The sequence below is a fragment of the Leptolyngbya sp. CALU 1928 genome, assembly GCF_056784215.1.
On the sequence record NZ_JBXBCE010000004.1, the window covers coordinates 55532 to 112755 of the forward strand.

General features: G+C 49.1%; 59 protein-coding genes and 2 pseudogenes (2 of these 61 running past the window's edge). 21 read left to right on the top strand and 40 right to left on the bottom strand.

What is annotated here, in order from left to right; all coding sequences use genetic code 11:
- The 3 genes in view from AC1S5B_RS19860 to AC1S5B_RS19870 are tightly spaced (at most 51 nt apart) and all read right to left on the bottom strand, a layout consistent with a single transcriptional unit that may run on beyond the window.
- On the bottom strand, positions 1–217 hold the beginning of the coding sequence (locus AC1S5B_RS19860) for a NifB/NifX family molybdenum-iron cluster-binding protein (RefSeq protein ID WP_482037426.1). Its footprint begins 218 nt before the window's first position; only the first 217 of its 435 coding nucleotides appear in the window; its start codon is at positions 215–217; its stop codon lies beyond the left edge, outside the window.
- Between the two features lie 51 nt (positions 218–268).
- Positions 269–805 (bottom strand): cytochrome b6-f complex iron-sulfur subunit, encoded by a 537-nt coding sequence (petC, locus tag AC1S5B_RS19865; protein ID WP_482037427.1) that lies wholly within the window; start codon positions 803–805, stop codon positions 269–271.
- 35 nt (positions 806–840) lie between these two features.
- Positions 841–1053 carry a YgaP family membrane protein gene (locus tag AC1S5B_RS19870; protein ID WP_482037428.1) on the bottom strand — a complete coding sequence of 71 codons (213 nt, stop codon included), beginning with the start codon at positions 1051–1053 and terminating at the stop codon, positions 841–843.
- A 479-nt stretch (positions 1054–1532) separates the two neighbouring features.
- Here AC1S5B_RS19870 and AC1S5B_RS19875 point away from each other — a divergent pair, with 479 nt between their 5' ends.
- The 4 genes from AC1S5B_RS19875 (at position 1533) to AC1S5B_RS19890 (ending at position 3761) form a co-directional block, all read left to right on the top strand.
- Positions 1533–1889: a hypothetical protein gene (locus AC1S5B_RS19875; protein WP_482037429.1), complete on the top strand. Its 357-nt coding sequence runs from the start codon at positions 1533–1535 to the stop codon at positions 1887–1889.
- Positions 1890–2022: 133 nt separating this feature from the next.
- Entirely contained in the window at positions 2023–2649 is a 627-nt protein-coding gene (locus tag AC1S5B_RS19880) for a Tll0287-like domain-containing protein (RefSeq protein WP_482037430.1), read from the top strand.
- Positions 2650–2679: 30 nt separating this feature from the next.
- Positions 2680–3204, top strand: a complete 525-nt coding sequence (locus tag AC1S5B_RS19885) for a DUF3122 domain-containing protein (protein WP_482037431.1) — start codon at positions 2680–2682, stop codon at positions 3202–3204.
- 71 nt (positions 3205–3275) lie between these two features.
- Positions 3276–3761, top strand: coding sequence for a DUF4079 domain-containing protein (locus AC1S5B_RS19890; protein ID WP_482037432.1), 486 nt, complete (start codon positions 3276–3278; stop codon positions 3759–3761).
- A gap of 32 nt (positions 3762–3793) precedes the next feature.
- On the opposite strand, the gene AC1S5B_RS19895 is transcribed toward AC1S5B_RS19890, so the two are convergent.
- The 26 genes and pseudogenes from AC1S5B_RS19895 to AC1S5B_RS20020 form a co-directional block, all read right to left on the bottom strand.
- Complete coding sequence (locus AC1S5B_RS19895; protein WP_482037433.1) at positions 3794–4318, bottom strand: rhodanese-like domain-containing protein; 525 nt, start codon at positions 4316–4318, stop codon at positions 3794–3796.
- 97 nt (positions 4319–4415) lie between these two features.
- On the bottom strand, positions 4416–5510 hold the full coding sequence (locus AC1S5B_RS19900; protein ID WP_482037434.1) for an NAD(P)H-dependent flavin oxidoreductase: 1095 nt from the start codon (positions 5508–5510) through the stop codon (positions 4416–4418).
- Positions 5511–5690: 180 nt separating this feature from the next.
- The gene (locus AC1S5B_RS19905) at positions 5691–6248 is read right to left on the bottom strand and encodes an NUDIX domain-containing protein (RefSeq protein ID WP_482037435.1); all 558 of its coding nucleotides are present in this window, start codon (positions 6246–6248) and stop codon (positions 5691–5693) included.
- 1 nt (position 6249) lies between these two features.
- The gene (gene cysK, locus AC1S5B_RS19910; RefSeq protein WP_482037436.1) at positions 6250–7233 is read right to left on the bottom strand and encodes a cysteine synthase A; all 984 of its coding nucleotides are present in this window, start codon (positions 7231–7233) and stop codon (positions 6250–6252) included.
- 19 nt (positions 7234–7252) lie between these two features.
- Positions 7253–9952 carry a cyclic nucleotide-binding domain-containing protein gene (locus AC1S5B_RS19915; protein ID WP_482037437.1) on the bottom strand — a complete coding sequence of 900 codons (2700 nt, stop codon included), beginning with the start codon at positions 9950–9952 and terminating at the stop codon, positions 7253–7255.
- A gap of 107 nt (positions 9953–10059) precedes the next feature.
- Positions 10060–10659, bottom strand: coding sequence for a class I SAM-dependent methyltransferase (locus tag AC1S5B_RS19920; RefSeq protein WP_482037438.1), 600 nt, complete (start codon positions 10657–10659; stop codon positions 10060–10062).
- Positions 10660–10708: 49 nt separating this feature from the next.
- Positions 10709–11722, bottom strand: coding sequence for a cytochrome d ubiquinol oxidase subunit II (gene cydB / locus AC1S5B_RS19925; RefSeq protein WP_482037439.1), 1014 nt, complete (start codon positions 11720–11722; stop codon positions 10709–10711).
- 9 nt (positions 11723–11731) lie between these two features.
- Complete coding sequence (locus AC1S5B_RS19930; protein WP_482037440.1) at positions 11732–13174, bottom strand: cytochrome ubiquinol oxidase subunit I; 1443 nt, start codon at positions 13172–13174, stop codon at positions 11732–11734.
- A gap of 94 nt (positions 13175–13268) precedes the next feature.
- Positions 13269–14264 (bottom strand): permease, encoded by a 996-nt coding sequence (locus AC1S5B_RS19935; protein ID WP_482037441.1) that lies wholly within the window; start codon positions 14262–14264, stop codon positions 13269–13271.
- A gap of 12 nt (positions 14265–14276) precedes the next feature.
- Complete coding sequence (locus AC1S5B_RS19940; RefSeq protein ID WP_482037442.1) at positions 14277–14519, bottom strand: thioredoxin family protein; 243 nt, start codon at positions 14517–14519, stop codon at positions 14277–14279.
- A gap of 181 nt (positions 14520–14700) precedes the next feature.
- Complete coding sequence (locus tag AC1S5B_RS19945; protein WP_482037443.1) at positions 14701–15006, bottom strand: DsbA family oxidoreductase; 306 nt, start codon at positions 15004–15006, stop codon at positions 14701–14703.
- Between the two features lie 9 nt (positions 15007–15015).
- Positions 15016–15707, bottom strand: a protein-coding gene (locus AC1S5B_RS19950; protein WP_482037444.1) for an IS1 family transposase whose coding sequence is annotated in 2 segments (ribosomal slippage) — positions 15016–15386 and positions 15386–15707 — 693 coding nt in all. Because the reading frame shifts where the segments join, the coding sequence is not laid out codon by codon here.
- 11 nt (positions 15708–15718) lie between these two features.
- On the bottom strand, positions 15719–16141 hold the full coding sequence (locus AC1S5B_RS19955) for a DsbA family oxidoreductase (RefSeq protein ID WP_482037445.1): 423 nt from the start codon (positions 16139–16141) through the stop codon (positions 15719–15721).
- Positions 16142–16231: 90 nt separating this feature from the next.
- Positions 16232–19576, bottom strand: a complete 3345-nt coding sequence (locus AC1S5B_RS19960; RefSeq protein WP_482037446.1) for an efflux RND transporter permease subunit — start codon at positions 19574–19576, stop codon at positions 16232–16234.
- Between the two features lie 12 nt (positions 19577–19588).
- Positions 19589–20947 carry an efflux RND transporter periplasmic adaptor subunit gene (locus tag AC1S5B_RS19965; protein WP_482037447.1) on the bottom strand — a complete coding sequence of 453 codons (1359 nt, stop codon included), beginning with the start codon at positions 20945–20947 and terminating at the stop codon, positions 19589–19591.
- 11 nt (positions 20948–20958) lie between these two features.
- Complete coding sequence (locus AC1S5B_RS19970; protein ID WP_482037448.1) at positions 20959–21300, bottom strand: rhodanese-like domain-containing protein; 342 nt, start codon at positions 21298–21300, stop codon at positions 20959–20961.
- A gap of 5 nt (positions 21301–21305) precedes the next feature.
- The gene (locus AC1S5B_RS19975) at positions 21306–22163 is read right to left on the bottom strand and encodes a radical SAM protein (protein WP_482037449.1); all 858 of its coding nucleotides are present in this window, start codon (positions 22161–22163) and stop codon (positions 21306–21308) included.
- Positions 22160–22564 carry a hypothetical protein gene (locus tag AC1S5B_RS19980; RefSeq protein ID WP_482037450.1) on the bottom strand — a complete coding sequence of 135 codons (405 nt, stop codon included), beginning with the start codon at positions 22562–22564 and terminating at the stop codon, positions 22160–22162. The genes AC1S5B_RS19975 and AC1S5B_RS19980 overlap by 4 nt, the downstream gene beginning before the upstream one ends.
- Before the next feature lie 115 nt (positions 22565–22679).
- Positions 22680–22892, bottom strand: a complete 213-nt coding sequence (locus AC1S5B_RS19985) for an ArsR/SmtB family transcription factor (RefSeq protein WP_482037451.1) — start codon at positions 22890–22892, stop codon at positions 22680–22682.
- A 10-nt stretch (positions 22893–22902) separates the two neighbouring features.
- Positions 22903–24198: an NAD(P)/FAD-dependent oxidoreductase gene (locus tag AC1S5B_RS19990; RefSeq protein ID WP_482037452.1), complete on the bottom strand. Its 1296-nt coding sequence runs from the start codon at positions 24196–24198 to the stop codon at positions 22903–22905.
- 89 nt (positions 24199–24287) lie between these two features.
- Complete coding sequence (locus tag AC1S5B_RS19995; RefSeq protein ID WP_482037453.1) at positions 24288–24509, bottom strand: YgaP family membrane protein; 222 nt, start codon at positions 24507–24509, stop codon at positions 24288–24290.
- A 231-nt stretch (positions 24510–24740) separates the two neighbouring features.
- Positions 24741–25533: pseudogene (locus AC1S5B_RS20000) on the bottom strand (IS1 family transposase).
- Positions 25534–25754: 221 nt separating this feature from the next.
- Positions 25755–26480: a hypothetical protein gene (locus AC1S5B_RS20005; protein ID WP_482037454.1), complete on the bottom strand. Its 726-nt coding sequence runs from the start codon at positions 26478–26480 to the stop codon at positions 25755–25757.
- Positions 26447–26962, bottom strand: coding sequence for a hypothetical protein (locus AC1S5B_RS20010; protein WP_482037455.1), 516 nt, complete (start codon positions 26960–26962; stop codon positions 26447–26449). Before AC1S5B_RS20010 ends, AC1S5B_RS20005 begins: the two co-directional genes overlap by 34 nt.
- Before the next feature lie 279 nt (positions 26963–27241).
- Positions 27242–27379 (bottom strand): annotated as a pseudogene (locus tag AC1S5B_RS20015) (IS1 family transposase); the annotation flags it as partial.
- 337 nt (positions 27380–27716) lie between these two features.
- On the bottom strand, positions 27717–28541 hold the full coding sequence (locus AC1S5B_RS20020; protein ID WP_482037456.1) for a peroxiredoxin-like family protein: 825 nt from the start codon (positions 28539–28541) through the stop codon (positions 27717–27719).
- A 76-nt stretch (positions 28542–28617) separates the two neighbouring features.
- Here AC1S5B_RS20020 and dinB point away from each other — a divergent pair, with 76 nt between their 5' ends.
- Entirely contained in the window at positions 28618–29715 is a 1098-nt protein-coding gene (gene dinB, locus AC1S5B_RS20025; RefSeq protein ID WP_482037457.1) for a DNA polymerase IV, read from the top strand.
- 15 nt (positions 29716–29730) lie between these two features.
- Here the strand turns inward: dinB and AC1S5B_RS20030 are convergent, their stop codons facing one another.
- The 5 genes from AC1S5B_RS20030 to AC1S5B_RS20050 form a co-directional block, all read right to left on the bottom strand.
- Positions 29731–30201 carry an FHA domain-containing protein gene (locus tag AC1S5B_RS20030; RefSeq protein ID WP_482037458.1) on the bottom strand — a complete coding sequence of 157 codons (471 nt, stop codon included), beginning with the start codon at positions 30199–30201 and terminating at the stop codon, positions 29731–29733.
- Between the two features lie 119 nt (positions 30202–30320).
- Complete coding sequence (locus AC1S5B_RS20035) at positions 30321–31142, bottom strand: tetratricopeptide repeat protein (protein ID WP_482037459.1); 822 nt, start codon at positions 31140–31142, stop codon at positions 30321–30323.
- A 127-nt stretch (positions 31143–31269) separates the two neighbouring features.
- On the bottom strand, positions 31270–32010 hold the full coding sequence (locus AC1S5B_RS20040; RefSeq protein WP_482037460.1) for a tetratricopeptide repeat protein: 741 nt from the start codon (positions 32008–32010) through the stop codon (positions 31270–31272).
- Between the two features lie 32 nt (positions 32011–32042).
- Positions 32043–33635: an AAA family ATPase gene (locus tag AC1S5B_RS20045; protein WP_482037461.1), complete on the bottom strand. Its 1593-nt coding sequence runs from the start codon at positions 33633–33635 to the stop codon at positions 32043–32045.
- A 58-nt stretch (positions 33636–33693) separates the two neighbouring features.
- Positions 33694–35895, bottom strand: a complete 2202-nt coding sequence (locus tag AC1S5B_RS20050; protein ID WP_482037462.1) for a caspase family protein — start codon at positions 35893–35895, stop codon at positions 33694–33696.
- A 207-nt stretch (positions 35896–36102) separates the two neighbouring features.
- Here AC1S5B_RS20050 and AC1S5B_RS20055 point away from each other — a divergent pair, with 207 nt between their 5' ends.
- The 8 genes from AC1S5B_RS20055 to AC1S5B_RS20090 all read left to right on the top strand — a co-directional run bounded on the left by AC1S5B_RS20055 (position 36103) and on the right by AC1S5B_RS20090 (position 48585).
- Positions 36103–38979, top strand: coding sequence for a CHAT domain-containing protein (locus tag AC1S5B_RS20055; RefSeq protein WP_482037463.1), 2877 nt, complete (start codon positions 36103–36105; stop codon positions 38977–38979).
- 17 nt (positions 38980–38996) lie between these two features.
- The gene (locus tag AC1S5B_RS20060; protein WP_482037464.1) at positions 38997–40373 is read left to right on the top strand and encodes a hypothetical protein; all 1377 of its coding nucleotides are present in this window, start codon (positions 38997–38999) and stop codon (positions 40371–40373) included.
- 86 nt (positions 40374–40459) lie between these two features.
- The gene (locus tag AC1S5B_RS20065; RefSeq protein WP_482037465.1) at positions 40460–41674 is read left to right on the top strand and encodes a DUF1822 family protein; all 1215 of its coding nucleotides are present in this window, start codon (positions 40460–40462) and stop codon (positions 41672–41674) included.
- The gene (locus AC1S5B_RS20070) at positions 41671–43944 is read left to right on the top strand and encodes a CHASE2 domain-containing protein (RefSeq protein WP_482037466.1); all 2274 of its coding nucleotides are present in this window, start codon (positions 41671–41673) and stop codon (positions 43942–43944) included. Before AC1S5B_RS20065 ends, AC1S5B_RS20070 begins: the two co-directional genes overlap by 4 nt.
- Before the next feature lies 1 nt (position 43945).
- The gene (locus AC1S5B_RS20075) at positions 43946–44632 is read left to right on the top strand and encodes a hypothetical protein (RefSeq protein WP_482037467.1); all 687 of its coding nucleotides are present in this window, start codon (positions 43946–43948) and stop codon (positions 44630–44632) included.
- 306 nt (positions 44633–44938) lie between these two features.
- Positions 44939–46822, top strand: coding sequence for a hypothetical protein (locus tag AC1S5B_RS20080; RefSeq protein WP_482037468.1), 1884 nt, complete (start codon positions 44939–44941; stop codon positions 46820–46822).
- 114 nt (positions 46823–46936) lie between these two features.
- Entirely contained in the window at positions 46937–47158 is a 222-nt protein-coding gene (locus tag AC1S5B_RS20085) for a type II toxin-antitoxin system ParD family antitoxin (RefSeq protein ID WP_482037469.1), read from the top strand.
- Positions 47159–47580: 422 nt separating this feature from the next.
- The gene (locus AC1S5B_RS20090) at positions 47581–48585 is read left to right on the top strand and encodes a tyrosine-type recombinase/integrase (protein WP_482037470.1); all 1005 of its coding nucleotides are present in this window, start codon (positions 47581–47583) and stop codon (positions 48583–48585) included.
- Between the two features lie 13 nt (positions 48586–48598).
- On the opposite strand, the gene AC1S5B_RS20095 is transcribed toward AC1S5B_RS20090, so the two are convergent.
- The 3 genes from AC1S5B_RS20095 to AC1S5B_RS20105 all read right to left on the bottom strand — a co-directional run bounded on the left by AC1S5B_RS20095 (position 48599) and on the right by AC1S5B_RS20105 (position 49745).
- A complete protein-coding gene (locus AC1S5B_RS20095; protein WP_482037471.1) occupies positions 48599–48829 on the bottom strand; it encodes a hypothetical protein in 231 nt (76 codons plus the stop codon).
- A gap of 368 nt (positions 48830–49197) precedes the next feature.
- Entirely contained in the window at positions 49198–49470 is a 273-nt protein-coding gene (locus AC1S5B_RS20100; RefSeq protein WP_482037472.1) for a hypothetical protein, read from the bottom strand.
- Between the two features lie 8 nt (positions 49471–49478).
- Positions 49479–49745 (bottom strand): hypothetical protein, encoded by a 267-nt coding sequence (locus AC1S5B_RS20105; protein ID WP_482037473.1) that lies wholly within the window; start codon positions 49743–49745, stop codon positions 49479–49481.
- Positions 49746–49993: 248 nt separating this feature from the next.
- Between AC1S5B_RS20105 and AC1S5B_RS20110 the strand changes: the two genes are divergently transcribed.
- The 7 genes from AC1S5B_RS20110 to AC1S5B_RS20140 all read left to right on the top strand — a co-directional run bounded on the left by AC1S5B_RS20110 (position 49994) and on the right by AC1S5B_RS20140 (position 54934).
- Positions 49994–50497, top strand: a complete 504-nt coding sequence (locus AC1S5B_RS20110) for a plasmid mobilization protein (protein ID WP_482037474.1) — start codon at positions 49994–49996, stop codon at positions 50495–50497.
- The gene (locus AC1S5B_RS20115; RefSeq protein WP_482037475.1) at positions 50487–51686 is read left to right on the top strand and encodes a relaxase/mobilization nuclease domain-containing protein; all 1200 of its coding nucleotides are present in this window, start codon (positions 50487–50489) and stop codon (positions 51684–51686) included. The genes AC1S5B_RS20110 and AC1S5B_RS20115 overlap by 11 nt, the downstream gene beginning before the upstream one ends.
- A gap of 89 nt (positions 51687–51775) precedes the next feature.
- Entirely contained in the window at positions 51776–52165 is a 390-nt protein-coding gene (locus tag AC1S5B_RS20120) for a helix-turn-helix domain-containing protein (RefSeq protein WP_482034976.1), read from the top strand.
- Complete coding sequence (locus tag AC1S5B_RS20125; RefSeq protein ID WP_482034977.1) at positions 52057–52719, top strand: IS630 family transposase; 663 nt, start codon at positions 52057–52059, stop codon at positions 52717–52719. The genes AC1S5B_RS20120 and AC1S5B_RS20125 overlap by 109 nt, the downstream gene beginning before the upstream one ends.
- Before the next feature lie 62 nt (positions 52720–52781).
- Positions 52782–53963, top strand: coding sequence for a MobV family relaxase (mobV, locus tag AC1S5B_RS20130; protein ID WP_482037476.1), 1182 nt, complete (start codon positions 52782–52784; stop codon positions 53961–53963).
- Between the two features lie 92 nt (positions 53964–54055).
- Positions 54056–54232, top strand: a complete 177-nt coding sequence (locus tag AC1S5B_RS20135) for a hypothetical protein (RefSeq protein ID WP_482037477.1) — start codon at positions 54056–54058, stop codon at positions 54230–54232.
- An 18-nt stretch (positions 54233–54250) separates the two neighbouring features.
- Positions 54251–54934, top strand: a complete 684-nt coding sequence (locus AC1S5B_RS20140; protein ID WP_482037478.1) for a Uma2 family endonuclease — start codon at positions 54251–54253, stop codon at positions 54932–54934.
- Here AC1S5B_RS20140 and AC1S5B_RS20145 read toward each other — a convergent pair whose 3' ends face one another.
- Positions 54935–55762: a class I SAM-dependent methyltransferase gene (locus AC1S5B_RS20145; RefSeq protein WP_482037479.1), complete on the bottom strand. Its 828-nt coding sequence runs from the start codon at positions 55760–55762 to the stop codon at positions 54935–54937.
- Between the two features lie 257 nt (positions 55763–56019).
- Between AC1S5B_RS20145 and AC1S5B_RS20150 the strand changes: the two genes are divergently transcribed.
- The gene (locus AC1S5B_RS20150) at positions 56020–56145 is read left to right on the top strand and encodes a hypothetical protein (RefSeq protein ID WP_482037480.1); all 126 of its coding nucleotides are present in this window, start codon (positions 56020–56022) and stop codon (positions 56143–56145) included.
- A 110-nt stretch (positions 56146–56255) separates the two neighbouring features.
- Here AC1S5B_RS20150 and AC1S5B_RS20155 read toward each other — a convergent pair whose 3' ends face one another.
- A complete protein-coding gene (locus AC1S5B_RS20155; RefSeq protein WP_482037481.1) occupies positions 56256–56669 on the bottom strand; it encodes a hypothetical protein in 414 nt (137 codons plus the stop codon).
- 268 nt (positions 56670–56937) lie between these two features.
- Positions 56938–57224, bottom strand: the 3' end of a protein-coding gene (locus tag AC1S5B_RS20160) for a lipase family protein (protein WP_482037482.1). Its footprint extends 1408 nt past the window's final position; only the last 287 of its 1695 coding nucleotides appear in the window; its start codon lies off the right edge, out of view; the stop codon is at positions 56938–56940.

Consider the following 57224-nt stretch of genomic DNA (forward strand, 5'->3'; position numbering starts at 1 on the left):
ATCCATGTCCCATACTGCCGCTAATTAGAACTTGCACGCTATCCAGCGGGTGAGAGTCTTTGGGGGAACTCTCATGAAAGCTCTGGTCTTTGGTGAGTTGTAACACCTGCTTGTTTTGGACGGTGGTGTCGTCCACGTCATAGATCCAGAATTTCTGGCAGCGTCCGAGGTGAGCAGTCACATGGGTCTGGTTTTGGCTAGACACTGCAATTTTCATGAGCGTTCTGATGAGTTGAGCTTGAGAGGGTTGATGGATGATGCGGCATTGTTAGACCCACCAGGGCTTTTCCCCAGTCCGTGGATCGGTTTCTGTCCAGGGTGAGATCAAAATGGTATTGTCGATGACGGCAACATGGAAGATTTTGAGCGGGAGGGGAGCTGGTCCCCGGACTACGGTTCCATCTGGTGCATAGCGAGAACCGTGACAGGGGCATTGGAACTGTTGATCCATCGGATTCCAGGGAAAGGTGCAGCCCAAATGGGTGCAGTTATCCAGTATCCCAATGCTGTCCAGGGTGTGATCGTCCTTAACGATTAAGTATGTGGGTTCACCGCTCAGACCTGCAACCAGCGCGCGGCTTCCTGGCTCCTCTGCCAGAATTTGCGTGGCTGGGATGGGATTACCCAACACATCTTTAGCAATGATGGCTCCTCCTGCCCCTGTTTTTTCGACTGGAGGAATGAAGAATTTGCCAGCCGCGTAGAGCGCAGAACCTGCGGTGGCGGCAACAGTAGCTCCAGTAATAAAGTTGAGGAGTTGCCGCCGGGATAGGGATGGACTTTCGATCGGAAGATTACTGTCCATGAAGGATCTCCTTAAGTGTTGATGTGTGCATCCCTTTAAAGCTGCTCATTGGGCTGGCTGGTATGAATGCCCAGGAGGCGATAAAGACCGCAAAAGCCGACCAGCGCCGTCACCAGTAAGACGCTACCGACAACGACCAGTCCGATGCCCAGGGTCGAACCGCTGTAGAGAAACAGTCCCAAATAAAACAGCACCGAAGCGAACAGTAAGCGGATCAGGCGATCGGTAGAACCCACATTCGTTCTCATAGCTGAAATCTCCAATATTGAAGCGGATTGCAAAAGCCTTGTTGCAATGATGCAAGTAGCGACTTCCAAGGCGATCTCAGTCTTTTGTGACTTCACCTTCATATTATAACTAATCAGTTATAAAACAGTAAAGCAATATTTGTGTGCGGTACTTGCTCCGCATAGGCAAGTCAACACTTCCAACATAACTGTTATGAGAAGAAGATGGGCGATCGCCTAGTGACTCGCTAGAGAATTGACTTGAAAATCCTTCTTACTTGTTTTACAAGTCATCTGTTTCTCTTGCGTTTTGTGTCGTAGTTAATCAATTCATACAAGAATTCAACCAGCAGGCTGTCAGGATCATAAAGGAGATCAGAGTGATGAATTGGCTCAAGCAATTTTCCCATTGCAGTTATGGAGTACGTCATCAGGCTTAGAAGCGAGAGCTAAGACAATTGCCCCAAGATGTTGAATAAAAATCACAGAGGACTATTGCAATGAGCAATCAAAATGATTCCCAAGAATCTATCCCGCAATATGACGCGCATATCATTCCGGCTGAATCTGTCGCCCGTCAGCATCGGGAAGGTAAGGATTTTGGGCATACCTCCCATGTTGAAGCTAGTGGCGAATTGAGCGAAGTAACAGAGGGTTACACGGTCGATAAAGAAGGCTTGCTCAATAACTACGCGATCGAGCCAGAAATGTACGTTAATGTTCCTGGAGATTTGCGAGACCAAGCGGCACAGGAAAAAGCAGAACATCTCCATGAGATGCAGGAGTTATCTGAGCCTGAGGACGGTAAATTGACTGCGGAACATGATTGGCGACACAAAGGTCCAGGAATGATTTAGCGCCCATTAAAAATCAGCGTAGTCGGTCATTGAAACGGTTGCCCTACGTTGATTCTTTGCCTGTCCTCGCGCTTCTGTTGAGATCAGCCTGATTGCAGGATGACGATCCAATGCATCTGAAAAGGAGGAACCGATGCAAACGTTACGCCAGTGTGTTCTTAGCTTTATTCTAATGATGGGTGTTAGCCTATTGTCGATCGGTTGGCATCCAGCAATTGCCTCAGCCGCTCCCATTATTCCTCATCCTAACGAGTTGGCACAGGCTGTCCAAGAAATAGAATCCCTGGATGCCATGCGTACTGGGTTAGCCTCCTCTCTGGACGGACGGACGGAAGCACCGACCATGCAAACGATGAAAGAGGTTTGCCGTCCGGTCGGAATGCGAGCGATTCAACTCAGCCAAGAGAACGGTTGGCAGGTCAAACAGGTTGCCAAGAAATATCGCAATCCAGACCACGCCCCAGGCAACTTGCACGACCAGATGGCGTTGGCAAAATTTAACCAAGAGCCAGAGCTGATTGGTTTTTGGGATCGAGAAAGCCTCGATCAACAGACAGGAACACGCTACTACCGCCGCATCAATGTGGAAGCCAGTTGCCTCGCCTGTCATGGTTTAAAGAATCGCCGCCCGCAGTTTGTCAAAGATGGCTACCCTCAAGATTTAGCCTATAACTTCCAGGCTGGCGACTTGCGCGGTATGTACGCTGTTTTCATTCCCGATGTAATGCAAAAAGCAATGCAAAAAGCTGTCAATGAATGATGATCAAAATTAAGTCAAAGAGGAGTGCCAATGAAAGCAATTTTACGTTTGATCGGATCAACATTCATGCTCGGAATGCTAGTCTGGGCACTCACAATGAATCTGGCGATCGCCCCGTCTCAAGCTGCTATTCGCCAATTGGAAGAAGCTCCAGGGCAGATGGTTTACCAGTCTCGCCAAACTCTCAAAGATCAGCAGGGCGGTAGTTGGCAAGCGATCGCCTTCAAACGCATTCGCCCCGATGACACAGCCGTGATCTACTTGCGTCTCGTTGGGTTTCCAGGCACCGCAAACATTGATCACTCGCAGCCACTGACGCTCACCAACTCAATGGGCAAAACATTGACTGCCGCCGATATATCTCAGGAGATGTTTACGGATCAAACCCAAATGGAACCCGATGTCGGACAGTATGACTTGCAGCCGATCTTAATGCAGCTAGAGTTGGCGATGCCGCTACGACTCACCCTTGCCACCCTGGATCAGCCAGAGATAATCCTCAATGTTCCTCCTGCTGTGGTTGAAGAATGGCGATCGCTCACGGATCAAAAATAATCGCTGCATAAGGATTCGCCATGCAGTGACAGATTCAAAAGACACATAAAAACCATTTGGAAATGACTATCATGAATTTGGAAAATCTCGCGGCACTTAAACCCTATCTCAGCTTTTTCCATCCCATTACCATGTGGATTTTGCTAGCCCTGGCGCTCTACACCCTATACCTCGGAGTGCAGGTTCGGCAAACAAGACTAGCAGAGGGCGAGCCTAAAAAAGAACTGATTAAGGGGCGATTCGCCATTCGTCATCATCAAATTGGCTCTATCTTTTTGGCGCTGATAGTAATGGGGGCGATCGGCGGCATCACCGTGACCTATATTAACAGCGGCAAGATTGTCATTGGTCCCCACCTGTTTGCAGGGTTAGGAATGGTGGGGTTGGTTTCCACGTCTGCCGCGCTGGTGCCCTTTATGCAAAAGCATAACTGGGTTCGCAGTATTCACGTTTCTTTAAATCTTATTCTGTTGGGACTATTTGGCTGGCAAGCCGTGACAGGTGTGCAAATTGTGCAAAAGATTATCAGCAAGATGATGACGAATAGTGTAGGTTGACGACCCACTTATCCTTTCCGAGTTTCACACGGTCAGGCTTTAGCGATCGCCTCGCCTGCGGTTTTCCAGCCTGCAAAACTTGGCGGAAATCCTTGCACATTGTCATAGCCGAACAGGTGTAAGGTCATCACTCCCATTGCCGATCGATAGCCTGTTGAGCAGTACAACACGACGGGGCGATCGCGCGCAATTTTATTCAGATTGTGAGTTAAGGTTCGCAGCGGCAGATTAATCGCGTTAGGGATATGACCCGACTGATATTCAGAGGGTTCTCGCACATCCACCAACACGGTTTGAGGGTTCTCCAACAGGCTTTTTAAGCCTTCGACATTGGCGATCGTGTAATAGCCTGCTGGAATTGATGTGAGAAAGTGATCGACTCCTGATTCTAGAGTTAGGACTGCTTCAGGCAGAGTTTGTATCCGTTCCTGAGAGACCGATCCAGCCGCCGCGTTGAGCGTTGCTGCCATGATCGGGTTTTGCCCAACACCAAACAAAAGACAAACCCAGAGGGAGAAGCCCAGCACTATCGTCTGGATTGACTGCTTGAATAGCATAGCTTTCTTCCAAAAGGGGTATTTCCATTATCTCACCCTTTTATCATTTCACCCGCTCTTAACGGGTTGCAATTCCAGTAAGATGAGAGCTGACAATTCAGGCAACTAACTCTGCCATCAGCTCAGCAACGGGCATCATGTGTTTGGCACGTCCAGCATTGCTACCCGAAAAAATTAGCCCGTTTTCAATATCCCCTCGTGCGGCTTTATCTAAGGCTTGAACAATGCAGTAGTCTTGCTGTTCATCCCGGCATTTGCAAGTATGGAGACAATTGAACAAACACCGTTTTTCCAAATCAGGAGAACCTGCGATCGCCTTCTCCACGAACGCATTGCGTAACGCTCGTCCTGGCATTCCTACAGGACTGGAAATAATCACCACATCGTCTGGTTTGGCATGGAGATGGAATTCTTTGTAATGGATATCGGCATCACATTCATCGGTGGTAATGAAACGAGTGCCAATCTGTACGCCGCTAGCTCCTAATGCCAGCCTCCGATCAATATCGGCCCGATTCCACACCCCACCAGCCGCAATCACTGGAATGGTCTGACCGACTTCTTGTTGGAGATAGGCTACCAATTCTGGGATGACCTGCTCTGCCTCCAAAGCGCGATCGCCCAGTTCCTCTAATTTAGCCCCCAGATGCCCGCCTGCCGAGTTAGGGTTTTCCACGACGAACGCATCGGGTAGCCGTCCGTATTGCCGCTCCCACTTGCGGCATAGAATACGCGCCGCACGAGTACTGGAGACGATCGGCACCAGTGCCACCTCTGGGTACGCTGCGGTATATGCTGGCAATGGCAGCGGCAAGCCTGCGCCAGAAATAATCAGATTGATCCCTTCCTCAGCCGCTGTCCGCACCAGCGTTTCATAATCTTGAGCAACGACCATCGCATTGATGCCCAGAATCCCATTTGGGCTTAACGTTCGTGCGTTTCTAATTTCATCAATCAGCGCCAGCCGATTGGCCTCAAAAAACTGCTCCCTGCGTTTGCGACTATTCGGCTGGGTGATATCAAAGTAGGGTGAGTTTAGCCCTAGAGCAACAGCGGATATGATGCCAATCCCACCTGCATTGGCAACGGCAGCGGCAAGCTGTGCTCCAGAGATGCGGATGCCCATACCTCCTTGAATGATGGGATAGTGGGCAAGATGTTGACCAATTTGGAGAGTGGGTAATCGTGACATATAGGTCTGATTCGAGTTGTAAAAGTCGATTGTTTAGAGTGGGTAGATGTAGCGACTGTTTAAGGTGGCTGAATCATCTCAAAAATAAACGTTCTGCAAGACAGCCCTGGGCTTTGGCTTCCTGGAGATCGCTTATGCTTAATTATATAACCATAAAGTTATAAATAATAGGCAAAACGTCTACATGCTTGAATTGAAGTTCAACCACCATTCCAGAAGTACAGCCCGGCACTGTAAGCAAGTGAGCTTTTGGAGTAAGGTTTTAACGCCCTCTACAGTGGCTGGATAAGTGACGGGGACGAATTCAGGTAGCAGTTTCATATCGTGATCAATATATGTTGTAAAGCTATAGAGTTTCTGGTTAGAAAAAGAACTATTAACTGCCCAACCTTCCGGGCTTAAGGGAATTAGTTGAGTGATATTCGCTGCTTCAATCCCTAATTCTCGCTGCAAAGTGGCGATCGCCGCCTCTTCAAGCATCTGTCCCTCTGACACTCGACCACCCGGAAAATCCAACGTCACCTGCCCAACACCAGGACGATAGCTTGGAGGAGGAAGCAAAAATTGACCGTCTTGAATCGGTAAAACAATCACGGAATCTGCCTTCTCAATCCGCCAGTATTCCAGGATGTTGCCCTGATGGTCTTGTAAATGCTCTCCGATTAGCGTCATCCAACGCGAATGGAGTTCCAGAAAGCGATCGTGAACCTGCCAGATTTGTTCAGAATCAGACGACATTTCATCCATGCCCCAAGGTAGCGGGAGCTGTTTGTGAAGCATTCTCTGGGCTAATTTCGTGCCACATTGCCGTGCTAAGATAGCGTTCCCCTGCACTGGGTTGAATGATTACAATCCGTTGATCCTGGTAGTGCGATCGCTGCCCAATTTGCAATCCTGCATAGACCGCTGCACCCGTTGAAATACCGCTCATAATGCCTTCTACTTGCGCTAATTGTCGCCCCGTCTCGTAAGCCTGCGCCTCGGTAACGGTGACAATTTCATCCATCAAATCCACTCGCAAGACATCCGGTATAAAGCCTGCGCCAATGCCTTGTAAGTTATGTTCGCCCGCTGGTTTGCCACTCAGCACCGCACTGTTGGCGGGTTCGACGGCAACAATTTGGAGCTGGGGATTTTGCTGTTTGAGATAGCGTCCAGCGCCTGTGAGAGTGCCGCCCGTCCCTACACCCACGACCAATACGGCGAGTTGACCATCGGTATCCTGCCAAATTTCAGGTCCAGTAGTGTCGTAATGGATTTTGGGATTGGCAGGATTGCTGAACTGATGGGGTGAAAAGGCGTGGGGAAGTGTTGTAAGTAGCCGACTTGCATAGGCGATCGCTCCTTGCATATCGTCTGCGGCGGGAGTCAAGATGATCTCTGCTCCATACGCCTGCATGATCTGCCGTCGTTCCTGGCTCATATTGTCTGGCATCGTCAAAATCAAGCGATAGCCCTTAGCGGCACACACCATCGCTAACCCAATGCCCGTATTCCCAGAGGTTGCCTCCACGATCGTCGAAATTCCGGGTTGAATCAGCCCGGCTCGTTCTGCTTCGAGCATCATGCTGACAGCGATCCGATCTTTGATGGACTTTGCCGGATTCATGCCTTCTAGCTTCAGCACAATTTCGGCGACACAGCCAAACTGCTGGGGTAAGCGTTGCAGCTTGACCAGTGGTGTGTGACCAGTGATTTCAGTGATGTCCTTATAAATGTTCATAAAGTAAATTGAGAAGCCCTCAAATCATGAGCCAGAAACTCGTCACCGTCAGTCCAGCGATTAACAGCAAGTGAGGCAAATTGCTGAGCAAGGTGCATTTGGTAATGCGTAACAGCGGGTAGACACTAAAAATCAGAGCGGAGAGCAGCGTGACTCCTTGAAGGAAAGCGGCAACATCAGCACTCCAGGTGAGAGTTGGTAAGCCCGTGCCGCTAGAGCCAAGGGTTCGCGCTAGGACAGGCAGAATTTGACCCGCTTCTGTGACCGCTGCTGGGATATAGTGCGCCAGGTTTGCTGCCAGGGTAAAGGGCAGATAGGCGTAGATGACGGTGAGATAGGTGGGTTGTTTGGGATCAAGCAGGCGGGCGATCTCATGGGTGCCATAGGTCAATCCAAATGGAATGCTGAGGAGGGCGAGGGCGATCGGCGTACTGGTCAGTAAATGATCCGCATCAATGGGAAGATCGGGGAAGCCTAGCCAGCCTAAAAGCCGTTGGGCATGGTGCATAAACACCCCACCAAACAGCAGCAAGAGGAGCGCGACTTCTGCCCCAAAGCCCCGGTGATGATCCAGTAAGTCTGAGGTGGGAAACCGTAGGTTTAACTGTACCGATCGATGAGGACAGGCTTTGAGACAGGTCATACACAGCACACAGTCTCGATTGTCCGGCAACTGCGCGGGATGGGAGTAGAGCGGACAGCCGCCCGTTGCCTGTCCTTCAGTCGGCAGCGCGTCAGCAAAGGTAACAGGGGTGGCGCTACTGCCTTTATAGCAGCCAAAAGTGCTGCACTGGCTACCGCATACCTGTTGGGTCGATCGCAACTCTACCATTGCCAGTTTGGCAAACATCCCGTTCATACCGCCGATCGGACAGAGATAGCGACACCAAAGCCTGCGCTCATAAATCAGGCTAAAAATCACCGCTCCGGCGGTAATCGTCAGCAGCAACCAGGCAGAAAGCACTGCATGATGCGGCAAATCCCAGAGCTTCTCCCACAAATAAATTGCCACAAAGCCACCAAATAAAATCCAGGCTCCCCAACGGTTCAGCCATGGGGTATTCCAAGTGAGTTGCTGGCGCGGAAACAGCCACAGGGAGAACCGACGAAGCCATTCGGCTGTGATCATGAAGGGGCAAACGGCACACCAGAGCCGCCCGACAAAAACAAACAGAAACAGATAACCGGGCCACCACCACGCCCAAAAGAGATTCAGTGTCACACTGCTGTCGCGGGTTTGGGGACCCATGAACCCGGCGATCGTGACGGGCACAAAAAACGCCATCATCACCATCCAGATGCCCTCTGGATACCAGCGACTCAGCAACACTTGCCGTAGCCAGGGTACATGGGTGAGCAAATCCACTCGGAAAGCATTCTTCGCAGACTGCACCGACCAGAGGGCTTGTTCTGAAATCACAGCCTGCCCTGGTGGGGTCATGATCACCGCCCGATGCAAAATTTCTGCTAGTTCGGTGAGATTGCCGGGATAGTCATAGCTAATCAAGCGCCGCAGATCCGACTGATCCAGGTTGAGCAGGGGACGATTTTGAGCCTGACAGAACTGGGTTAAGAAGTAACGGGCAAACGCTGGAATATCTGCCTTGCGCTGGGGCAAGCTGAACAGCTTGATGGGAATGGCATCTACCGCTGGCAATTGTAGTTTGTCGGGCGCGGCAAAGATTAAGCGAACCCAGGACTGAACGGGCTGGGGAGGCTCGGTTGTCAGTATGTTAGAGCTGCTCAGTCCATGATTCGGCAAAATGCCACCCGTTTGACAGTAGTCGGTCAGACGGGCGTAATCTCCCGCGCTTAACACCTGGACATTGTTTACCAGTAGCGTTCCCCGCTCCAACAGTGCGAGGATGCCCGGTTGTCCGCCGACTCTGCCGAATAGAGCATCGGTAATCAACCTGCCCTCGTCAGATCGGGGCAACCTGGCACAATCTAGCTCTGCAAACGGTTGGTCTGCGAGTCCAGAACGAGCATGAATCAGCCCTGCCAGAAAGGTTTTTCCAGTTCCAGGTTGAGCTTGAAACAAGATAGGTTTCAGAGTGGCGGCGGCTTGATCAACTTGTTCCACTAGCTTTTGACTGGCTTTGCTGTCGCCCAGTATTTCCCCCGTTGGCACCGCTTGAATATAGGACTGTAAGCCTTGAATCCGGTGCTGTTCTTGAGCAATGCGGGCACTGAAGGCGTTTAAGTCTTGTGCTAACAGGGCGTTGAACAGATGTTCAAGCTCTATATACTCCTGCATTAACTGATGAAACTGAGCCTGGGGCAAAAACCAGATTTCGCTGGCAGTGAGGGCGATCGCCTGCGTCTGATACTTGCCATTTTCTGGGGTTGCCATCAGTGATGCATAGCCGAAGAGATCTCCAGCACTGCGATAGCGAATCAGAGATTTGCCAATGGGAGAGAGTCGAGCAATCTCAACTGCACCCCACTTCAGCAGGTACAGTCCAATGTTGTCTTGCCCTTCTTGATAGATCAGCGTTTGGGGTTCGACGCGAAAGCAATGCAATGACTGGGCGATCGCGGTTAATAATTGTGCTGGAAGCTGCCCCCAAAGCCGATGAAAACTTAACCAATTCTGACACTCTTCAACAGCCTTATCATCAGCCGTAACTGTATTGGCGACATCTGTGTTCCAGGGTAAGGGCTGATCGGTCGCAGTCAGCCTGGAATAAGTTTGGACAGAAGCTGTTTCAGAATGCATACACCCGTTGCAGCGAACTGCATGATGAAAGGGAGTGGAAAGGCGAGAAAGTAGGAGGTGAACGATCGATCTTGCCACCCTTTCATTATCCCACCCTCACATTTTTTTTACTGTTTTAACGACGGTTTGACAGCAAGCACTTGTACGACAGCACTGTGCCCCAGATGGAACTGACCTTCCTGAATTTCTCGCTCCAATTCTTTGGCATGGTTGAATTTTAGCCCTTCTAGTTCTCGCTGGAGAGTTGCCAATTCCATCGTCAGATCGGCAGTGGGTGGTCCTCCTGTTTTAAATGCCAGTTGACGAGGCGTATATGCCTCTAACACAAACACCCCGCCCGATCGCAGTCCAGTTACCACTTGCCGATGGACATGAGCGCGGACGGTGGGTGGTAAGTGACAGAAGATCGAGACGATCGCATCCCAGTCATCCGGCTGAATGGGAAATTCTGCCAGATCTGCCACAATCGTTTCGATTTCGACAGAACTCTCTGCTGCTAGTTTCCGAGCTTTCTCTAACCCGACAGGAGAGGCATCAACGGCTGTCACTTGGCATCCTTGCTGTGCCAGATACACCCCATTCCTGCCTTCCCCATCTGCCAGACAGAGAACCCGCCCTTTGGGGATTTGCTGAACGACTTCCACGAGAAAATCATTTGGGTTCTTGCCATACACATATTCAGCTTGGCTGTATCGTTCATTCCACATAGGTTACATTGCGAATTGGAATAACGAGATGCTGAGATCATTCACTTGCTTACTCCCCATAAACATCCCCAACGACTTTGCCTCGGAACACCACATAGTTGTAGATGTTGTAGAACAGCATAATGGGAATGAGCACCCCAATAAAGGTGAGCATAAACACCAGGGCACTGGGAGCGGCAGCGGCTTGATAGATCGTGATTTGATACGGGATAATGTAGGGAAATACGATCAGCCCTAACCCAATAAAGGTAAGCAAGAAGATCAGCATTGTCCAGATCAACGGCGTATTTTCTTCCTCTCGGTTAAGGCTTCGCAACAGCAGCCCCACCAACACTAAACCCAGCACTGGAATGACCGCGAAGATGTAAACCAACGGTGGGCTAAACAAGCGAGTTCGTGCGGCTTCATAGACGATGGGAGTGGCAATCGTGATTAAAATCGCGCCCATAAACGTGGTGATAGCGGCAAGTTTGGCCGTGCGAAAGTGAGTTTTTTGCAGCTCGCCTTCCGTTTTCAAAATCAGGTAGGTGGAGCCAATCAGAACATAGCCCTGGATCAAGGTGAGGGCAACCAGGAGCGATCGCCAATCTAACCAATCCCAGGTGGAGCCGATAAAGTGACCTGCCTCGTCCACCGCGATCCCCTCAATCACGCTACCTAGCGCAAAGCCTTGTCCCAGTGCAGCCATAAAGCTGCCAGCACCAAAGGCAAAGTTCCAAAGAAATTTGCGATCGGAATGTTCTCGAAATTCAAACGCCACCGCCCGAAAGATCAGCCCAAAAATCATCATAAAAATGGGGATATAGAGGGCACTGAGGATAGTGCCATAGGCGAGGGGAAATGCCCCAAACAAGGCTCCTCCCATCAGCACCAACCAGGTTTCATTCGCATCCCAAATGTTCCCCAGACTGGTCATCAAAAGGCTCCGGCGTGCTTCATCGGAACTGGTCAGCGAAAGAATGCCAACCCCCAGGTCAAAGCCATCCAGCAGGACATAGAGAAACAGGAACAGCGCCAGAATTACAAACCAAACTTGAGGCAGAAAATGTACTAATGCATCCATAGCAATAACCTACTGTTGAGCCTCCACTGGACGTTGATCGGGAACAAATGTCGCGGGTTCTGTCTCGATCGCAGGCTTGTTATCTAGCCCTGGTACGGGTAGCTCCAGATTGGGACCGTGCCGGATAATCCGACTCCCGAAGTACAGCGTTGAGACAAACAGAAGGGAGTAAACCACCGCAAACAGGGTGAGGGAAGTTAGCACATTGCTGGCAGGGATTTGAGAGGCGGCATCAGCGGTGCGAATTTGCCCGTACAGCGCCCAGGGTTGCCGCCCGACACACCTGACAATCCAGCCTGATTCAACCGCGATGTAGCCCAGCGGAGCGGCAAAAATCCAGGTGCGGAGGAACCACTTTTGCTGAGCAATCTTTTCAGGCGAGAGGTTGCCCAGTAGCCATTGCAGCGCACTCCACAGCATTAGCCCTGCCAAGAAGAAGCCAATCCCGCTCATAATTCGGAACGAATAGTAGATCAAGCCCACCATGCGAGGGCGATCGCTTGGTGCCCATTCCTTCAAACCTCGGACGGGTTCAGACAAGTTCTTCTTAAATTCCAGGATGTAGCCCAACCCATTGGGAATGGTAATTTCCCATTTATTGGTTTGGCTGGCTTCATCGGGGAGTGCCAGCAGGCTCCAATCGGCAGGCTGTCCCGCAGGACTGGTTTCCCACTTAGCTTCCATCGCCGCCAGTTTAGTTGGCTGATAATGAGCCACTTGCTCAGCGCTGAGATGTCCGATGTAGATTTGCAGTGGGGTAACGGCGATCGCGGCAGCTAACACAATTTTGAGCGATCGAGCAAAGAACGCCTGATGACGGTTGTTGAGGATATACCAGGCACTAATCCCACCAATGACAAATAACGAGGTTTCTAGCGTGGCAAAGAACATGTGGGACACGCTTTTGACCATGAAGGGATTTGCGATCGCCTGAAAGTAGTCACTGACAATAAACTTGCCATTAACCATCTCGCCCCCCGCTGGAGTTTGCAGCCAGGAATTTGCCACCAGAATCCAGAAGGTAGAGAGGTTGGCACCAAAGGCAACCATGATGGTGGCAAAGTAGTGGATGACTGGATGCACCCGCCCCCAACCAAACAGCATAATGCCCAGAAAACCAGCCTCCAGCATGAACGCCATCGCGCCTTCAAAGCCCAGAATACTGCCAAAAAAATCACCCACGGCTTCCGAAAAGGGTGCCCAATTTGTCCCAAACTGAAACTCCATCGGGAGTCCTGATGCCACCCCAATGCCAAAGTTGAGGACGTAGAGCTTTGACCAGAAGCGCGCATGGTGGTAATAATCGGGATTGCGTGTCTTTAACCACATTCCTTCCACAATCACCAGATAAATAGCCATACCTGTCGTCAGGACGGGCCAAAGCATATGAAAGATGGCAGTGAGGGCAAACTGCATCCGAGAAAGTGCAACGGTGTTCGATAAAAGATCCATGAGTCCTCTACAAGTGGATTAAGCGCGAAACACTGGCTTTACCAGTACCGTAGCTAGGTGAAAAACAAAAACTCTGATGATGCCTTGAATTCAGTTATAAAAGCGCATTAAAGAGGTAGCCGATGCTGATAATACCAACGGTCATTAGCCCAATAAAGACGGCTAACAGTTGAGGGCGCAGCACTTTCTTGAGAATCACCATTTCAGGAAAAGATAGGGCTGTTACTGCCATCGTGAAAGCTAACACGGTACCCATCGGCATCCCTTTATTGACTAAAGCTTCGGTAATGGGCATGACACCCGCAATATTTGCATAAAGTGGCACGCCTAAAATTACTGAGATCGGCACTGCTAAAGGATTATCTGCACCTGCATACTTGAGAATAAAATCTGTCGGCACATAACCATGAATGACCGCCCCGATCGCAATGCCAATCACCACATAGAGCCACACCGATCGCACAATTTCGCTGGCTTGAAACTGTCCTTGCTCCAAGCGTTGCCGCCAGGTCAGTGCTACAGGTTCTAGGGTATCTTCATCTTCTAGAGGCAGGACTTGACGCGCTTTTTGCATTTCCCAAACAAAGGGTTCCACCCACTTCTCTAATTTGAGGATGCCGATGATGTATCCGGAGGCGATCGCTAAAGCCACGCCAAAACCGATGTAGATCAGCGTTACCTTTAGCCCAAACAATGCCCACAAAAGAATTACAGCCACCTCATTCACCATTGGCGCTGCCATCAGATAGGAGAAAGTCACCCCTAACGGGACACCCGCTTCTAAGAAGCCGATGAACAAAGGCACCGCAGAGCAAGAACAGAAGGGCGTAACGATGCCGACCATCGCTGCCAAGATATTGCCCGCAAACGTGCGCTTTCCTTCTAGCAAAAAGCGGACGCGTTCTGGTTCTAAAAAGCTCTGAAAGGTGCCAACGATGAAACTAATGACAATCAGTAAGGTTAAGACTTTTGGGACATCATAGAGAAAGAAATGCAGACTCGATCCTAAGTGCGATGTAGTTGATAAACCCAGCAGTTGGGTGACGATCTGGGTTGCCAACCAATCAAACGGATAAAACGGATCGAACATCAAGCTGCCTCTTTAGCGCTGCAATAAGGGCTGAATTTGTTGAGGACTGATGACTCGCCCTTTACTGACAACTTTGCCATTGACGGTTAGGGCGGGAGTGGACATCACGCCTCGTTTGGCGATTTCGATAGGGTCGGTAAGATGTGAAACTTCAGCCGTTAAATTGAGGCTTGCCACAGCTTCTTTCGCATTTGTCTCTAGCTGTTGACACTTTTTGCAGCCTGTCCCCAAAATTTCAATCTTGATTGTTTCCATGACACCTCTCCTTTTTTGTGTTCCGTTATTGAGTTAGCGATCTACTGTGACAGGTGATGGTTTGATTTCCTGCATGAATTGATTGAATACGATACAAAACCTAACGAAAAAAGTACGAGTTCAGCGCGATCGACTTTATCCATCAATGGTTAACTCAATGGCGATCGCCCAATCTTCCTCTCTAGCACCAGGATTGTTCATCAGGTGGATTGTGCAGTAACTCGCGAATATTGGCTTCGATGACTCGATAGCCCACGTTGCCATTGAGCCGCTGCCGTCCTTCATTAAAAATTAAGGTAGGGCTGACAGTCACAGTATGTTCTTTGACTAGCTCAAAATCCTTCGATAGCAAAGCATACGCCTCACCGCTATCAATCTGCTCTTGAATCGCGGCGATCGGCAGTCCTAGCTCTTCTGCAAGTTCAAGTTGCACCTTGCGGTCAGAAACATTCGCCAGCTTGGTAAAAAATGCGGCGTTGCTGAACATAGGGATGAATCAGGTAGGGATGGGCACATCTCCAAATATCAGGTAATGCAGTAACAAACGAATCGAATGTTTCAGCATTGGTACGGATTTAGAATAACAGAGGGTCTTCCGATGCAGGCGTGCTAAATAATTGCGTAATCGGGTATTTTCTCCTTCCACTCGTGTCATATAAGTCTTACTGACAATCTGGTCGCCATCGGGAATAAAGCAGGGATAGACCGACCAACCGTCGGTGATGTAGAAATAACACTGCCAGGTCTCCACAATTGTCCATAACGGGGCAAAAGTCTCGGCACTGTGGTCGCCTAACACCCAACCTAAAATCCCTGGTTTGAAGTGGTCAACCGCCGTCCACAGCCAGATCTTGTTTTTTTTGAGTGGACAAAGGTTTCGAGTTCGTCCAATTCTCCCACCTCTGGAGTGGTCTGCGGGTCGTAGGCATCTGGTAGCAGTTCTCCCACCTGTCTAACCCAAGTGATCACAGTGGTGTGATGCACTCCTTTGACCCGCTCAATGGCGCGAAATCCCATGCCGTTGACATACATTTTTAAGCACTCCCGCTTGACGGCATCGCTGTACCCTCGCAAAGCAATGTAGTCGTCGATGAATTGGCGACCACAATCCACACAGATGTGATTTTGTTTACCTCTGCGATGACCGTTCTTGCGAATATGCGTAGACTTGCACTCAGGACATTGCATTCAAATTGACCTCAATCCATCCCACTATTATGCAATGCCAAAAATGCTTCCCGAAACGCCCAGGTTGCTTTTTCAAAGACCGCTCCTGATGGTTGAACGATTCCCTTCATTTCCAGTAGTTGAATGGCATGGAGAAACAAATGACAGGATGTAGATGAGGGTGGTATCACATTAGTCCAGATATCGGGATGAACGGTGATGTGATCAAACTTTTTCACGACTGCGTGAACGTGGTCGCTATAGCCTTTGAAGCCACCGCGATCGCGCCAGCTATTTTCTAGCTTTTCAAGGGCATTGCCAAAGACAGGGACAAAGTGTGGCGCGATCGCAATCTTGTCTTGAAAGGTAGTTTGTAGCTCATCCAGACGAATTTGAGCGATATAAGCCCAAACGCAAAGAACATCGGAAAAGTAGGAAATGTGAATGGGTTCCATGCGGTTTTGAAGGTAGGAGAGTGGAAGGATAAGTGGATGTGATAGATGAAATGGGCTAGATCTGGGTGAGTGAAGAGTCCTATCATCGCGTTATCCCATCATCTCGCCAGTCGTTATTTCGACAACAGGTTGATCGACATCAACGTTAGTCTCTTTCTGCTTGCCTTTGCGATTGCGCCAGAGTTTGTAATAGAGAATGGGCACCGCCGATCGCGACAGTAACAGGGAGGCGACTTCACCTGCCATGAGCGAGATGGCTAAGCCCTGAAAAATGGGGTCAGTGAGAATAATGGCTGAACCTACCACTACAGCGGCAGCAGTGAGCAGCATGGGACGGAACCGGACGGCTCCTGCATCAATCACGGCTTCTTCTAAGGGCATTCCTTCCTTCAGCCGTAACTCAATAAAGTCCACGAGAATAATCGAATTCCGCACCACAATGCCAGCTCCGGCGATGAAGCCAATCATTGATGTTGCGGTGAAGAAGGAACCCATTAACCAGTGGGCAGGCATAATGCCGATCAGCGAGAAAGGAATGGCCGCCATGATTACGAGGGGGGTGGTAAACGATTGGAACCAGCCCACTACCAAAGCATAAATCAGCACTAAAACCACCGCAAAGGCAATACCGAGATCGCGAAAGACTTCGTAGGTGACTTGCCATTCACCGTCCCACTTGATCGCGTAAGTTTCAGTGGTTGGGGGCTGTTCCGTCAGGTAGGTCTGAACCTTGGTGCCCGTGGTCGGAACGAGCTTATCGATCTGTGGTTGCAGGTTGAGCATGGCATAGACCGCACTTTCGACTCTGCCGGAAACGTTACCCAGGATATAGACAACAGGCTGCAAGTTTTTGTGATAAATACTGGTGTCTGCCGTAGTCGTTTCCGTTTTCACTAAGGCACTTAAAGGGACTAAATTACCATTGGTTCCTTTGAGGTTGAGGGCTTTTAGATTATCCAGGCTGGTACGGCTCGATTGACTGAAGCGCAGATTAATCGCCACATCCTCACGCGCATTTTCATCATGCAGAAGCCCGACATTTTGCCCTGATAACGCCATTTGCAAGACCTCTGAAATTTGGGTGGGACTGATGCCGTTTAATGCAGCTTTCTCGCGATCGATCACCAGGCGATAATCGGTCTGCGGTGCTTCCACATACCAGTCCACATCCACGACCCCATCGGTTGACTGATACAACTGGCGAATTTCTGTGGCGAGGTCAATCTGTCCTTGATAATCGGGACCATACACTTCAGTCACCAGCGTTTGCAGCACTGGAGGTCCAGGGGGAATTTCGGCAACTTGAATCCGGGCACTGTAGCGATCGCCAATCTCCTTGAGTTTCGGACGAATGGCTTTGGCAATGTCGTGGCTCTGGCGTTGGCGATCGCCTTTTGCTAAGAAGTTCACCTGAATATCGGCAAAATTGGCACCCGATCGCAAAAAGTAGTGTCGCACCAATCCGTTGAAATTGTAGGGAGAAGATGTGCCGACATAACTTTGATAGTGAATCACTTCAGGCACCGTGGCGAGGTATTGCCCCATTTCTTTTGTCGCTCTGGCGGTCTGTTCCAGCGTTGTGCCTTCCGGCATATTCACCACTACTTGCAATTCGCTCTTATTGTCAAACGGCAGCATCTTGAGAATCACGAGCTTATAGCCTGCCATTCCGCCGACAATCAGCACCAGAGCTAACACCGTTGTCACCAGAAAAGCTGTTCCCCAGCGCGGATAATGAATCAGTGGAACCATAAACCGACGATACAGCTTACTCAGCGCATCCTCTCCGTGATCATGGGCGGTGAGGCTTGCTCTGCTGAATACCTGCATTGTTGTCCAGGGCACCACAATGAAAGCGACCAGGGCTGAAAAGATCATGGCAGCAGAAGCACCGAGTGGAATGGGTAGCATATAGGGACCCATCAAGCCACCGACAAACGCCATGGGCAGGATCGCTGCAATGACCGCCAAGGTAGCCAGCAGGGTGGGATTGCCAACCTCATCCACTGCTTCCAGCACGATTTGCTGCAAGGTGCGCCGCCGATTGGTAGACCGTTGCAAGCGCGTTTTATTTTCGGGCAATTGCAGATGGCGACCGACATTTTCCACGACCACGATCGCATCGTCTACCAAAATCCCAATGGAGAAGATGAGTGCAAAGAAGGTGACTCGATTGAGCGTGAAGTGATAAAAGACAAAGCTGGCAAGAGTGAGTGACAATGTGACGGGAATCGAGACTGCCACCACCATTGCCTCTTTTTTGCCCATCACAAACCACATGAGGAGCGTCACGGAACCGACCGCAATCAGCATATGAAACAGGAGTTCATTCGATCGCTCTGCGGCAGTCTCACCATAGTCCCGCGTGACGGTTAGATGAACGTTGCTCGGAAGATAGTTGCGTTTAATTTGCTCAAGTTTGTGCAGCACATGATGAGAAACCTGAATCGCATTGGCTCCAGAGCGTTTGGCGATCGAGATCGTGACGGCTTCAGTTTCTCCAATAGACTGCTCTGGTTTTGTCTGCTTCGTTTCGTTTTGCTTTCCCTGTCCAAAGAAGACATAGCTGGCAGGTTCTTCTGAACCATCGGTGACGGTTGCCACATCACGCAAATACACAGGTTGATTGTTGGCAACGGCAACGACCAGTCCTTTTGCGTCTTCTGCCGATCGCATAAAGCTCTGGGTTCTGACCAGAAACGATTGATTATTCTGGTTGAAGGCACCGCTGGCAAGTTCAGTGTTTTGAGCCTGCAAGGCTTTTGAGATCTCTAGCGGGGTTAAGCCATAGGCATTCAGTCTTGTCGGATCGAGGTCTACTCGCAGTTGTCGCTTCTGCCCACCGATAATCGTCGTTTCAGAAACATCCGGCACTTGCTTGATTTGTTCATCTAACTGAGCTGCAATTTGCCGTAATTCGGCTCCCGTGCTTTGCTCACCCCATAAAGTCAAAGTCAAAATCGGGACATCATCAATTGACCTCGACTTAATCAATGGTTGTGAGACACCGGGCGGAATCTTGTCAAAGTTGGCGTAGAGTTTGTTGTAAAGCTGCACCACAGAATCTTCTGTGTTTTGTCCCACCAGAAAGCGCACAATCACTAGAGATGAACCGGGACGCGAGGTGGAGTAAACATATTCCACGCCGGGAAGTTCTTTGATCAACTTTTCCATTGGCGCGGTGACACGCTGTTCCACATCTTTTGCCGAGGCTCCTGGCATTTGGACAAACACATCTGCCATCGGTACAGTAATTTGCGGTTCTTCTTCCCGTGGCAAAATCAGGATCGCTCCAATCCCCAACAGCAGCGACACCAGGATAATCAGGGGTGTCAGCTTAGAGTCGATGAACTTTTTGGCTAAGTGACCCACAAACCCTAACTTGTAAGGATTTGAGGATGGAGATTGATGTCCATTCGGTTCGGTGTGCATCATTTCTTGATTCCCCTATTTCCGCATGGCGATCGCTTGCCCATCGCTGAGTTGACTGATGTTGCTGGTAATGATGCGATCGCCCGTCATCAAGCCCGACACAATCTCGACCTGCCCCTCTCGTTGTTGTCCTGGTTTCACCCAACGCAAAACAGCCGTCGATTGAGATCCCCTCGTTTCTGCCACATACACCCCTTGCAATTGCCCCCGTTGAATCAGGGCATTAGTAGGGACGAGAATAGTTTCTTGTTTACCACCGACTGGTAAGGCAATGCGCCCAAACATCCCAGAAATGAGGCGACCAGAATTATTGAAGGGAATCTTGATCAGGAAACTCCGAGAGTTGGCATCTGCGACTGGCACAATTTGCCCAATGGTGCCATTTAAGGTTTGATTGGCAGCCTCTACCTGTACTTTGACGAGTTGACCGACGCGCACAAACCGTAAATTCTCTTCGGGTACAGCAATCTCCAGTTGTAGTCTGTCTGGATTTTCAACTTTCAGTAATACCGTTCCCGGAGCGGTCATTTCTCCTTCGTAGGCAAGTTTCTGCACCACCACCCCATCGAAGGGAGCGATCACGGTTCCGTAGCTTTCACCTATCGAAGCTGAGGTTACACCGGATTTTGCCTGTTTTACTGCCGCCTGAGATTGGGAGATTGCCGCTTGAGATTGACTAATCGCTGCTCGTGCCTGCTCAATCCCCGCATCTGCCTGTGCAACTTTAGCCTGTGCTTGCGCTAGAGTTGTATTTGCCTGATCCAGACGGTCTTGAGAAACTGCCCCTTCTGCCCAAAGTTTTGACATCCGGCTTTGATCAATTCTCGCCATTTGTAGTGCTGCTTGAGCTTCAATTTTCTGCGACTCGTATTGGTTGAGCATTGCCTGAGTACGAGATAGGTCGGCTTGTCTCTGAGCGACTGTAGACTGTGCCTGAGCCACACCCGACTGTGCTTGACTGGTTTGAGCCGTCATGTCCTTGACATCAATCTGGGCAAGGATATCGCCCTTGCGGAAGCGATCGCCAGACTCTAACGACAACTGAGTAATTCGTCCCATTACCCGTGTTGATAGGGTTGCCTGGTCAACTGGGCGAATCGTACCCGAAAGTTCTAGGGTATTGGCGATCGCCTGGGAGCGAAGGGTTAAGGTTTCAACGGTCGTTGCTGGAGCCATCGTGGTCTCTGGTGCATGGGTCGAATGGGTGAGTTGCAGAATGCCCCAAGTTCCCCCTGTGAGTAGTAATGTGCCTCCTAGCAACAGTCCCCACCCCTTTCGAGAAAGTTTTGGTGCGGGAAGGTTTTGCTTAACTGATCCCGCGATTGTTTCATCGAGCGATTCATTTAGCGAGTTATTTGAGGTGGTATGAGTCATTGTTTTCTCCTTTAAGGGCGATTGCCGCGCTGCACGGCATATCCGTTGCTTTGCCATGCCAGTAAGCCACCTTGCAAGTTGTAGACCTGACGGTAGCCTTGAGAGACTAACCATTGCGCGGCGATCGCACTTCGATGACCTGACAGACAAGTGATAGCGATTGCCTGGTCTTTGGGAATGTCCTTAAGAATGCGATCGCGGTTTAATCGTTGTGCGCCTGGAATATGTCCCATCATGTATTCCAGGCAGCCCCGCACATCAATGATCAAGAGTTGCTTTTGACGTGACTGGAGTTGGGCGGGAGTTAATAAAATTGAGTTTAGGGATGATTGAGGCACAGAGTTAGCTTTCATTCTCTTCATGAGTGACTCACATGGAGTGGATAACGAACTGGTATTTCAAGCGTGTTTTGGATGCGATCAGCAAATCTCTGTAATACTTCCACTGAGACAGGTTTGAGCGATCGCACTAGATCAGACTGAGGGTTATTCAATTGAGGATTAGGAGGATGATTTCCTCTTGACTCCAGACTATGGGTCAATGGTTTGGGACGAGTGGGTGTATTGAGCTGAATTTCATCCGGGCATAATGCCTGCATCCGGGCAATGTATGTTTCTTGCTCTAGCTCATCCCACGGGCTTAACAGCATGGTTTGAATGGCTAGATGCCCGGAGTACAGGCGACGAAATTGTAATATCCCTGCCCAAAGGGTCATCAGGTCAAGCTCTGGCAGCGGTCGATTCACTCGATGAAACTGACGTGTATTCACAGCGTCAAATTTGATGGCAACCTGATCAGCGATCGCTAACGCCTCTCGAACCAAGGCATCGGGGAGCAAGCTGCCGTTGGTTAACACGACTGTAGGCTTGTTTGTAACGATCTTAGCAGTTGCTAAAATCTCTCCTAAATTGAGTGCCAACGTGGGTTCTCCGCTACCGCTTAACGTGACGCAATCCACATCCCACGGCGCAAAGTGCTGCAATTCTTGATAAATCTGTTGAGTTGGGACAAAGATGCAGCGCTGAAGGCTTTGATGCTCAATCTCCCCTAGTTGGCAATAGACACAGTTGAATGAACAAGTAGAGACTGAACCAATGGGGTCAATCCCCAGCGATCGCCCAAAGCGCCAAGACTGAACTGGGCCATAAACCGCTGTAAAAGGCGATGGTATGGCAGCGATAGGATGCAACTGCTGGTTTGAATTTTGATTAGTCATGAGGTTTCCACTCGTTCCATCACAGAGAATGACTTGATGAATGGTTTTGCCATGCGGGGATCTTTAATCATGGCAGTGTAATCTCCCACTCGAAATTGTAATTTGCGGCTCATGTACGCCATACTCAAACCCATCATGTTCAAGCCCTTGGTTCTCCACCGTTGCCAGTGGTCGCGATCGGCACGTAAATCCCAATTCAGCTTTTGCCCGTTGTATACCCCCGCAGAAACTACCCGTCCCTCTTGAACGGTAAGCACGCCTGTCGGGATTGGATCGTGCTCAAAACCGTAGCCAATTACTGAATTGAAATGAATCTTTGCAAGCGCATCGGCGAGTTCTGGTTCTGCATTCCATTGCTCACCAAATGCCTGCATCCATACGGGTGAAAATAAGTTTGCCATTGAAGTTTCTCCAAGTTGATCGTGATCAAAGGGGACAATGAAGTTGAGCATTACTCCTGACTAGCATTTGAGACTTTACGAGTACGAGCACACAAAGCAAGTAAATCCAGATCAATCACCCGGTAATACCGCCACACCCTTCCCGGCGACAGTCCACAACGCCAGCAGCTTTCATGAGCCGTAAGTGTTTTGAGACATTGCCCTGAAGTAAGCTGGTGCGATCGCAAATTTCCTGTACACTATGTTCCTGATTGCAGAGTGCTGCTAGAATCTGCAGTCGGGTGGGTTCTGCCAGAATCTTGAAGCGGCTTGCGAAGACTATTTCCATATCCCTTGTTTCATACTTTTACCTCCATACGCTCTGTGCTTGGAGCAATGGGTTCTACCAGTGGTAGCCCGATCGCCCGAAAGCCCCAACGCTCGAACCAGGGAATCGTCCAGCCTAAGCGCATCTTCGTCATAAAGTATTTCTCAAAGCCTGCCTTCATCCACGACACCCAGATGCCGTGATAGGTAAGCGCACGGTGGCGATGCCCGGACTGATCCGGTAGCAACGGATCGGCTAAAAAGAGCGCTCCAGTATTGCCAAAATCTGCGAAGCAAACCGCTTGCAGGGTGGGTTGATACTGAGAACCAGTAGTCACCCCTAACGCCAGGGCAATATTATGGGCAACCGCCAGCGCCATTTCTTCAGACATCAATCCCACCTTGGGAGCACCTGTGGGGATGGGGGTTTGCTCCACTGCTTTGAGTTGGGTGATCACTCCCACGGCGTAAATCGACTCAAAGTCAGGGTGACGATAGGTCGGCAATACGGGGATAAACCCCTTGGCATCGGTTAAACCCGGTGCTTCCCGCAGGAAACGGGGTCCCCGGAAGGGCGGCAAGACCATCACAAATTTAGCTGGAATCTTGCGCCCATCCGCCAGGTAAACCGCGTCTGGTGCAAAATGTGAAATCGCTGTGTTTTCCATTAGCTCAATTTCCCGCGCTGCCATGAATTTACGCATCAGCCAGCGCGAGTTAGCCATGCCGCCGATGCCCAGATGCCCAGCGTAGGGTTCTGAGGTAATGAACGTAATCGGGACTTGCGATCGTAGCCCCTTCTGCTTCAAAACGTGATGGATCAAGAAGGCAAACTCATAAGCAGGACTAAAACAACTAGCTCCTGGTGCTGCACCTACAACAATTGGTCCTGGATCGGCTAAGAATTTCTCCCATGCTTCCCTCGCCAACACCGCATGATGCGGATTACACACCGATTGAGTGTAACCGCCCTCCGGTCCTAACCCTGGAATGGCATCCAGTGCCAATTCTGGTCCCGTAGCAATGACGACATAATCGTAATCCACCACCCGGTCGTCTGTTGTAATTTGACGCGACTTCGGATCGATGGCAGTAACGGCAGCATGAATAAATTCGATGCCATGCCGAGGAACAATTGCAGCTAAATCTAACTGGATTTGATCGAGAGACTTCAACCCCAGCGCAACCCAGGGTAATGACGGCACAAACGTAAACTTCAGTTGATTTGAAATGAGCGTAATCTGATGTTCATGCGGCAAGACATGCCTCAATTCATAGGCAGCAGGCAAGCCTCCGAGTCCAGCCCCAATCACAACAACGCGAGCCATAACAGCGACTCCTAAAGATTAAGTTTTAAATCGAGTCTTGAGTAATAAAAGCAGGGAGAAGGAGAGGGATACTTTATCTCGTCATCCCGTCATCCCTCTCTCACCCCTATCTTTGTTAGCAGCACAATTAACGGACACCAGTTGGTAAACGCTGATTGCAGCAGGTTCAGTCCCACAAAGGCTGTTAACCCTAACCAGCTTGGATGGCTTAATGATAGCGACAAACTCACGAGTACGATGCTGCCTGCAATCAAACGTATCCACTGATGTTGAGTCCAAGGTTGTTTACGACTGGTCATCGGCTTCAGCATGTCACCTCCATAGAGTCGATAAGATTATTATACTACTATACAGTTATATAATAGATAACTTAAGCGATGCGAAATTTTCACATGGTCGCCGGCATCGGTTCACCTGTACAACCTCTTCACTCACGAGGACAATACAACCAAATATGAGGTTAGACTAGCGCCTCAGGAGGGAGATAAATAATATGTCTTCACTCCAATGGTTAGGTCGTGTTCTAGACCTGTGAAAGTACTTTAGACGAGCAAACCAAACTCATAGCGGTTGATGAATAAACCAATGACCACATCATGTAACCAAGTTGACTTAGAAAAGCAGATGGTTTTGCGAGCTAACCGCTTAATCCGAGTTCGTCAAGTTAGATGTTTATGCTCAATCATTTGAGTACTGCGTTTGCCCACTGTATGAAACGTCGGATCAAGATGGCGTGATGCCTCCGGCAGGCTACGCCAACATAAGCCCCCAGCCATCTGTATAGAACTGCATGATGCCAAAGGTTCTAACATCGCTTTAAGTTCGAGGAAGGCACTACCCTTGATGACTGGACAACACGTATGCCAACACTTCACCTGTTTCATGGTCAATGGCGTGCCACAACCACCGTTGCTGTTTTTTTGACCCCACGTAGCTCCACATTTCATCGGCTTCAGCCTCCAAGTCTTGCCACTGGCACAGTTTAACGATCGTTTGAGTGGGTTCAAGCTGTGCCAATCGCGCCTCATTGACTGCTGTGAGAGGTCGATCTTTTTTAAGGTTTCAATCACTGTGGTTGGACTAATCTGCAATACTCGCGCTGTGTCTCGTAGGCGTAGACGTGCCGCAGGCTATGCCACTCCCATTGACTGCCATGTCTACAATCTGCTGTTTGACCTCCGGCAAATAGCCTCGATAAGCATAGGCTCGAAGGTCGGTGCTGCGACTGCATTCCGAATTGCGACACTTGTAGCGTTGTTTACTCTCCTCAGAGTGACCGTGCTTGACCACGTTATTGCTTCCACAATCAGGACAAAGAACAGGTTCCAAAACCATGCTGTAAGTTCACGGGTAAACGTCTGCCTGTATTCTCGCATTTCCACAGGTCTAGAACATTACCCCTACCACTGACTCCTCTTAGAGTTTGAATTTGGAATTGCTGATCATTCTGGATGTCAGAGGAGCGTGAAACTTTAGAGTGGAGCCAAGTTCAAGTTCAGTGCTTTAGCATTTGCATCGCGAGTGAATCTCCTGGTTGTCTTCCGATTGAAGACGCTCTATGGTACTCTATAGATTTTATCCACTGGCAACCTTTCAAATCTCACTGTGATCGATTGATAGAATTCGTTTTGCCTCAAACTTACCTTGTGATTTTGGAAATTTCCCAACAGCAGCCCCAGCCAGATCTCCACAGGCACTAGATTTAATGCCTCGCAAAGCTCTGGTAAAGTTGAAACCACTTCAATTCCATCTTGCTGTTCTATCCACGCCGCGATCGCCTGTGACCAGTGAGTAGGGCTATCATTCCCTGCAAGTTCTAGAATGTCTACCAAGTCGAGAGCAGCGGATTTTTCAACAATATGAGCCACTGACCAATTGGAGTCAGGCTGTTTATCCGATTTATTCTTGGAACCTTTGCGACGTGAAGACGGCTCCAGAAATGCATCGACATCGATACTCATAGACTGCCGAATGTAGCTATCTAAAGCATCCACTTCAATCATTGGGAAGACGGCAGGTTGTCTGGCAAACTCCCACGAATCAAGCAGTTGATTGGCTTTCTGGTCATACACTCTAGCAATGCGAGAGACAATATTTCCCGCAGCTTCTAGCTTCTGATGGAGGGGCAGGTTGAGATGTGCGATCGCGCTTTCAAGCTCGTCGCACATTTCATGGATACTTCCCTGTTCTGGGGTATTTTCAGCTAGGTTGAGGGAAGATAAACTGAGTTCTAGCTGCTGGTTTATTACTAGATCTGTGAAAACGGTGTCGAAATTGGGCATCGACTGATATTCCTCTCAACTTTAGTAGCGAAACGGGGAAAAGGCTTGCCCTGATTATATTGTTCTGAAAACTGCTCTGAAAAAGTGCGGAGAATTTTTGGCATTAGTCCCGTTACCTGATTGCCGCGCATCCCCAAGCAAGAGATGGGCTGCATATGAGCAATTTTTTGAGTTCCTATCCACAGTTCGGCTGCGATCGCATGAATTGGAGCGTCCTTAGTGAACTCCTCTTTGTAAAGTACCAGGACTACAGCAGCAACCTGAGAAACTGACAATTCAACCTCTGGGAAAGCTGGTTTTGCTAATTTGTAGGCAACTTGTCGCTTACTATTGCGATCGCTCCGGTTTCGATAATGTGAGCGTCGTTTGTGGCATCGGGCAATATCCCAGCAATCATCACCCTCTTTACCATGAAGCGAGATGGCTTCTTCCACAGTAAGTTTGGAGCATTTTAAGCACTTGGCATTAATCCTTGGAGACATCCGCCCATTCCTTTTCCTTTCGAGCGATCGCTTTTTTGTGGATTTTATCCATGACTCTTATTCGTCAGACTTTCGTAAGACAAAGATATTAAAGCAATATCTTTTATCAAAACATTGGTATTCTTGAACTATTACAGCCTCACTCTTTCATCAGATGCTTACATCTCATCACAGCCACCCATTATCAACCCGATAATCTAAAGCAGATTTGCCTACCCAGCGTTCCTATATTTGCAGCAAAGTGGTGAAATTCATGGCGTTGCTGAATATAAATATGACTTACTGCGGGACGGGCACATCACCAAATTTGAGGTAGTGCAGTAGCAATTGAATAGAGTACTTCAGCATTTCTATGAACTTGGAATAGCACAAGGTCTTACGATGCAACCGGGCAAGATAGTGTCGCAATCGCGTATTCCACGGGTTTATTTAGGGGTAACAAAGGTGCAATTCTTGCCACTCAGCATCGGTTAAATCACTGCTATAAGTTTTGAGTTGTCCCATGTCTTAACCTTGATACAGCCTGATTTCTTAACAGGATTTTTAGCTGAATTCGTAAACCTACTCGCAATAGTTATTTACAAACGTTCTCTAAGGGGTAGCTGTGCGCTCATCTCGCGGGTTGTCAATGATAGCCCTTAGTTTACTCAAGAAAGGAGTGAAGCCGCGATGCATAAAATGCGTTTGAGCAAAGCCTCCAATCACTCACTTCTGCACACTCCAGCAGGACTGCAATGTTATCAACTTCACCCGATTAGAGAGTCAGGGTATCAGGGCTAGCATCACCAGAGAGAAAGGGTTCAGCCCATAAAAACGAGAGTGGGTCACTCATCTGGGCGGCGAAGCCCAGAATGCTCCTGTCCCGATGTTCATAAAGCAACTCACCATTGCCATCAAACAGAAACGTTGCACCCCGCTGAGTCATATGGGTTGCATCCGGCACGTAGGTTTTCCAATGTCCCAACACCTCTGCCATATTCTTCAACCGCAGGGTTGCCAGTTCAAACGGACGCTGAAAGCCCTGACCCCCCGCCAGGTTAAAGAATGAACCTTTCAAGGGCGGTAAAGGAGTGGCTTTCACCACCTCATCCTCGGCAATCAGTTGGGGAGCATGGCGATCGCCCCTATAGCCGCGAAACACTTCTGCCAGGGTTCCTGGACTGCCGATCCCAGCACACATCAACATCAGATTCAACCAGGCGTTTTGCCCTGGAGATAGCAGAGGCACTTTAAGCGATAGACCTGGATAAAGACCCAGTTGCCGATGGAGTTCTGCGGTTGGATCGATGAATAACCAGTCCGGGGGAAAGCCCGTGTAGGCGCAAAACTGCTCACCCGAAGCGCGATCGCCAATTCCAACGGCGCGAATCGTCAATTTCGCGGCCTGGAATGGCTCCATATATTTGTGTAACCACCAGGCATACTCCAGGCTATCGAAATCTCCCAGTTGCGGCAGTACCAACACGAGGAGTCGGGTAGCCAGGTCACACCCCTCTAGAATAAAACCCTGCTGACCATTACCCACCCGTTGCCGTCGAGTTTGGTTCAAAATAGGGTACGGATTTATCTCAGCAATCATGGTTCAGAATAGTAAGCAACCCTGTGATAATACCGCTTGGGTAAAATTCTTTTGCGCCCATGCGGCTTCATCGAACATGATGTCTGAGCCTCGCAAAATTATCCACATTGACATGGATGCGTTCTTTGCATCTGTGGAGCAGCGAGACTTTCCGCAGTATCGAGGCAGAGCGATCGCGGTAGGCGGACGACCCGATCAACGCGGTGCGGTGGCGGCTGCCAGTTATGAAGCTCGTCAATATGGGGTTCATTCCGCATTGCCCTCGCGCATTGCCCAGCAACGGTGTCCCCACCTCATTTTTGTCCCTCCCCGGTTTGAAGTGTATCGGGCGGTTTCCGAGCAAATTCGAGAGATTTTCTATTCTTACACTGACCTGGTAGAGCCACTGTCACTCGATGAAGCCTATCTGGATGTGACTCAAAACAAGCCAGAAATTCCTTCCGCCATGGCGATCGCCCGAGAAATCAAAGGGGCCATTCAACAAGAAACCGGACTGACTGCCTCCGCCGGAGTGTCCATCAATAAGTTTCTATCCAAGATTGCCTCTGGGTTAGATAAACCGGATGGACTACACCTGATTGCCCCCGAAGCGGCAGCAGCCTTTGTGGCTAACCTGCCCATTGAAAAGTTCTACGGAGTGGGGGCAGCGACGGTACAAAAGATGCAAAACCTGGGAATTCAGACGGGAGCGGACTTGAAGCCATGGGCAGAGGCAGATTTGGTGACTCACTTTGGCAAAGCGGGTCGGTATTACTATCGAGTTGCGAGGGGCATAGACGATCGCCCAGTCAACCCCAACCGGGTTCGCAAGTCGATTGGGGCAGAGCAGTCGTTTGCCGCAGAGCTGGAGGCCATTGAACCGATGGTCGCTGCTTTGGAAAAACTGGCAGCAGAAGTGGTAACTCGCATGGAAAAACACCAGCGGTATGGCTACACGTTGACTCTGAAGATTAAATACGCTGACTATCGGCAGATTACTCGTGCCCAAACCATAGATGTGCTGTTTAAGGATCAGCAGAGGCTTTGCAATCGGGCGATCTCGCTGTTGGAGGAACACTTGGATCGATCGCGCAAAGTTCGATTACTGGGACTCACGGTTTCCAACCTGGCAGAGCCAACCCTATCCCCACGAGTTCAGCAACTTTGTTTAGAACTACCCCCCTTTTTTCGATGATTTTGAGTTGTCAGGCTATGGAATGCGGCTGAAGCCTGCATCTGGCAACGCTTCCGCCCTAAAATCAGGTGTGAAGGGATAAGGTTTGCGCGGCCTGTAAGAATTCGGGTCAGGTGGATCTTCATCACTGATGGATGGCGGCGGCTCAGAATAATAGACCATCTCAGCTAAACCTAAAATGATTTCATCTCCATGCCGCAAATAATGGATCTCTTGCTTCTTTCCATTCACCCACATTCCATTTTCACTAGGCTTCCCAATTAATTCACCGTCCACAAACTGGTAATTGCCATCAACAATTCGATAGCTGAACATACCACCTTGATGAAGATTTTGAATTAAGGTGGCGTGATACCGCGAGGTAAATCGAGAATTCAAAATGATGTCGCATTGAGGATCACGACCCATGGAATAAATCGGTCTATCCAGCACGAATTCATGGTTCCCCGTTTCATCTACAACAACCAACCGATGAATAGATTGCATGAGCATTTATTCCAGAAGACAGAGGTGGATACCGCAGAGACACACCTGATGTACCCATTTGAATCGGATTGCTTCGTTCAAATAACGGACTTGGAGTTCATCTGGACTTACGCTCACGCTTAACTAGTTTGATCGTCAGTGTGGACAGTGGGTAGGACTTCAGCAATTTGCTGTCGGATGTCTTCACATTGAGCTTCAAAGTGTTCATCGGCGTACCGCTCGATCGCCGATTGAGACGAACGGAACGCCGCTTCTAATTGTCCTAATTGACGTAGGGACTCGATCTGGACGTAGTGAGCTTGAGCCAGGGAAGTACGATCTTGGCGTTCAGTTTTGAGAACTCGGTTTAGCACTTGCAGCGCTTCCTCATAACGTTCAAGCCGATGCAGGGCATAACCGCGATCCGCTAACACATGGGCGCTGTCGGGATTGTATCGCAAGACAATATCATAGGAGGCGATCGCGTCTTCATACTGCTCCAGTTGCAACAGGGTATCTCCCCGCTCGTGGGCTAAGCTACCGTCATGGGGACGCAACCGATAAGCCCGATCAAAACTGGTCAAGGCAGACTCAAATTGTTGCAGTTTGGCGAAAGCCAATCCCCGTTCGTGCCACAAGTGAAAGTCATTGGGATGCTGACATAACCCTTTGTCATAGACTGAGATCGCGTCCTCATACTGCTCTTTTCGCTCTAACTTTTTGCCATAACTGACCCACTGTAGAGCTTGAGTAAACCGCACCCGGTCTAACGATTCAATGTCTAATGATTCAATACTTTCTCCCGCCGAATTAGGATTCTTTTGACGATTAATCTGAGAACCGATGAGTATCCCCAACAGCAGTAGAGCAATTCCCCAACTGAGCATCGGCGCTGAAGGGGGAGCAGGGGGTGAGTCTGGCGGGAACTCATATTCTGAAGTTGTAATGCTTGAGTTTGACATGGCTTGTCTAGAGTGTGGTTAAACAATGGCGCGTTTTTTCTAAGACCTTCAAGCTAACGATTCCAAGCCCCGGACTGCCTCGGTGCGATCGCGGAAGAAGGGGGCGATCGTGGACTGTAAGGGCAACTCACGATCGCACTGCCGTTGATTTAGCTAATCTCTCCGCTTGCTTGACTACTGCCTGGTGGCGACGGTAATGATAGGGAGGAGAGGCACGTAGATTGAGCAGCAGCGTTTGCAGATGGGTTTGGGCCGTTGTAGTATCGCCCTGAGCAATTAAGATTTTGGCTAACATCAACGCGGCTTCAGGATGGCTCCACGCTTTCAAATCCCGTTCCAGATGCTTTTGAGCCATGTCCCAATCGCCTAAATCAAACAGAACTTTACCGAGGAGCAATGAGGCTTCCCCACACTTGTAATCGGGGTCGTGCTGTAGAAGTAGGTTCAAATGGGTTTCTGCGATGCTCGGCTGTTTGATTTGCAGCGCGATCGCTGCCATTTCCCAGTGAGCATGAACGTTATTGGGTTCTTGCCGCAGTGCCTCACGGTAAGCGTCAATTGCCGAATTCACTTTGCCTACTTCAGCCAAAAGGTTGCCCAACCCAATGAATTGATGGGCTTTACCAATATTTCTCGCGTTGGCTTCAGCGATCCAAAGCTGCTGCCGCAACTGCCAGCGTTTGAAGTATGAGGGCAGCGGTATCTGTAGCCGGGGCAGTTTACGGGCGAGGAAGTAAAGCGCTGCCCCGGTTACATTCAGCAGCAGCAGCACCCATAGCCAAGTCGTGCGATCCGGTTCACTGCCAACACAGTCCACAATCATCCACAGCCAAAATGCGATCGCTAGCAATGCCAACAGGTCTGGCATAAAGGAAACCTCCTGATGAAATGGGTGTGAGCTTAAGAATTAGACCTGCGATCGCGAAGTGTCTGAAGCCAAGAGCGTTGCAGGCGATCGAGTTTAAAGACTCTGTGATGGATCTGATGTCCTTGAGGGACTGTCTGCTGGGCAAGATCTTCTGCTTCGGCATACCGTTGCTTATTGGCCAGCACCACTTCGATCGCTGCCAAGAAGTACTCGGTGGGAGACTTGAGTGACTGTGCCTGGACAAAATCATAGGCATACAGTGTTTTGCCTTCCTCAATCAGACGTTTCAGGTCGGCTCCAGTAAAGCCATCGGTTGCTGCCACCAGTTGAGGAATGTCCGCATCCCGCAGCACCAGCGCAATCTGACTCAAGTAAGACTGTAAGATTTCCGTGCGGGCGACCTCGTTGGGCAGCCGCATTTCCAGCCATAGCTCAATCCGCCCAGAGCGCACTAAGGCAGGCGGCAGATTGTGGATATTCATCGCAGTCATCATGACGCAGACACGACCTGCCGTTTCACTTTCCAATCCATCCAGAAGTGTTAACAGGTAGCGATAGAGTCCCGTTTCGCCCCCTTCTTCAAAGATCACATCTGTGTCATCAATGAAAACGATCGCTGGGGCATTTTGTTTGGCGGCTGCAAAGATATACTCAATCTTGCTGTAGAAGTCGCCAGTGCCAGAAATAAAGGTGCCATCAATTAGGAAAAACTTGCTCTTGAGTCGATGGGCAAGGGCACGCCCGATCGATGTTTTACCGGTGCCAGGAGGTCCCGCTAACAGCACGCCACGTTTGGGTTGAAGCGCCAATTCTTTGGCGAGATCATCCTGTTCTAAGGGGATAATCAGGTTGGCTTCCAAACTCTGCAAGACATCATCAATCCCTTTAAGTGAGGATAGGTCAACGGGTTGTACTTCACCTAAGTCAACGTTGCTACTGAGTTGTTGCGATTTTAAGTATTCAATGAATTTATCGGTAGTCAGGTCTGTATCCTGGTTTAACTCCAGACCAGTGCGATGAAGTTGATAGCCGTTAAGATTTGATGCAAAGCGGTAGATCTTTTCGTAGTTTAACCGGGATGCGATCGCGCTATCTAGATAGTGATGACAGAGAAACTCATAATCATTGGCTTTAAACTCTTTAATCGGCACCACTCCAGTGTGATGATACAGATAGCTCAACTGCAAACAGTCGTGCTCCGCTGCAACAATGAAGGTTTTTTGAGTTTGGGTGGCGTAGGCGCAGAGCTTTCGCAGAGGGAGAGCCAGCAGCCCGTCTCGGGGGTAAGTGCCATAGCAAACGCGCATCAGAATTTGTAAATCATCCACAATGACGACGGGATGCTGTTGCAAAGCATCCATTACCATCGTTTCAAAGGCTTCTTCCAGTGCCAGAGGATGGTAGTGCCGAGTTTGATCGATGAAGTCATACATCTGCAATAGTTCACCGCCTAGGCGTTGGTGAGCCTGTTGGAGGAGGGCTGATTTACCAGAACCGGAGCTACCAACTATTTCGAGTACTGGATGAGTTGGAAGGAGATGCAGCAAATGGTCAAAGGCGTTTTGTTGAGTGGGGCACAGTTGAAGTGGCTTCATAAAATCCTCAATGGGATTAATCGTTGACATGAATCTATAAATCCAGGTGCAGCGAACATATGTAGCTTTAGACCTATAAAATCAACCACTAATCAACCACTTGAAGAATGGCTGAAAACACGCCAGATTTCTGTGGGTCGAGTCCTCGCTGGGTGGTGTCATCGGAAGCAGTTTTAGCGCTGGCATCGGTAGTGATGTCATTGATCAAGCTGCGGGTGGTTTGCATGATGCTGTCTTCCGAGTCATTGGCGCTGCGAGTTTTGCCATCGAAGGTGAGAAACTGATTTGGGCTAAGTCCGCGACTACGGGCGATCGCTTGCATACTCCGCAATGTGTCTCGCAGTGGTAACGTACTGGTGAAAACTAACACCTCAAAAAATCCGGCTGGACCATAAACCTCCATTGGCACCGTCGTTTTTGCCTGGGGTCTGATAATGGCAGCCGCTTCAGGAGAATCCCAACTGGCTGGATGCAGTACCGTGATTACTCCGTCATCGGCGATCGCCAGCACTGCTAGATACAGGGAGTTCTCTTCCCGGTTGACCACATGAATATCCACCACTGAATTCGCTTTATGCGGTTTGGGTGAACTTGCTTCTAAAGATTTGTCGCTGCCCCGTGACAACACCTGCACATTGCCGCCCTGTCGAGATCTCAGGTCAACGCCTACTTTCAATTGGGCGGCTTCTCCATTCAGCATCAAACTTAGTAATTGTCGTGCCATCAGCATTTTTAACCGAGGGCGTAATCGGGCAACGATATTTAGTGGCGGTTCCCCCAATCGCCCAAAACTATTGGTAATCGGTGTATTTGCCGCTGTAAATAACCCGACGCTGCCATTGGGGTGAGCAATAGTGACACCCTGGACTTTTCCAGCTTGTCGAGCAATATCTGTCAAGCGACCAAGGATTACATCTATGGCACCTTGTTGGTTAATCGGCATTACTTGGATTTGGGGAATCTTTACCAGTTCTTGAGCGATCGCGTTCCGGTCAGTTCCCAAGCTAGTATCCAGTCCCACCTTAAGGGATAACGTTGTTGGCAAATTTCGCAGTTTTTCCCTCAGCAGCATTCCGACTTGAGGAGGCTGCCCCGATTTGAGGATGCCGTAACCTTCTAGCCCAATCCGATGGGTTTGTTCAATGTCTGCGATCGCCTTGCCGTTATCGTCGATCACACTAAAGAGGCTACCGGGCTGGAACGCCTCTAAATTGCGTGATGATACGCCGCCCAGCCAAAACGAGATTTTACCATCGGGCATGACTTGACGTACAACGGCTTCGGCACTGGGGCGCTCTGTCGTAAGTTGATAAATAGCTCGTTCATCAAAGAGCTTGCCGGGAGCAACTTCTTTGACTGGAATCTGGGGATTGCCCGATGCGGCTGCGAATTCCTGGGTGATCAGGGCAAGGCGATCGAAGGTGATGGTCAATGGCTCACTGTTGGGCAACTGCCAGAGATAGCGCGTTAGCAGATAGGTGAAGGCTCCGGCATGAAAGTCATCAAAACTTGCATCCAATGACAGCCATGCCTGGGTTGTAGACCCGATCGCCACCCCTTTGGCAATTCCTCGCCTGCGCCGTGCCTGAAATTCTGAGCGTGACCAACCGAGTTTTTGCAGTTGTGCCTGCTGGTATTGCTGCTCAGCACGACTGGAAACGGGTGGGGCTTCCTGAGAACGTCCCGATTGCGACAGAGATCGCACCACCTGATTGCCCCGTAACCCGCCGCCAGAATGACAGCTATCCAACACCATCGTGAAGGAGTCGGTTTGAAGCTGGCTCGACAGCAGAAACAAGGTTCGTCCCATAATGTCGTTGCGATCGGTTGGGGTGCCGTCAGCGGGAATCAAGGTGCCGTTGAGCTTCGTGCGATCGAGCGGATCTGGATCGGCGATAAGTCCTCCATGCCCGGAGTAATGAAACACCACCACATCTCCCGGCTTTGCCTGCTGGATTAGATGGGTTTCAAACGCGGCGAGAATGTTGTTTCGGGTAGGTTTCTGAGGGGTTTCATCGGTCAGCCTCACTATATCTGATGGTTGAAATCCATAGCGATGGCGCAACAGTTCATACTGCATTTCTACATCCGTTAGGCAGCCATTGAGTGAGGTGATTTCAGCGGAGTATTGGTTAATTCCCACTAGGAGCGCTAGTTTACGCCTCGTTGGTTGTGCCAAAACACGGGCAGTTCGCTCGGCTTGCGTGATCAAGTCAAGTTGGCTAAAACCAAGGCTGGCGATCGCGGCGCTAGCAAATTGCAAAAAGTGACGACGGTGGATGGAAGTCATAGGGCAGTGAGCGATCGCAGTTTCTTAGTTCTAAACCAAAACAGCATATGCAGCCCAGTAAGATTGACGCTGCGGTGTTGTATGACTAGATTAGAGTCGCGCTCACAGCTTGCATCCTGCGATCTCTCTCCTTCGGTGTATCCGGTGCATATGTTGAAACACTGTCGAATCATGAAAGATGAGTGGTTGGAAACCCGAGGAACGTAGATGCTTTACAGAAAGTTTGCAGTCGCTGGATTGGTCATGGGGCTAGTGGGTTTGATTCCGGTAAAGGCATTTGCATTGCCAGCGGTCGGGCAAACCATTACACAATTAGCAAAACCGCAAAGCCCAACACTAGAAGAACTACGCAGATATCCGCATCGCATCAGGTTTAGAAAAGGGCAACCACCAGTACTAGAAAGGATGAAAGAGGAGGAATTTTTCCAACCCCAAAAAAATGAGCAATTTCAGCCGAGTCTGTACGAAGGGGATCTAACACTCTGGAAATTTATGGCAGTGTTCTTGAGAGATCGCAACGATACGGCAGGTCGCAATAATAAAGCAACAGCGTTGAATAATCTGGGTTCTGCTCACCAATCTGTTTCACAGTACAAAGAAGCGATCATCCAGTACAAATTCGCTAGAGGCTCATTTGCATCCCTGGGAAACCGCAAAGGCGAAGCAGTCGTGTTGAATAACCTGGGTTATGCTCATCTATCTCTGTCGGAGTACGAGAACGCGATCTCTTCTTTCCAACAGGCATTATCTACCTACCGACAAGTCAAAAGTCGTGATGGTGAAGCGGGAACGTTGAATAACTTTGGGTATGCCTATCTAGCGCTCTCACAATATGAAAAAGCAATTACCTATTTTCAACAGGCTTTGTCTATTTATCGGCAAGTCAAAAGCCGCGATGGTGAAGCAACGGCACTGAATAATCTAGGGTTTACTTACTTGTCTCGTTCAGACTACAAGAAAGCGATCGTTCATTGTCAGCAGGCTCTGGACATTTTTGTGCAAGTCAAAAATCGTTATGGCGAGGCAGTAGCGTTAAATAGACTAGGCAATGCTTACCGATCCCTCTCGCAAGATGAGAAAGCGATCGCCTATTACCAGCAAGCTCTAACCATCTTTGTGGAGATTGAGAAACGCAATCAAAAAATAAATCAACTACGCGCTCCGACCAATGTTGCTAAGTTCATTAGGGAGTACAACAAGGCTGTTTTCCGGGATGGTTTGCCACTCTATCAGCAAGTTAAAAGCCGTGATGGGGTAGCAACGGTATTGAATAACTTAGGGTATGCTTACCTTTCTCGCTCACAGTACAAGGAAGCCAGTATTCATTATCAGCAGTCTCTCGCCCTATTTCAGCGAGTCAAAGACCGAGAAGGAGAAGGGCTTTTGCTGAGCAATCTGGGGACTCTGTTTACTCAACAAAAGCAGCCAGAAGTCGCGATTGCTTTTTACAAACAATCCGTGAATGTGCGGCAGACGATTCGAGGCGGCATTCGTGGATTGCCGCGTGAATCTCAGGAATCTTACACCCAGTCGGTTGCGGGCACCTATCGCGCCTTGGCGGATCTGCTCCTGTCTCAGGGGCGCATTGCCGAGGCGCAGCAAGTGCTGGAACTGCTGAAGCTGCAAGAACTGCGCGATTTTTCCCCGGATACTCGGACTGGCGACACCCCTACCGCCATTGCCCTCAGCCAATCTGAAACCTCTATTCTGACAGCACACACTAGCCTGATTGCCTTTGCTCAAACCATGCAGCAATGTTACAGCGACTCCACTTGTGCCAGCAGTCCACGTTTACAAACTTTGATCGCCCAACGCGATCGCCAAAACATCGCCTTTGCAAACCTGGTTAAAACTCTGGAAGCCCAACTTAAACAGCAAGTTGCTACGGATATTGCCTTCATCAACCCCAATGATCCCAACAATGACTTTCGCCGTCGGGCTGAAGCGGTCATTAATAGCCAACCCGGAACGCTGCTGATCTATCCGCTGGTTTTGGAAGATAAGCTGTGGCTGCTGGTAGGCAGTCCGGGACCCGTGTTCACTCGTTACGAAGTGAAGGTGGGGCAAAAGGAACTTGCCTCGACTGTGTTGCAGTTTCGGACGGAGATGAAACGCTGTGAAACAAAGCCCTGCACCCAGGCTGACACGCAGCGAGTTAAGCAAGTGAGCCAAACGCTTTACCAGTGGATGTTTCCGCCACAACTGCAAAAAGAGCTGCAAGCGATCGTCAAACAACCGATTCGCAACCTGGTCTTTGCTCCCGATCGCTCCACTCGCTACATCCCAATGGGGGCACTATTTGACGGCGAGAAGTACCTGATTGAACGCTACACCGTTTCGACGATTGTCGCCGCTAGCAAAACCGACGCTGGAGCCAGATTGCCCACTCAGGCAACCGTGCTGGCGATGGGTTTATCGGATGCGGTTCCTGGTTTCAACGCCCTGCCCAACGTGCCGATCGAACTGGATGCCATTGTCAAAACAAAACAAACCCAGGACGCTCAAGGCAGTTTTCCTGGCAATAAATTTCTGAATCAAGCCTTCACCAAACCCAAGCTTCAGGTCGAACTGCCTCAGCATCAAATTTTGCACCTCGCCACCCACGCTAAGTTTGAACCGGGCGCGGGCGATCGCTCCTTTTTGGTATTGGGCGATGGGTATCGCTTCAAATCTCCAGATATTCAGGGGCTAAATGGATTGCCAGGGGTGCATTTAGTCGTATTGTCTGCCTGTGAAACGGCTTTGGGCGGTCGCCGCGAACAGGATGGCATTGAAATTGCGGGCATTAATAACGCTTTTCTGGAGCGCGGAGCCAAATCGGTGATTGCGTCTTTGTGGCAAGTGAATGACCCCAGCACAAGTATGTGGATGCAGCAGTTTTACCAAAATCTTGCCCGTGGCAATCTCACGAAGAGTCAAGCGATTCAAAACGTCCAGGTCAACTTTCTCAGCGGTAAAATCACCCTCAACGAGTTGCAAAGCTTTCGGGCAGGCGCAAGACGATTTGTTGAAGGCGGCGGGCAGGTGGATTTTACCCATCCTTACTATTGGGCACCCTTTATCTTGATTGGTAATGCACTGTAACCGCTAAAACGATTGAAATGTCATCTTTTGCGAAATACTGGACAATGCTCAAACTTAGCAGCGACGGTCGTTATCAGTCTGTCGTTCAGCCGCTTGCGCGATCAGTTTTTCAAGCCCAATTTCCCAACTTGGACTCGGTCACTCTGAATGACGATTTCGTTCAATGCCACCTGCTTACCTGTTCCCAGCCAGAAGCTCAACTCTGCCTGCGCTGTTATCTTTCCCACGCGATCGCCCATGCTTGCGAAAGTCTTGTGCGTCAATTCGGCACCCACCACCGCTTTCAAATTAATGATCTACTTCCTCTCGCCCTGGATGACGATGCCACTCTCCACCCTGTAACCTACCAGCCGCTCAGTCTGCACATCCTGAAAACGTTTCAACCCAGTGCCGGAAGCCTCACCGCCTGGGCGATTCGCCAAGTGCGGCAACATGCCGATGTCAAACAATTTCTGCTGGAACATGGCGTTTATTTGATCAGCCCCTGGGCATTGCTCAACGACACGAAGCCGAATCATTTGCCACCCATTCTCAGCCAGTTTCATCGCCTCCATCCCGCCGAGGTGCATCACGCTTGCCTGCTGCTAGAGAGCTACCGCAGCGTGTATCTCCCTGATCGTCTGCAACAGCGCCTGCAACAGGGCAATCGTAAGGCTTGCTCACCGCCCACTTTAGCGCAACTGCAACGCATCGGTGAGTGGATGCAAGAGAAAACGCAAACCCTGATTTCCCCAGACACTCTGCTAAAACAACTCCAGACTCTTGCCCAACGCCTGCGGCAGTATCGTCTTGCCCGTCGGGGTGGTGTTCAATGGGGTCAATCATTTGATGAACCAGAAAGCCGCGAACGGCTGGAGTATCAACTGACGGATAAAATAGACGATTCCGCCGCAGACCACAACGAATTTCTGCAACGCTACCGCCAGAGCTTTCAAACTGCCTTACAATCGGCGATCGCAACTGTGATTCAAGACCGGGTGCAAAAAGCGACTTCACCGCAACAGGGCGATCGCTTCCTGATTGCCCTCCAGTCCTACTACTGCCAGCAACTTTCCATGGGAGAAATTGCCACAAAAATTGGCATCCGTGCCCAGGATGCAGTATCTCGCCTACTCAGTCTGAAACCCCTCCGGGCTGATGTGCGTCACCAGATGTCGAGCCAACTGAAAGCGGTGGTTTTCACTCAAGCCGCACATTATGTGACACCTGAACAACTACAGGACTTAGATCGGCACATTCAAGCCTCTCTGGATGAGCAACTGGAAGCGTTGATGCAGGCTGAAGCCCAACGAGACAAAACGCCTAAAGGTTTAAAGCAGGGTGAAACTCAACTTTCACACCATCTTTGCCACTATCTAGACCAAATCCTGGCTCAACGTCAAGACTCCAGCTAGACCCATATGCTGCATCCATTTAGAACCACTAGATAGAGAAGGACATCAATGGCCCATAACTGCTCTACTACCGATGAGACTCCTCAATGAATAGCGAGATGGATTACGAATTTGATGACGAACCAAATTACCTGACTGACGATGGCGATCGTCGCCCTGAAATTGTTTTTCTTACACCATCCCAAGTTGAGCAGGCGCTTCATCTCAGCCAACGCATTGCCGATTCTAGCAAGCAGTGGGCAGTTTACCTGAATGGGTTAGCCTTAGCTGGGTTTCGGCAATGGCTGACGACTCGCACTGTTAACTTCAGTTTGGACGACACTCACTGTGTCATTTTGGAACCCGCGATCGCTGACGGCACCAGCGCTGTCTGTCGCCTGCAAGCAAAAGGTTTCCGTCTCTGTTTAATTGCCACTGAACTCAACCAAGGTGATTTCCGGGTGCCGCAACCCGTTGTGAATCATTCCGATTTTGCTGCTCACTTTTATCTGCCGATTACGGTTTACGAAGAACAAAGTGCGATCGGACTCCAGGGATTCATCCAGCAGGATGCCCTGATTCAACACAATGCGACCCAGACGTTAATCGGTCAGACTGGGACTACCTATCAACTGCCCAAACAGTGGCTTAACCCCGATCTAGATTGCCTGTTGCTGTACCTTAATTGCCTTGACCCATGCACCATTTCGCTGCCGCAGCCCTCGTCTCAAACCTTGGCGCAGCGAGTGCATCAACTCCTGGTACAGCCTGTGGTTAACACGGCACAGTGGTTTCAAGCCGAGTTACAAACCCAACTTCAGCCGATCGCCCAAACCTTAAGTTGGATCGTCATTCCGACCCAGACTTTTGCCAGCGCCCTACGCGAATTGCCAACTCAGACCGATTGGCGAGAAACTCAGATCGAGCCACTTCTGGACAGTCTGCGACAGCCTGTTAGCCAGGGAATGCCTATCGCTGCCAACGCTAGGGCCGCTTATCGTTGCTTTAGCCTCAGCGGGGTTGAACTACAGCTTTATGCGATCGTCTCCCTACTAGAGTCCTCTAATGCAGAGGCGGAATGGTCACTGCTATTGGTTCTGAAGCATCAAACCAATCAAACCCTGCCCGATGGTTTGACATTAGAAGTGCGAGACTTGCAAATGATGCAGATTGTCCAATGTCTACGAGCCTCGAACGCCGCAGGGTGCCTCTTCACTGAAGTGATTGGAGCATTGACCGAACAATTTTTGGTCACTATTGCCCTAGACACTGGGGTTGCCGTAACCTTACCCACCCTACAATTTCAACCAACCAAATCGTGAGCCGACTTAACCTCCAGGTGCAGCACATTGCCCACATTTGCCACTTTCACCTCAGTTGGGGACAGGGGCAACAGTTGTCTGCTCAGGTTTGCTATCCAGCTGCGGTGTTTCAGTGCTACGAAGACTGGCAGCAAGCGTATCGACAATTTTATCGGCAGTTTCGCGCTCGTCCCGGTGTGAGCGGCATCACTGATTTACCCTCGATCAACTGGCGATCGCGTCTGATAGAAGCAGAAGCCAGGTTAATCGATCAGTTCCATGCCTGGATCAACCAAGCTGAATTGCTACCTATCCGAGCCGCGATCGCCAAAGCTGCTCAGGCAAACACCGACTCAACGAACGTAGATTTGTTTTTAACCTGCGAGGCGACCCTAGAACGGCTACCCTGGGAAACCTGGAATGTTGGGCAGGAGTTTCCCTTAGCGCTATCTGTACGAATGGCTCGGACTCCAGTTACTGTCCGTCAACCCAGCACCTCTGCTCACCGCCGTTCCAAACTGCGAATCCTAGCAATTCTAGGCGATGAAACCGGGCTAAATTTCCAGGCAGAACAACAGAGCCTGAAGCAGTTACGGAAGTTTGCAGATGTTCACTTTGAGGGCTATCAGGCAAACCAGGACAATCGCCAGTTACGCGCCAAAATTCGGCAGGCGATCGCTGACCCGATCGGGTGGGACATTCTGTTTTTCGCCGGACACAGCAACGAAACTGCTTTGACGGGCGGAGAACTGGGGATTGCACCAGGAGAAACACTGACGATTCAGGAAATTGAGCCTGATTTGCAACTGGCGAAGCAGCGAGGGCTTCAGTTCGCTATCTTTAACTCCTGTCAGGGATTGAGAATCGCACAAGCATTGATTAACTTAGGGCTAAGTCAAGTCGTGATTATGCGTGAACCGATTCACAATGCGGTGGCACAACAGTTTTTTCAGCGTTTCGTTCGACATATTAGCGAGTGTCAAGATGCCCACACTGCGGTGTTGTCTGCCTGTCACGACCTAAAGCACGATGCCAATTTAACCTACCCTTCGAGCGATTGGATTCCGTCGATCTTTCGGCATCCCGGCGCAACGTTACCTCAACTACGTCCCACAAACTGGTCAGCTTGGAAACAGCAGTGGTTGCCAACGCGCTGGGAGACAGGCGTGTTACTCAGTCTTGCCGTTTTGAGTCTAGTCAATCCTCTGCAAAACGCCTTACTGGATCAGCGGCTGCACGTTCAAGCAATTTATCGGCAACTGACGGGACAGATTCCGCAAAATCCACCTCCAGTTCGGTTAATTGCCATTGATAAGAAATCTCTCGATCTTGCCCAAATTCAAAGGCGCAATCCGTTGCCCTGGAGTTACCTCGCACAGGTGTTGAAGCGCCTTGCACCCTATGACCCTCAAGTCATTGGAATTGATTATTTGCTAGATGAACCCGCAATTCAGACCCGTAGCGATGTGGTGGCGTTGAGGCAAGCGGTACGATCGCTGGCAGAAAACCACCAAACCCGTTTCGTCTTTGCCTCGATTCTAGAAGGCGATCGCGACTTGGGTGTGCATCCAGATCTTGGCATCATGCCTGCATGGGGCGTACAAGGATACACCGATAGCGCCGATTGGTTTCTTCCCCTGCCCCGCGCTGGTCAACCTTGTGAGCGGCTCTGTCCCTTTACTTATCAGTTGGCGATCGCCCATTCACCCACACTTTCACCCATACAAACCTTATCCCTCACGGAGTTCTCCCGTGAATTTCGTCAGTTTTGGCTACAGCCCATTGTCGATTTTTCCATCCCCCCCAATCGCATTTATGAACGGATCGCCGCTTATCAGCTACAGCAACCAAATGAAGTGCAAGATCCTGCAAATTTGCAGCACCAGGTCATTTTGATCGCGTCCGATCGCTATACTGAAGCGGGTCTAGATGATCAAACCAAAGATCAAACTGCGTCTCCTCTAGCAGTGAAGTATTGGACTCCGCCCAATCAATCGGCTCGTTCGAGTTTGACAGGTGGGGAGTTGAGCGCCTACGGAATTCATCATCTACTCCAGCGACATTTTGTGATTCCAATTCCTGACCTGTGGATGGTGTTAATTGCGGCGATCGCGGGGAAACGGCTAACCCAAATCAAATCACGCCGACTGGGGCTGTCTGTCCTGAGTGGAATTGGACTGTATGGGGCAGTTAGCCTACAACTCTATATTTCGAGTTCACTCTTGATTCCGTTTGTGTTTCCCACAGCGACGATCGCCTTCTATCTAATGCCCTTACGTTGGAAAAAATAGTATGCCTCAGCGTTATCTGTCCCATTCTATTCATCTGCTCATTTGGAATGTGTTGATGCTATTGCCCTGCTACCCTGCATCGGCTGAGGCACAGCCGCAGAGTCCTCCACCTCAAAATCCCTGGAGTAGCGTTTGGCAACAAATTATTCGCCGCCGCGACCAGGACAAGCCACGCACATCCCGAGGATTAATTTGCCCGGTCATCCCCCAATTGATGAGTCAGCGCGTCATTTGGCGCGATCGCCCAATTTTTGTCTGGAAGGGCAAAGCTGAAATGATTTCTGTGTTTGACTTTGCAGATCCTCAACAGCCGATTTGGACACGCGATCGCTTGGGGAATGCCAATTCTATTATCCATACAGGAAAATCTTTAAACCCAGGAACTCGATACATTTGGAAAGCTGAAACTGGAACTGAAATTTCGCAAGTGATTTTTCAGATTTTAGAGCGATCTACACGAGATCGAGTCACTGCCCAACTCACGCAGTTGGAAACGCAATTAAACTATCAAAAAGTAACGCCAGAAGAAAGACTTAAACAGCGCGTACAATTCTTTCTCAATCAAAACCTGTTCCTGGATGCGCTTCAGGAACTATACAGTATGCCTCAACCATCACCAGAACTAAAAGCACTTCGGGAGCAAATAGTGCAGGTGTCTTGTCCCAATCAAACTCAAGGCAAACAGTGAGTAATGATTGTCGAGATGTAGGAATGAGGATAAGGAATCAGCCAAACTTCCATACATGTACTCTTCTTGTGCAGGGACTCTCCCAGAGATGTATCATTTCCCCTCACCTTGCCAGTTTATGGACTCGGTCATTACAGACAAGATAAAGATTAGATAAAAACGTCTGCTCTTAAATGTTTGTCTGAAAAATAATTAGTTACGTTCGTTCAAGTACATCTCATAAATTTCAGGATGAAAGCTCTGTCCGCCTTATTTTCTTCTATGGTACTTGCACCTTTCCTAATACCGTTGGTGTCAGTAAACTCAATGGCAGCTTCAACTAATAGTAGTGATGTTCAAGTGCCAGTAAATTTCATCAGAAGGATCATGAATTTCGGATCTGATAATTCCCATCTGTGGGTTGGTAGCCTGCCAAACTATCTGCCAGTTGAGCTTCCCAAATTACCAAATGCTGAAGTAATAGGTAGTGAATCACGCAAAGACCGTCACTTTGATTCTTTTTTGATTCACTTAGATACCCATGATTCTGCTGAGCAAGTACAGGCTTTTTATCAGGCTCAGTTAACCAGTAGAGGATGGACACAGGCAAGAGTCCAAAAACCTCGTCAAATTCCAAGAGCTATTAAACCACAAGTGGATGAAGCTCCTCAAAAATTTCTGCACTTTTGTAATTTAGCGAAAGAAGTAGCTTTATCTGTTATGACTAATTCAACTGTGAACTCAGGCACAGAAGTACGCCTTAGTCTGGAGCCGCGTAAGAGTAGTCGATTTTGCCAAACCAAAAAGGAGCAAGATCATTTAGCTGAAGAAATGAGTAATCAAATGTTGACTCAACTCAAGACTCAATATGAAAAGCGTCTTAAGCTTGCTCAGATTGCAGCACCGGCTGGCAGCAAAGTTTTTCCCTTAAGTGGTGGTTTATTTGGAGATGCCCTTGTCCGAACCTCACTTGAGCCTCAATTGCTTACTGAACACTATGCTTCTCAAATGCGATTAGCAGGTTGGTCATATCGAAATGGTGGGAAAGATCGCAACTTTTTTTGGAGTACTTGGGTAACAGTAGATGCTCAGGGCAATAAGCTTATAGCACTAGTTTCTCTTGTTGCAGACTCCGGATTGCCAGAAGTCGATTTATTCAAAGATGAGAATGCCGAAGCCCCTGATTCCTTTTTAATGTATTTAGCGAGTCTCAGTGCTGCTTTGCCCATACAAAAGTCACGTCAGTATCTTGTGTCTCTAACAGTTTTTGAGTTGAACGATGAAGAGTCTAAACCTTCATCTCAAAACGGTTTACGTTATCCTTCTCAAAGTCGCAAGGATATACTAAACGGTGATTCAAACAAGATTTCTCAAACACTCGCATTGCGTTTATTAGGAGAAGGCTTTAAAGGAAAATTATTTGCTAATCAACTCCCACCTCATTTACCGACACCATTTCCTTTGCCACCAACAGCAACGCTGATAGGTAGTTGGGTGGATGACGAGGAGGACGTTGTCCTCTATTTCGATGTTTCCCAGCCTGCCCAAGCAATCCACCAGTTTTATAGAGCGCAAAGTAAAGCTTTAGAGTGGATCGATTTTGTCGAGGAGCATTCCCAATTAAGTCAAATAGGTTTCCTACCTACAAAAGATGATTACCAGCTTTTGACTTCTGCTACTGCTGGCTTGCAATATGTGTTTTTATGCGATCGCAAGCGTGATGTTGAAATAGTGCTGCAAACATGGGAGCAATCACCGACTTCAACTGAGTTTCGAGTTGATTTACGCCCAGGTAGTGATAACTGCAAGGAGAGCGACAAGGAAAGCGAGGAACTCTCTGAAATGCAAGTGTCTATTGAGAAGTATACAAATCAAGTACCAATTCCGGTTCTGAACCCTCCGGCGAATGCACAAGTTAGTCAGAGAAGTGAAAGTCTGGATAAAAAATTATATTTTCAGCAAGCTAGCATCATATCCCAACCTCTCACTACTAATGCTTTAGCGCTCCATTATGAGAAACAAATGCAAGAAAAGGGTTGGTTGCCTCAAGCACGTTATGCAACTGAACTGATTTATTTGAGCTTATGGCAATTAACGGATAAAAAAGGTAACCAGTGGTATGGACTTCTTAAGTTTGTTCGTTCTCAGCCTTCTTCCAATTCTTATTCTGCTGATTTAACGCTACTTAAAAGTCAGAACTCAGGTAGGTAAGTGTGCAAACGAGGTACGACTTTCGGGACTCTGACCAAAAGTTGTAGTAAGGTGCGAGTTAGTTTAACTCACTCTCTATTCCATTCCACGCAATATTTCCTGGCACTTTAGCAAATGGTTCAAGAAAAAGTCGTCAGCGGCATGTATTCCTCTACCAGTGAGGTTATCCGTGAAGGCTTGCGACTCCTCAAAGAACGTGACATGCTCCAGGCAATGAAACTGCCAGAACTCCGTACAGAAATTCGCAAAGGCATGGATAGCGGTGAGCCAACTCCTCTGGATAGGTCAGCAGTGGTTCGTCACGGACAAGCGCAAAGGGCGACTCAACAGAAATAATCCGAATAATTAGAAGTTCTATGAAGCAAGTGTTTAAGCGTCCACTTGCCGAAGCTGACCTGGATGAGATCTGGGACTACATTGACGAAGAATGCTAGCGTAGAAACCACTCCCCACTGCTAAAACTCCGATGGTCACCCTCAGTATCACCAAAGCGATTACCAATCTCACCGAAGCCCAGGCGAGACCCGGCATTGCACCCAGCCCAGATGCCATCTTTTTCACCCAATGAAAAGCACCGTTGCCTCCCTTGACCGATACCGAGAAGGCAAGGCTCAATCACCTCAAATAGCGTTATCTCTACTACGCTGATAGCGGAGCCATTACCGAAGACACCGTCAACTTAATTCTCCTGTCGCCCCTGCTGGAACCTTAGGATTCATCGATCCACCTTATCAAGTTCGGAGTGGGCTGAAATAGCCATGTTGAACCCCATAATCCAAATCGTGTCTGCTTTTCCAACTAAAACTTCTCCAACTAAAACACCAGAACCGAAAGACATTCGATTCGAGCGGATCAAGGAATTCCTGCAAGCCAGCAACTTTGCACCGAATACTCAGCGCTCTTATCAAAAGGAGCTAGAGCGGTTCATTATTCAAGTTGAACGTACTTGGCACACCGTCACGCCTAGAGATATTGCCCAGTACAAGCGTTGGCTTATGGAAGAAGCTCAAAATGGTAAGGAAAAGCCTTTGTCCCCATCCTCTATAAACCAGGCAATCACGGCTATCAAGAGTTTTTACCGCTGGTTTCAGCTATCGGGCTACATGGACTTTACTGCCACTCTACCTACGGTAGCCGTGAAATTTGAGAAGTTAGGGGTGCCGCTGCCGCGCAATCTTAGCCAAGATCAGATGGCTGAGATTGCAACTGCTTTAAGATTGGACTGGGATGATCCAATTTCGCGGCGTGACCGGGCACTTTTGGCAGTGCTGATCCACGGTCTACGGGCTGAGGATGTGTCGGCATTGAATCTAGAGAACTGGGATGGTATTCGTCTCTGTTTTAAGCGAAAAAAGACTAAAGAAGATGCACGAGTGCCCCTACGTCCATCCTCTAGAACTGCGATCGCTGAGTATCTCGACTGGCGACGGTTGGAGCAATATGAGGTTTTAGAACCTGGTAGTCCACTATTCCTCTCTCACGATCGCCGCAATCCTGGTAAACGACTAGGATATCAGGGCATTTATCACTTTGTTCGATTCCGGCTAGGGCAGGCGATCGGGGTTGCTCCTGATAGTTCGGACCATCTCACCCCTCATCGGTTTCGCCATACCTTTGCCAGCGAGTTGTTGGCGTTGGGAGTAGATAGCCTTCTAGCGCGATCGCTCACCGGGCAATCTGAGAAGGTATTTGAACGATACGTCACCGGGCAGCGGCTTTCTGCTGCTGAGGATGCATTCTTGAAGGCGATCGGGGAAGGGTAAAAGAGGGATTTTGTTAATTAATAGGCTCCCTCAAATACACTCGTTTCATGTAATCAAATCGTTGAATGCCTTCTGGAACCTGATCTGCTAGGTTCGTGATTCGGACTCGTACCCGTTGCACCGAACTGGTTTCCGAGTAGCAAATCAACACCTCACACATACTTCTATAGATGTGAGCAATCTGACACTTAAAACATATCCCAGAGCGATCGCGATACCAAAGCTCCTTACCGATAACAATCATGATGCACCAGTCTTTTCATAAGGTCTTTACTACCTTTCCCACAGAACTCTTGTGGCAGCCTCTAGCACTTTTTTGACAAAGACTCTTCACCAACTAAACCAGCTTTATAAAGAAAAAATGAAGCAGTTTTAGGAAGATGATCGAGCAAACTATAAATCGTGAGGCGATCACTAATACTTAGTGGAAGATTGAATGATACGAAGAGACTGCCTGGGCAACCAGGGATGGACCGGTGTGAGTAAATTTCAACACCCATACTAAAGTCAGCGGAAGAATCACCCACCAAAAGCAAATAACTAGCATCATCATGCGACACCAACCGTGAAACACTCGCTGAAATGGGTTGGATAAAAGCCCTGTTCGCTGGGTCACTGGTAGAACGAAAGCACCCCGTGAACGATGTGATCGTGGGCGAAAAGACTCAAGGGAATCACATCAAACCAAAGCCGTTCACGACCCAACGTTTTGTAGTGTGTGTGATGCATGTTGTAGCTGTGGTAGCCCCCATCTGATTTTCCTAGCTGGAGAAATGGAAAGGCAGCGCAGTGATCAAAGGACTTAAGCCATTTCTCATGCCTGTCCAGCCACGCACTGGAGCGAATGTATTCATTGTATTTAATTCGAGATTTCTGAGATTTCATTGAATTAGTTAGCCAGATACGTTTTCATCAACTTCTCTCAAATACTGCTTCAGCGTTGCGGCTTTGACCACCACTCCACACTCTGCCAGCACGATCGCAATATCATCCAGAGTGTGACCCGCAGCTTTTGCCTGGTCGATTTCTGGACGCAGTTCCTCGATCACATTGCGGAGAGACATTCTCATATTTTTCGGCTTCTGACGCGCCAAGCTTTTCAGCTTACCTTTGGCTTCCTTCGTCACTTCCGGGTCGTAAGCCACTCCAGATCGTGCCATATCTGTAATCCACCAACCAAGTATTCTCAAGACCTCCCTCACTCTAGGGACTTGGGTTTCCTTTGTCTTCCTTAGTTCTACGGTTTTTCACGGTTTTCTCTTTTGCTTGTGACCCGTAGGCTAAGAGTATCTTCCCTCACCCTCATTTTTCTTGGGGCAAGCTAGAGTCTGTGACACACCGAAGGTGTGTCCTGGTAGCTAAAGCTCCCATCGACTGGCTTGTCCAAGGGGATACCTTGGAGAACCCCGTGAATCAATCCTCGACTAATTCCAAATCAAACTCAGACGATCGCGCTGATGTATTGGATGCACTACGGCTAAAAATGGGACGGCTGATTGAAACCAATACAGTGGTCATTCAGGAGATTAATCAAGAGGCAGAAAAGGCAGTAATAGAGGGGCAAGAGTGGGTGTCATTCCGCTGCACTCCAGAACAAAAATTGTTGCTCAAGTCTGCCTGTCAGGATCGAGGAATATCAGTATCAGATTGGGTAAAAGCGAGAGTCTTCGACCTACCATTACCCCAACCCAGACGAGTCAAACTGCCCTACGCCACAATACAAAACGCGATCGCGGTGAATCGTGTGGGTGCAAATTTAAACCAGCTAGTTCGACGACTGAGCCAATGTGAATTTGTAGAAGAAGCGATATTAATTCAGCAGGTCGCCGAAACGAAACAGATTATCCAAAACGTATTAATTGAGCTATCTAAAGTTATAGAAAAAGATGATTGGAAAACTAATGCAGAATGACAGCTTTTCTGCCACCTTTGGCTATTGCTTTGGCAAAGCTGAAGCCAGAATAGTGGGTGGAAATGTGGCACTAACGGTAGAACGAAGCGGACTGAACAGGGCGCAGACACAGGAATTAATTATAGAGACAGCGCAGATTTACAATCTCTCTCGCAATCAGAATCGCCGGGTAAAACGTCCGGTCTATCATGCGACTCTGAGCCTTCCTCATGATGAGAATTTGACCGACGAGCAATGGTCTGAGTTCGGCGATCGCTATATTGCCGGATTGATTCTGGGCAGTCGTGAACCGTTGTTGCTAGACGAGTCAGAGCGATTAACGGTGGCGATTAATCGGTTTCTGGAGGAGGAGCTACCCAAATACCAATATGCAATCGTGCAGCATGACGACAAAAAACATCGCCATGTTCATATCGTCCTCAGTCGGATCAACCTGGAGACAGGTAGGGCAGTTCAGACCTGGCGCGATCGCTATCGTTCTCAAAAGGTGCTGCGATTATTGGAATCAGAATACAGACTTCGCCCGCAGCCCAATAGTTGGGAAGCTGGACGAAAGGAACAAAGCAAAAATCAAATCCTCAAATCTCAAATGACTGGAGAATTGCCGGTTCAAACGCAGTTGCAAAATCTACTGGATCATCTAGCAGTCGATCGCCCCACCGTTTCAGAGCTAATTGAGCGACTGCAAGCGCGCGGCGTAGAAGTGGACGTGCAGTTCACTCGCACTGGAAAACCCAAGGGCATCAGCTACGCCTTGGATGGCGTTGCAATGGCTGGGAATAAATTAGGCAATCGCTATAGTTTCAATGGATTGCAGCGGCAGTTAGGGGTTGTTTATACTCCAGAACAAAATGAGCAAATACAAGCAGTGCTACGGCTTACCCCAGAACAACGAAAACAAGTGGAAGCGATCGCACCCACGATGGTTCGGTTTTTGACAACTTCAAAAACATCCACATTCGTTTTTAACAAATACACGCTGAACCAGAAAAAGAACGAAATCAGCTTTTTTGAATCTCACAGTCAAAAAATTATTGCAAAGGTTGTTTGGTTCAAAGATAAGCAATCTTGGCACGCGATCGAGAACAATTTTACGCCGGAGTTATGGAAGCAATGGCAACAAATTGAGGTGCAATTGCTCCAGGCTCAGTCCGGTAAGCAGAAAAAGGAAAGAATTAGCCAACGCTAAAAACACTTTGTATATGAGTCCCTTCGTGCTAAGTACAGCGGTTTGCGTTCAGATAGGGGACACTAAAGTGGTGCAAAAGAAGGTAACGAATGAAGCCGTATTCCATCGACTTGCGAGAACGAGTTGTCAGTGCGATTGAACAAGGAGATAGCTCTTTCAGAAAAGTAGCGCAGCGCTTCTGTGTCAGCAAAAACTGTGTCGAGCGGTGGGTCACTCAGAAGCGGACAGAAGGTCATGTGGTGCCACGCAAGCAGGGTGGGTCGGTGAGTGCGGTGATGGAGCATCAAGATCAGTTGATGGCGATCTTCGAGCAACAGACCGATGCGACCTTGGCAGAATACTGTGAGTTATTGTTTGATGCGACTGGACTATGGGTAAGCCAAAGCACCATGTGTCGGACATTCCAGCGACTAGATTTACCACGCCAAAAAAAACACTCCGCGCCCACCAAGCGACGAGCGAACGCGTACAACGCTTAAGAGCGGAGTATTGGACCCAAGTCAAGGGGGTAGACCTCAAGGACTTAGTGTTTCTTGATGAGATGGGAGTTTTGCTGGGACTGATGCGAACGCATGCCCGTGCAAGGTCTGGAGCACGAGCTTACGACTTCAAACCCTTTTATCGCGGTAGTAAGGTGAGTGTCATTGGTGCGATCTCGGTCTCAAAAGTCCTGGCTGTAATGACAATGGATGCTTCGATGGACGCGGCTGCCTTTGAAGTCTATGTCTCCCAGTGTCTTGTGCCCCAACTCTGGCAAGGGGCTGTTGTGGTCATGGACAATCTGCCGACCCACAAAGTAGACGCGATAGCACCTCTAATTGAAGCGGTTGGCGCAAGGGTGCTGTACCTGTCTCCTTACTCCCCGGAATTTAACCCCATAGAACACTGGTGGTCGCAGTTAAAAGCCTTCTTAAGGCAGTTCTCGCCGACGACCTCGAAACGGGTCGATACGCTGATTGCAACGGCGATGGATTTAATGAATCCGAAGCATTTGCGAAACTGGTTTGCCCACTGCTGCTACTGTCCCTCATGAGTCTGCAAACCGCTGTATTTTTAGCGTTGTACATAACCGCATAATTCCCATTCACTGGAGCTATGGCATACGGTATTTTGCGATTCGGAAAACTCAAATCTGCGGGGGCAATCAAAGCATCGCAGCAGCATTGCGATCGCTCCCAGGAAACTCCCAATGCTGACCCAACCCGCACACCACTCAATCGCCAGCTAATAGGTTCCTTGGAAGAGTTGCCAGAACGCATAGAGGCACTCCTTCAGAAAAGCGCCCAGCGGCGTAAGATTCGACCTGACTCTAATCTTGCTTGTGAAATTCTCTTGACTGCCAGCACTGCCTGGTTTCGCCAGGACGAAAATCCGAAAGGTGCGTTGGATATGGTGCGAGTAAATCAGTTTGCAGAATGCAGCGCAGCTTTTCTAGAGAAGGAGTTTCAGGGTCGCATTCTCTCAGCCGTATTGCACCTCGACGAAGTGAATCCTCACATTCATGCCCACTTTGTGCCCCTACATCGCGATGAAGAAAAGGCATGGCTCAGTTGGGAGAACTGGTTTGGAGGACGTGAGAAGCTGCGAGAATGGCAAGATAAATTTGCTGAATACTTGAAGCCAGTAGAACTGCAAAGGGGCATTAAGCGAATTACTGCTCAACACATTCAAATCCAGGAAATTTATGAGCAGTTTAATTCACCGCTGGAACTGCCTGAATTAGAGCGGGAATTTGCACTTCCAAAACCCCAGAACACGGAATCGGCAGAAGAGTACCATCGGCGGGTTGATGCGCTCTTCTCTAAAAGGTTGCCTATTGCCCAAGACGCGATCTCGGTGGTTGCCGCCCATGCCAAGAATGAAGAGTTTGCGGTTCAAAGAGAGAAGGATAGCCGGGTCACTCTCCACGCACTGACGGATGAAATAGATGCCCTGGAGCGGGAACTCAGCATTTCGCGCTCGTCGTTGGTGAAGCTGAATCAAAAACAGAAGGAAGCGATCGCGCAGGAGTTGATCACTACGGCAAATATGGTGCTGAATTTAGCGGAGCGCAACTACTGGAAAGGGCGACAGTATGTGTTCAGCCGCAGGAGGGGATTCACTAAGATTGACGATCGCGAGGGACGGCGGTTGGTTCACAATGAGGGTGGCTTTGCCATCCTCTCGACTTCATTCAAGCCAGATGAACTGGAAAAGATTCGGAAGGCGCGGGACCAGGTGCTTTTGATTCTATCCCAGAGAATTGAGCAGAAGGAGAATAAGAAGGCTCGGAAGTAGAAGACTCTCTGGGCGGAAGTTTTAGGTGCGCGATCGTCTGATCATAAAAAAGCCATAGTAGGTATATGACTTTTCGGGAATCCTAATACGACGTGAGTCTCCAAATTTTGGAGCAATTACCCTCAAAACCAAACGAGCGATCGCAGTTGTTAAAGCGACTGCTAGAGGAGTATTACAACCCCAAAACCCCTGAGAGCGAATTGGCACACCTGAAAGTGCGAATCGAGACTCTGGAGCGCAGGTTAGCGGATGAGCCGTGGATACGGTGATTAAGTGAAGCTGCTAAATTGAACTCAGAAGATCAAGTTAGGGGAATCGGAGGAGCAGCGATCGCCATGATTGCAGTCATTGATAAGACACCCATGTCATTCGACGAATTTATTGATTGGTATCCAGATTCGGAGAATCGCTACGAATTGAGACGAGGGGTGGTGATTGAAATGCCGAAACCGAGAGGCAAGCATTCTAGATTGGCGGGTGATTTAGCGTTTGATCTGGGCACAGCCATTCGCCAAGCGAACCAGCCCTATTTCATCTCCAAAGAATGCGTCGTCAAAGTTGGCAATGATACGGGCTATGAGCCAGACATCGTTGTTTTAGCGGAGCCTGAGCTGACTGATGAACCCCGGTGGGAGCGAGAATCTATCATCACTCTGGGGCAGTCTATCAAACTCGTGGTAGAAGTGGTCTCCACCAACTGGCGCGATGATTACCTGGTTAAATTGGCAGACTATGAAGCGTTTGGCATCCAGGAATATTGGATTGCTGATTACCTTGGCATTGGGGGTCGGCGTTACATTGGCTCACCCAAGCAACCGACCTTCACCGTTTGCACCCTGGTCGATGGAGAATATGAACTACAGCAATTCCGGGGCAGCGATTCTCTTGCAGAGACACTTTGTGAACGCCTGCTTTCCCCCACTTTCCCAGAATTGCAATTGACGGTTGACCAGATTTTCAACCCAGGCTAGTCAAACGGGCGCGGGGCTTGCCCCCTCTTTCTTCGCCTTCACCAAAAAAGCTCTCATTACGTTGGTAACTTCGCGAGGAGGTAACGACCAAGGATAGCGCCCAAAGTTCGCACCCTCCTCACCAGGCTGAGTTACTTCAGCTTGCCACCCATAGCTAGATAGCAACTCTTCTGGAGTATCACATCCAAAGCGGAAGTAACCTCGGTAAGGCTCGTACTCCAAGCTGTTGACGTTAATCAGATCAACTCCGAGACTACTGCCATGAGTTGATAAATCGGAGACTGATGCAAGCAAAGCATAAACTTGTGCTTCTGATAAATACATGAGTAAGCCCTCAATCAACCACACTGATGGAGATTCGGGACGATACCCTGCCGCCAGCAACTTTTCCTCCCAAGACTGAGTGAGATCGGCAGCAAGCAGGTGATGATTGCATACAAGGTCTGTGCCTTTGAGGAGAGCAGCCTTGTATGCCAGTACCTCTGGCTGGTCAAGTTCGTATACTTCAACTTCTGAAGTCCAGGGAAAGCGGTAGGCACGAGTATCTAACCCTGATGCCAAAAGAACAACCTGACGACCTTGATTGAGTGAGAGGAAGTCATCGAAGAAACGAGTCCGAACAGCAACATAAGCTTGATCTTGCAAAGTGAGCTGTCGATCAACTCGTTGAAACGCCTCCTCACCTGCTAATACGGCGGCAAAGGGATCGTTAAACAGTCGATCCTCTCGGCTAAACTCACGTGCTCTCATGGCTGCCATCATCCGCGCCGTAAAAGGAACAAATTCGCCATAGTCTTTAGCTACGTTAGGTGGATTAGGCTCGCTCATCTGTTTTAGAAAAATTAATTAAGTCCGATCGCCCTCCGTCAGCGACGGCTGATGCGCCTGCTTGTCTTTAATACTCATTTAAATATTTCGAGTGGGGCAACCAAGCGTAATCAACGCACTCACCAGAGTTGCCACCATTTTACTCTCATCAATCCCTCAAGTGTCCTGCGTACTGTAGAACAGTCTGCTGGTGTCCTACAAGACAGGAGAGTAGATCAGCGCGATCGCGCTTCTTTAGTTTGCCCTAGCGATCGCAGTTGTTAAAGCGACTGCTAGAGGAGCATTACAACCCCAAACATCCTGAAACTGAATTAGCTCACCTGAAGCTGCGAGTTGAGGCGTTGGAGCGCAGATTCGGGGATGGGGTAGGGGTGCGATCGTAAAGGTATCTAACGACCAAGCTCACCGGACACAAACAGCCTATGCAACTCAACCAATTAACTCTGTGTTCCGGTGCAGCGACTTGTTCGGCTGAAAACTCACAAATCTTTTCCTAATGAAAACCCTTATTTAGAACAAACAGTATGACAGCAACATCTACAAATAGGTGCAAGATTGCTGAGGTTTTCTGACGATGTGGCATTAGGTTGGAAGTAAGAAACTTACGGAATCGCTCAGATTCAATCAGAGAAATTGCTGCAACACTTCTAATCTCAGCTTCAATCGCCGCTAAACGATTTTCATTAATAGTAATAAACATCAGGTTAGAGGCAAAAAACAAGGCGAGAGCCGTACTGATAATGGCTGCTTGCCAAGCATTAAAAGTCATACTGCCAAAAATCCATGATGCTATCGCAAATAGAGCAATCGTATAAAAATTCCAATAACTATTAATTCTTCCCTCTATTTTTTCCACAATATCGAGAAGATCTTTTAATGATAAAGTTGGATTTTGTGATTCAGTCATCTTAAAACATAACCTAGCCGCTACTTGGTCGGATCTGCAACAGTAAACTTAACTCAACTTTGTTGGTTCCACCAAGAATCCCAACAAATTCTTTACTACTTTGCAGCCATTGCTTCAATGATGACTGAACTCAAGCAGATGATTCCAAATAGGCTTTGCCTACCCAGAACTTTTGAAGTCGAACGTTCGCGCTCACCGGACGCAGAGAACCTTTACAACTCAACCAACGCCTTGCGTTCCAGTGCAGCGCAGTTGTTAGCCTTATCAATTACAGTGTGTAAAGTAGAAGCAACACAAGAACACCATAAATTAGCCAGGTCAGAATTAATGGAATACCAAAGAAAGTTAGTATCCAGGTGGATAGAAAGCCCAAGGAACCTACGATAACAAAAATCAACAACCAAACTAACCAACATAGTTTAGCGAGCATCACTACGCAATTACTCTGTTGATTTACGAGTAACCCTTCTTCGGGAGCAACGTTATTACCTGTAAGGATAAAGTAGGCTAACGAGCCATGATTTGCAGGTTGAATTGCAGCACCATGATCACCCT

Excerpts from the sequence above, each read along its gene's own strand:
- cydB (WP_482037439.1), bottom strand. The coding sequence starts at position 11,722 with ATGGATGCATTAGTACATTTTCTGCCTCAAGTTTGGTTTGTAATTCTG.
- AC1S5B_RS19915 (WP_482037437.1), bottom strand. The coding sequence starts at position 9,952 with ATGCATTCTGAAACAGCTTCTGTCCAAACTTATTCCAGGCTGACTGCG.
- AC1S5B_RS19940 (WP_482037442.1), bottom strand. The coding sequence starts at position 14,519 with ATGGAAACAATCAAGATTGAAATTTTGGGGACAGGCTGCAAAAAGTGT.
- AC1S5B_RS20010 (WP_482037455.1), bottom strand. The coding sequence starts at position 26,962 with ATGTCTCCAAGGATTAATGCCAAGTGCTTAAAATGCTCCAAACTTACT.
- AC1S5B_RS19895 (WP_482037433.1), bottom strand. The coding sequence starts at position 4,318 with ATGCTATTCAAGCAGTCAATCCAGACGATAGTGCTGGGCTTCTCCCTC.
- AC1S5B_RS20145 (WP_482037479.1), bottom strand. The coding sequence starts at position 55,762 with ATGAGCGAGCCTAATCCACCTAACGTAGCTAAAGACTATGGCGAATTT.
- AC1S5B_RS20080 (WP_482037468.1), top strand. The coding sequence starts at position 44,939 with ATGGCAGCTTCAACTAATAGTAGTGATGTTCAAGTGCCAGTAAATTTC.
- AC1S5B_RS20040 (WP_482037460.1), bottom strand. The coding sequence starts at position 32,010 with ATGCCAGACCTGTTGGCATTGCTAGCGATCGCATTTTGGCTGTGGATG.
- petC (WP_482037427.1), bottom strand. The coding sequence starts at position 805 with ATGGACAGTAATCTTCCGATCGAAAGTCCATCCCTATCCCGGCGGCAA.
- AC1S5B_RS20085 (WP_482037469.1), top strand. The coding sequence starts at position 46,937 with ATGGTTCAAGAAAAAGTCGTCAGCGGCATGTATTCCTCTACCAGTGAG.
- AC1S5B_RS20065 (WP_482037465.1), top strand. The coding sequence starts at position 40,460 with ATGAATAGCGAGATGGATTACGAATTTGATGACGAACCAAATTACCTG.
- AC1S5B_RS19975 (WP_482037449.1), bottom strand. The coding sequence starts at position 22,163 with ATGACTAATCAAAATTCAAACCAGCAGTTGCATCCTATCGCTGCCATA.
- AC1S5B_RS20005 (WP_482037454.1), bottom strand. The coding sequence starts at position 26,480 with ATGCCCAATTTCGACACCGTTTTCACAGATCTAGTAATAAACCAGCAG.
- AC1S5B_RS19905 (WP_482037435.1), bottom strand. The coding sequence starts at position 6,248 with ATGTCGTCTGATTCTGAACAAATCTGGCAGGTTCACGATCGCTTTCTG.
- AC1S5B_RS20090 (WP_482037470.1), top strand. The coding sequence starts at position 47,581 with ATGTTGAACCCCATAATCCAAATCGTGTCTGCTTTTCCAACTAAAACT.
- AC1S5B_RS19960 (WP_482037446.1), bottom strand. The coding sequence starts at position 19,576 with ATGATGCACACCGAACCGAATGGACATCAATCTCCATCCTCAAATCCT.
- AC1S5B_RS19920 (WP_482037438.1), bottom strand. The coding sequence starts at position 10,659 with ATGTGGAATGAACGATACAGCCAAGCTGAATATGTGTATGGCAAGAAC.
- AC1S5B_RS19900 (WP_482037434.1), bottom strand. The coding sequence starts at position 5,510 with ATGTCACGATTACCCACTCTCCAAATTGGTCAACATCTTGCCCACTAT.
- AC1S5B_RS20060 (WP_482037464.1), top strand. The coding sequence starts at position 38,997 with ATGTCATCTTTTGCGAAATACTGGACAATGCTCAAACTTAGCAGCGAC.
- AC1S5B_RS20045 (WP_482037461.1), bottom strand. The coding sequence starts at position 33,635 with ATGTCAACGATTAATCCCATTGAGGATTTTATGAAGCCACTTCAACTG.
- AC1S5B_RS20020 (WP_482037456.1), bottom strand. The coding sequence starts at position 28,541 with ATGATTGCTGAGATAAATCCGTACCCTATTTTGAACCAAACTCGACGG.
- AC1S5B_RS20105 (WP_482037473.1), bottom strand. The coding sequence starts at position 49,745 with ATGGCACGATCTGGAGTGGCTTACGACCCGGAAGTGACGAAGGAAGCC.
- AC1S5B_RS20125 (WP_482034977.1), top strand. The coding sequence starts at position 52,057 with ATGGGTAAGCCAAAGCACCATGTGTCGGACATTCCAGCGACTAGATTT.
- AC1S5B_RS19880 (WP_482037430.1), top strand. The coding sequence starts at position 2,023 with ATGCAAACGTTACGCCAGTGTGTTCTTAGCTTTATTCTAATGATGGGT.
- AC1S5B_RS20050 (WP_482037462.1), bottom strand. The coding sequence starts at position 35,895 with ATGACTTCCATCCACCGTCGTCACTTTTTGCAATTTGCTAGCGCCGCG.
- AC1S5B_RS19930 (WP_482037440.1), bottom strand. The coding sequence starts at position 13,174 with ATGGATCTTTTATCGAACACCGTTGCACTTTCTCGGATGCAGTTTGCC.
- AC1S5B_RS19995 (WP_482037453.1), bottom strand. The coding sequence starts at position 24,509 with ATGCTGAAGCCGATGACCAGTCGTAAACAACCTTGGACTCAACATCAG.
- AC1S5B_RS19985 (WP_482037451.1), bottom strand. The coding sequence starts at position 22,892 with ATGGAAATAGTCTTCGCAAGCCGCTTCAAGATTCTGGCAGAACCCACC.
- AC1S5B_RS19875 (WP_482037429.1), top strand. The coding sequence starts at position 1,533 with ATGAGCAATCAAAATGATTCCCAAGAATCTATCCCGCAATATGACGCG.
- AC1S5B_RS20095 (WP_482037471.1), bottom strand. The coding sequence starts at position 48,829 with ATGATTGTTATCGGTAAGGAGCTTTGGTATCGCGATCGCTCTGGGATA.
- AC1S5B_RS20055 (WP_482037463.1), top strand. The coding sequence starts at position 36,103 with ATGCTTTACAGAAAGTTTGCAGTCGCTGGATTGGTCATGGGGCTAGTG.
- AC1S5B_RS19890 (WP_482037432.1), top strand. The coding sequence starts at position 3,276 with ATGAATTTGGAAAATCTCGCGGCACTTAAACCCTATCTCAGCTTTTTC.
- AC1S5B_RS20075 (WP_482037467.1), top strand. The coding sequence starts at position 43,946 with ATGCCTCAGCGTTATCTGTCCCATTCTATTCATCTGCTCATTTGGAAT.
- AC1S5B_RS19990 (WP_482037452.1), bottom strand. The coding sequence starts at position 24,198 with ATGGCTCGCGTTGTTGTGATTGGGGCTGGACTCGGAGGCTTGCCTGCT.
- mobV (WP_482037476.1), top strand. The coding sequence starts at position 52,782 with ATGGCATACGGTATTTTGCGATTCGGAAAACTCAAATCTGCGGGGGCA.
- AC1S5B_RS20120 (WP_482034976.1), top strand. The coding sequence starts at position 51,776 with ATGAAGCCGTATTCCATCGACTTGCGAGAACGAGTTGTCAGTGCGATT.
- AC1S5B_RS20100 (WP_482037472.1), bottom strand. The coding sequence starts at position 49,470 with ATGAAATCTCAGAAATCTCGAATTAAATACAATGAATACATTCGCTCC.
- AC1S5B_RS19945 (WP_482037443.1), bottom strand. The coding sequence starts at position 15,006 with ATGTTCAGCAACGCCGCATTTTTTACCAAGCTGGCGAATGTTTCTGAC.
- AC1S5B_RS19870 (WP_482037428.1), bottom strand. The coding sequence starts at position 1,053 with ATGAGAACGAATGTGGGTTCTACCGATCGCCTGATCCGCTTACTGTTC.
- AC1S5B_RS19970 (WP_482037448.1), bottom strand. The coding sequence starts at position 21,300 with ATGAAAGCTAACTCTGTGCCTCAATCATCCCTAAACTCAATTTTATTA.
- AC1S5B_RS19965 (WP_482037447.1), bottom strand. The coding sequence starts at position 20,947 with ATGACTCATACCACCTCAAATAACTCGCTAAATGAATCGCTCGATGAA.
- dinB (WP_482037457.1), top strand. The coding sequence starts at position 28,618 with ATGATGTCTGAGCCTCGCAAAATTATCCACATTGACATGGATGCGTTC.
- AC1S5B_RS19935 (WP_482037441.1), bottom strand. The coding sequence starts at position 14,264 with ATGTTCGATCCGTTTTATCCGTTTGATTGGTTGGCAACCCAGATCGTC.
- AC1S5B_RS19955 (WP_482037445.1), bottom strand. The coding sequence starts at position 16,141 with ATGGAACCCATTCACATTTCCTACTTTTCCGATGTTCTTTGCGTTTGG.
- AC1S5B_RS20115 (WP_482037475.1), top strand. The coding sequence starts at position 50,487 with ATGCAGAATGACAGCTTTTCTGCCACCTTTGGCTATTGCTTTGGCAAA.
- AC1S5B_RS20155 (WP_482037481.1), bottom strand. The coding sequence starts at position 56,669 with ATGACTGAATCACAAAATCCAACTTTATCATTAAAAGATCTTCTCGAT.
- cysK (WP_482037436.1), bottom strand. The coding sequence starts at position 7,233 with ATGAACATTTATAAGGACATCACTGAAATCACTGGTCACACACCACTG.
- AC1S5B_RS20035 (WP_482037459.1), bottom strand. The coding sequence starts at position 31,142 with ATGTCAAACTCAAGCATTACAACTTCAGAATATGAGTTCCCGCCAGAC.
- AC1S5B_RS19885 (WP_482037431.1), top strand. The coding sequence starts at position 2,680 with ATGAAAGCAATTTTACGTTTGATCGGATCAACATTCATGCTCGGAATG.
- AC1S5B_RS20030 (WP_482037458.1), bottom strand. The coding sequence starts at position 30,201 with ATGCAATCTATTCATCGGTTGGTTGTTGTAGATGAAACGGGGAACCAT.
- AC1S5B_RS19980 (WP_482037450.1), bottom strand. The coding sequence starts at position 22,564 with ATGGCAAACTTATTTTCACCCGTATGGATGCAGGCATTTGGTGAGCAA.